We start from the raw sequence: 57,671 nt of genomic DNA, 5'->3' as shown, positions 1-57,671 counted from the left end.
GCGGTCTCGCAACGCGCGAGACTGGCGCACAAACACCGTCGGACCGAGTGCCTCACCCATGGCCATGCAGAGTGCGAGGATGCGCTCGCGGTTCGGGCTGTCGCCGAGGTAGTGCGGCTTCATCTCGTCGCGCAGGATGTCGCGCAGCCCCCCGGCTGTCGCGGCCGCGATCTGGCGGTTCCGCACGGCGACGCGCTCGGGCACGTCCGGCAACGGATTGGTGTCCAGCAGGGCGAGTCGTTCGACCCGGTCGGGCGCCTGCTGAACGATTGCCATCGCCACGATGCCGCCCATCGACAACCCCGCGAGCGCAAACCGGGGCGGCGCCTGTGCGAGCACCTCGGCGGCGAGCCCGGCGACAGTGTCCGCGCCCGTGATGGGCGCGACGTGCACGGTGCGCTCACCGGCGAGCGCACCGATCTGCGGCGCGAACAGCCGGTCATCGCACATCATGCCGGGCAACATCAGCAGCGGCACGCTGCCGTGTTGCCCGCTGTCTGTGTTCACGCGGGACGCGGGGTGGTCGGCCCGGCGCGGTCGTCCGTGTTGCGAACGCGGAACAAACTGGCTTCACCGCTCATCGACGGTGTCAGGGTGTGGGCCAAGCCGGGGGGCACGGCGCAGGTGTCGCCGGGGTTGAGCGTGGTCGACCCGCCGTCCCAGGTGAGTGACCAGTGGCCGCGCTGCGGCATCAGGATCTCGTGACGCGGGCTCTCGATGCGCCGGTCACCGAGCGAGTGGCGGCCGACGAAATCCACTTCGAATCCGGGCCGGTCGTAAAGCAGGGCATCCTCGCCGATGACACGCGCCGGTGCGCGGTCGGCGAGCGCCATCATGTCCCAGTAGCGAGCGACGCAGCGGGGCACCACCTGCTGGCTGGTCGGCTCGGCCATCTGGGCGAGTGCGGCGTCCTCCATCACCGGCATCGGTGCGACACCCTCGGGCAGCGATTCACCGCGCGTGGTGTCGTACAGCCGCCCGGTGTCGGCGAGCACCAGCCCGTGGTCGCGCGCCTCCTCGATCACCTGCGGAGCCCAGACGACACCGCCGCCGGCATCGTCCCCGCCGAGTATCGCCATGATCATGCCGTAGTCGGTGCCGATGTTCTCGAAGCCACGGAACATACCCGTCGGGATATTGAAGACGTCACCTTCCTCGAGGGTGACCTCGCCCGCGTTCCCCCAGCGGCCCCAGAAGAAACGCCAGCGGCCGCGCAGCACGAAAAACACCTCGGCGGTGCGGTGGGTGTGCAGCGAGTTGCGGCAGTGCGGGGGCTGCCCGGCCGCGCCGATGTTGAAGCCCGGGGTGTCGCGGATGTGCACATGCTGGTCCGGGCTCTCGGAGACCCCGGCGCCGATGATGGTGAAGTTTTCCTTCTGATCCGAACCCGGTGTGTGGGCGTCGATAAACGCGGTCTTGCACGGCACAAGCTCGCCGTAACGCACGGTGCGTTGGGCCATCTGGGCGGGTGTCATGGGCGCCTCCAAGGCAAATTGCATACGTATTCAACGCTACCGTGCCCGAATGGCTGCCGCGCTGCAAGCACGGGAGGGCTCGCCGGTGACTCCGCCCCCGGCGGCGGTGCGCCAAGCGCCGCTTCAGAGTGCGTTCGTGGTCGCGTGGAGCGCGTCGCGCGCCGCCAGAAAGGGCGGTGCAAGTGGCACCAGCGCGCTGATCGGCCGGTGGAAGGGAATGGGGGTGAGGGGAGTGACCGGGAACGGCAACGCGTCGGCCGCGCCACCGAGCACGCGCGCCGCAAGCGCGCGCCCCATGACCGAGGTCATCGCGATCCCGCGGCCACTGAACCCGAGCCCGGCCGTGACACCCGGCGCCGGCTCGTGGATTTTCGGCATCATGTCCGGAGTCATCGCGATGTGCCCGCCCCAGACGCACTCGATGCCGATGCCCTTGAGCTGGGGAAACACCGTGTGCAAGCCGTTCAGCAACCGTCGGGTGCCACCGAGTCGGTCGGCCTGTTCCGAACTGCCGATGCAGCCGAAGACGAGGCGATTGTCGCGGTCGTAGCGCGTGTAGTAGATCGCCAGGCGGCAATCCGAGAGCGTGACCCGGCCCGGCAGCACCTCGGCGCGCTGTGCCTCGGACAGCGGCTCGGTGGCCAAACAGATGCTGACCATGGGCACGATGCTGCTGGCCAACGCCGGCCAGAGTTCCTGTGGGGTGTACGCGTTGGTCGCCAACACCACCTGCGCCGAGGTGACTGAACCGGCCGCCGTGGTCACGCGCCACGTGCTGCCGTCCCGGGCGATGTTGCGCACCGGTGAGTCGCAGTGGAGTCGGGCACCGAGCCGAGTGGCTGCAGCAGCGTAGCCGCGGCTCAGTGACAGCGGGTGGACATGACCGCCGCGCCGGTGAAATAGGGCGTAGCCGTAAGCAGAAGACCCGCACCGCGCGGTCACCTCGTCGCCCTCGAGCACCGTGATGTCGGCGCCCACCGCGCGCCAGCCATCGCCAAGCGTCTCCAGGGTGCGACGCGACGCGTGCGTGTGGGCGGCCTGCACCCAGCCGTGCTGCTCGGCGTCGCAGTCCACCCCGTAGCGCGCGATGTCGTCGAACAGGGCGTCGGCGGCCCCGAGCGTGGTCGTGATCAGACGGCCCGCTTGCGCGGCCCCCCATTTCGCGCGCAGTTGCTCGGGCGTCTGCCGCCAGATCGGGTTGCACTGCCCACCGCTCCGGCCCGAGGCGCCGTGGGCGATCGCGTTCGCCTCGAGCAGCACCACGTCGACGCCGGCTTCCGCCAGGCCGATGGCGCTCCGCAAACCGGTCAACCCGCCGCCGATGACCACGACGTCCGCGTTGACGTCGCCAGTCAGGGCCGGGAATCGGGTCTCGGGAATCGCGGTTCGGGACCAGTGCACGGTGTTCGGGATGGCGGGCATGCGCTGACGGCCTGTCGCTCGGTGATCGGTTCGGCAATTGTACGTAAGAGCTGGAACACGCTGCCAAAAACAGGTACTTTCAGCGGCGTCTCGGCACTGCGGTTGTGTGTGTCGGGGGGATTTCCCGATCACGCTGGACCCTTGGTCCGGGCAGCGCTGGACCTCCAGTCCGCTTGCCCTGTGCATCGAAAATGGAACAGTCGGGGGGCGACCCGCGGTACGCGGGCACCCCGACGCCACAATATCCAATCCAAAATGGAGATGAGTGTGAAACTACGTTTAACGCACATGCTGGTCGCTGGCGCGCTGGCCCTGACAGGCGCCCAGAGCGCTGTGGCGGCGGGCCACGAGGAAATTACCGTCGCGTACTTCCTCGAGTGGCCAATGCCGTTTCTCGCGGCCAAAGAGAGCGGCGTGTACGACGAAGCCCTGGGCATGAAGGTGAACTGGGTGTCGTTCGAGACCGGCACCGCCATGAGCGCCGCGATGGCCTCAGGTGACGTGCAGATTGCCGTGTCACAGGGCGTGCCGCCCTTTGTCGTTGCGGCTTCAGGCGGGCAGGACATTCAAGTGGTCGACGTTGCGGTGAGCTACTCCGACAACGACAACTGCGTCGTGTCTTCTGGCCTCGAGATCGACAAGGACAGCGCGTCAGAGCTTTCCGGTAAGAAAGTGGCTGTGCCACTTGGCACCGCCGCGCACTACGGCTTCCTGCGCCAGATGGACCACTTCGGTGTCGACCTGGCCAGCCTCCAGGTCGTTGACATGGCTCCGCCCGAAGGCGCAGCTGCCCTCGGCCAGGGCGCGGTTGATTTCGCGTGCGGCTACGGCGGCGGTCTGACCCGCATGAAGGAGCACGGCAACGTGCTGCTGACCGGCTCCGAAAAAGAAGAGCTCGGCATCCTGGTGTTCGACGTGACCTCGGCGCCGGCGTCTTTCATCGCTGAGAACGGCGACATCGTCGCGAAATTCCTCAAGGTGACAGCCGACGCAAACGACGCGTGGAACGCCAACCAGTCCGACGACCTGCTCGAGGCCATCGCGCAGGGTTCCGGTATGGACCTCGAGGCGGCCCGTTCATCCATCTCCACCATGAAGTTCCCGTCTGTGGAAGAGCAGCTGTCCGGCAAGTGGCTCGGCGGTAACGCGGCAACCTTCATGAAGGGTGTGGCGGATGTGTTTGTCGGTGCGGGATCGATCGATTCGGCCCTCGACAGCTACGAAGACGCGGTCAACACCGGACCGTTGCAGGCTGCTAGCGAAATGTGATGCGGCTGTGCCAGCGCTGCAGCCGCAGCGCTGGCACATTTTGCACCGGTCGGTGCACCTTCCAGCTGGGGTATCCTGCTCCGGCGCCACCCAGGAGTTCCCGTGGGTACGCTTTCCCTAGAAAATCTCTCCATGCGGTTCGAGCTGCCCAACGGCGATGCCGTGCAGGCGCTGCAGAACGTGTCCCTGACGCTCAAGGCCGGCGAGTTGTTGAGCGTGCTCGGCCCCTCGGGCTGCGGCAAGACAACCCTCCTGAACATCATTGCCGGCTTCCTGCAGGCAACCGACGGTCGGCTGGAGCTCAACGGCAACCCGATCTCGGGGCCTGACGCCGAGCGTGGCATGGTGTTTCAGCAGGGCGCGCTCTTCGAATGGATGTCGGTGCGCGAGAACGTCGGGTTCGGCCTGCTGATGAAAGGCACACCCGAAGCCGAGAAGGCCGAGGTGGTCAATCACCTGCTCGACGTTGTGGGCCTCGGCGACTTCAAGGACAAAGCGGTCTATGAACTCTCGGGTGGGATGCAGCAGCGTGTCGCGCTGGCGCGGTGCCTCGCAAACGACCCCGATGTCATCCTGATGGACGAGCCGCTCGGCGCGCTCGATGCGCTGACGCGCGAGAAAATGCAAAGCCTGGTTCTCAAGCTCTGGAAGGAGACCGGCAAGACCATCATCCTGATCACGCACTCGGTCGAAGAAGCGCTGTTGCTCGGCGAGCGGCTGATCGTGATGGCGCCCCGACCGGGGCGCATCCACACCGAATACCAATTGCCCTTCGCCGAACTCGGCGTCAGCTCGGACTTGCGCGAGGTCAAGAAACACCCCGATTTCGCCGTGCGGCGTGAAGAGATCCTCAACATGATCTGGGACATGGAAGAGGAGATCATGGGTTCATCCGAGGGCTCGTCATGATTCCGCTGATCATCTATGTGCTGATTTTCATCGCGGCGTACCTGATCGTCACCAAGCTCATTCAGACGGCCGGTGAAGTCGGCTTCTCGGCGGCGAAGACGGTCACCTTCGGTGACGAGAGCGCGGTCCGCCCCAACCGGGTGGCGAGCGTGGTGTCGATTGCCACGATCCTGCTGCTGTGGGGCATGTTCACCGGGTCGAGCCTGATCCCCGGTTTCCTGCATGCGCCGGCCCCGTTTGAGGGCGACGTCAACTTCGAGTACACGGTCGAGGACAGCGCCGGACAAAGCGACACCGCGACGGTGTCCGTTGTGGTCCACCCGCGGGAAGTCAAACCGACCCTGCCCGAGATTGAGGACGGGGACGGCTTTGCAAAGAACGACCTGGCGAGTGTGGCGCAGTGGCGAACCAAGCTCATCAACGTGGCCAAGAACGATGTCACCGCCGACGGCCAGAAGCCCAAGGTCATCGCAATCAACGGCGAGGCCATCTCGCCGGGCGAATCGGTCGACGTGGGCGGTGGCACCGTGACGCTGTCCGACAAGGGCACGCCCAACTTCGACCCGGACTCCGGTTGGCAGATGGAACCGCTGTACCTGCCTGCGCCGGAGGCGGTCTGGACGCGGACGATCAAGATCTTCCAGGAGGGTTTTCGCAACTTCACCCTGGGTGAGCACCTCGGTTACTCGCTGTTCCGCGTTGTCGTCGGCTTCCTGCTCGGGGCTCTGGTCGGGATTCCGCTCGGCTACGCGATGGGCCTGAGCAACTGGTTCCGCGGGTGGTTCGATCCGATCGTCGAATTCATGCGCCCGGTGCCGCCGCTCGCGCTGATTCCGCTCGTGATCATCTGGGCCGGCATCGGCGAGGCGGGCAAGATCATCCTGCTGTTCCTGGCGGCGCTCTGGATCATGGCGATTGCCGCACGCGCCGGGGTGTCGGGCGTCAAGATATCGAAAGTGCACGCCGCCTACTCGCTTGGCGCGGGGCCGAAACAGATCATGCGCTACGTCATCATTCCGAACTCCTTGCCGGAAATATTCACCGGGGCCCGGGTTGCGATGGGTGTGTGCTGGGGCACGGTGGTTGCGGCCGAGCTGGTTGCGGCCGAGCAGGGCGCGGGCATGATGATCATGACCGCCTCGAAGTTCCAGAACACCGACATTGTCATCATGGGCATCATCCTGATCGGCGTTATCGGCTTTGGCATCGACCTGCTGATGCGCTGGGCCGAGAACCTGCTGGTGCCCTGGAAAGGCAAAGGCTGACACGCAGCGCGTCGGACGCGCATACCGCGGCAACCGACGGGGCGGTGGTGTGCGGCGGCCGGTTGGTGTACGCGGTGCGATACACTCACCGTGTGCAGCCGGCCATGGCCTGCTCGAACCCCTGCCAATGTCATGAGCGGACATCCCTGATCGCATGAGCCGACCCAAGCGCGGTATCGTCAACGGAGTGAAATGGTGGTGGCGAACGCGCATCGCCGCCTGGTGGACTGTCTGGATGCCGGCTCGGCTGAACGAGGCCCAGCACGCCAGCGAGGGCATCGCGTTTCAGCGACGTGGCGCGCCGCTGCCCGACGGCGATTCTGACGACGACGGGGTCACCGCCATCCTCACGGTGTACAAGCGCGGACACTACCTTCAGGCGCAGGTGGACGCGCTGCGCGCCCAGTCCTGCCCGCCGCGTGAGATCTGGGTCTGGTGCAACGACAACGATGATCTGGCCAGAGACGCCTCGCACATCGCCGACCGCGTGCTGCTCAGCAACAGCAACTGGAAGTTCTGGGGTCGGTTCAGCCTGGCCACGATGGTGCGCACGCGCTGGGTCTGCCTGCTGGACGACGACATCCTGCCCGAACCCGAGTGGTTGGCAAACTGCCTTGCCACCTGGCGTGGTGGGTTCCCTGGCATCCTCGGCGGTTCCGGTGTGATCCTGCCGCGCGAAGCGCGCTATTCCTCGAAACACAAGGTCGGCTGGAACGGACACCACTACGACGAGCCCACCGAAGTCGACCTGGTCGGTCACGCGTGGTTCTTCCACCGCGACCACCTGCAGTACCTGTGGCGCGAGGCACCGGTGAGCTGGGAGAACGGCGAGGACATCCATTTCAGCGCGATGGCGCTGAAGCACGGTGGTGTGCACACCTACGTGCCGCCGCACCCTGAGAGTGATCCGACGCGCTGGTCGTGCCGGCCCGAGTTCGGCAAGATCGCGGGCCGCACCCGCACGGCGACGCACAACACGGAAGGCCACGGCAGCACGCGTGACGAGGTGGTTCGGTCGTTGCGCGAGGGTGGCTGGCAGGTGCTGGCCGAGCGCGACACGTGAGCCTTCGCGCGCTGCGTCGGTACCTCGCGCGCCGCGCGCTGCCGGCGTACGACGGTGACAAGCGGTTCGACACCGCACTGCACACCTTCAACGCGCGCCTGCGTGCGCGCAGTCACTTCGCCCTGACGCGCTTTGGTGACGGTGAAATGCACATCATCAACGGCACCGCGATCGACCTGTCTGCCAAGTTGCACGGCGAGCACCGGTACCAGCCGGGCGAGACCGACGGCGAACGGCAACGCGAGCGGCTGCGCGCCTCGATGCGTTACCAACACCCCGACTACTTCGTCGGCATCGCCTGCCCCTGTTGTGTCGGGCTGGCGCAGTTTCGCACCTTGCAGGCCGAGTCAGGCCAGGCGGAATCGCAATTGACCTGGGCCAACGTGTTCGTCAACGCCAATTACGCGGTCTTCCGCTCGGACACATTGAGCGCGATCGCCGACTGGCCAACGCCGCCGTTGCTGATCGGCCACCAGGCGGCCGACCCGGCGGGGCTGCCGTTTCCCGTGGCTGCGCACATCAAGACCGGCGGTAACGCCTGGATCCAGGACTGCGACAGGGTGCTGGCCGAAGTCGATGCGGCCTTCAGCGCCCAGGGCGACGAGGACCGGCTGCTGCTGGTCTGCGCGGGCGTGCTGTCGAATATCGTGATCGCCGAGTTGCACGCGGCCCACCCGGAGAACACCTACCTCGACCTCGGGTCGACGCTGGATGTCGACATGGGCCTCGGTGCCACGCGAAAGTATCTGCAACGTGGCAAGTCGCTGAGCAAGGTCTGCGTGTGGGCCTGAAACCGTCACACCGCTGTCACCCGACGGCGGTGTGTCGGACACCGGCGCAATGGGCCTTGGCCCCGTTCCCGCGCCGCACCACCGGATCACCCAGGAGGGACCGAGACGCATGGACCTAGACGCCTACAAGAACGACGGTTGGGGTCTGTCCCGCCGCGCGTTGGCATCGCTGCTCGACATCGTCGACACCACACTGGCCGCACAGCACACGGTGCGCATCGTCGAGTTCGGGTCCGGGTCCTCGACGCGCTTCTTCGTCGACCTCGTGCTGCAACGCGGATTGCAGGAGCGTGTGCAGATCGTCTCCTTCGACAACGACCGGCGCTACATGCCGCAGTTCGATGCAGCGCGAACCGACGCCTTTCTCGCGCTGCACGAACGCCCGCTCGCCGAGTGCGACGACAACGCCTTCGAGCGCATGTTTTCGCAGCGTCGCTACGACCCCGCGGCGATGCGCGACAAGACCAGCCCGCTCGACACGCAGCAGCGGAACAACTTCTACGCGCTGCGCGACGGCGACCTCGACGGCCGGTTCGATCTCGTGGTGCTCGACGGGCCACACGGCAACGGGCGCAGCCTCGCGTTCCTGCACGCCTTGCCCCACATCGGCGTTGGCACGCATGTCCTGATCGATGACCACACGCACTACGATTTTGCCGATCGCCTGCTGCAGCTCACCGAGGCGACCGAGGTGGTGTCCAACCGCGTGGGCAAGCCCGGCCGTTGGGACAAGCTGCGTGGCACCGTGTCGAGCGCGCACCGCGAATCGATCAGCCCGTGGCACACCGGCGGTGAATTCGTGATCTACCGCGTCGACGCGCTGGTGTCCTGACCGGCGCGGACCGTCTGGTGCCCACGCGGCCCGGCGAGGCCGGGCTGCGCTCAGCCGGGCAAAGGGCGTGGGTGGACGTTGTCGGTTGTCACGGCGACGGCCAGCAGGATGGCGGCGAACAGCAGCGCCTCGAGTGCGATGGTAACGCGCAGCCAGGCCCCGGCACCGAGGCTGTCATGCAAGCGCGGCACGATCACGAATCGGTTGAATGCTCCGACGGCGACCAGCGCCAGAAACAACAGGACCTTGACCAGCATCAGTTGCGCGTAGGCGTGGGTGGGCACGCTGGTGGGTTGGCCGAGTAACAGCCAGCCGAGGTAGCCCGCCGCGAGCGCGATGCTGGGCAGCAGCACGAAACCCCCGCGACCGAGGTCCTCGGCGAGGTCGGCCGCGTAGCCGCGGTTGCGCGGCTGGCGAGTCAACCGCGACAAGGGCATCAGCACGCCCATCCACATGGCGGCGAAGCCGATGTGAAGCGTCAGCAGCGCATAGAGCAGCGCGCGCGGTTCATCCAGGGTGTGCCCGACCAGACCGACACTCGCGATCACCGCCAGCGCGCCCGGGACCGCGAGGTAGGGCAGTGTGCGGGCACCGATTGTCGCGAAGAACAGCCAGGCCAGGCCGGCGAGCGCCACCGCGTAGAACTGACCCAGCGGGGTGTCGAGGGCGCTCTGGATGATCAGCGGATCGACTGCGCTGCCGGCGTCGCCGTACAGCAGGCGGGCCGTGTTCACCCAGTCGACCAGCAGCGCCACGACCGCGACCACACTGGCCGACAACGCGGTGCGGGGGCTGCCCGACGCGCGCATCGCATCGGCGTCCATCCACAGGGTGTTGACCAGAACCGTCCCGGCGGCGAGCAGCGCAACCCCCACGCTCAGCGCCCGGATAGCCGCAGCGACCAGCGCGGCGGGGTTGTCAGTCAGAATGTCCATCGACGGCCTCGTCGGTCACGCGGAAAGGGAACGGCCCCGAGACAGGATTGCCACCCGGGAGCACAGCGCGGCACCCGCTGGCTTCGGTTCACCGTGCGGTGTCTCCCAAGGTGGTCCCGGCGTCACCGGGCCACTGACGGAGTGGCCTGCAACAACCACACCTCGATGCCGAGCGCGCGTGCTGCTGTGAGTTTGGCACGTCCTTCGCGCAACCCACTGTTCTTGCACACCAGCAGGTCGATGCCGAGGCGTTGGAGCAACGCGTGTTCATCGGCCTCGTCGAAGGGGCCCCGCGCGCGAATCACGTCGACCGGTGACGCGGCGGCGGCGGTGTCGGGCGCCTCGATACTGCGCAACCAGAACCGGTGCCCTGCCACCGCAATCACCGGGGTCGAGGCGCGGGCCCCGAGCGTGAGCAGCACGCGGCTGGGCGCGCGAGCGGCAAGTGCCGCGACCAGCGCACGCGGGTCACCAAACTGTCGCCAGCGGTCACCGTGATCGGGCCGCCACGGCCGCCAGCGCAGGCGGGCACAGGGGATGCCGTGCCGGGCAGCTGCTGCCTGCGCGTTGGCCGAGATTCCAGTTGCGTGGGGGTGGCTGCCGTCGACGATCTGGCGTACGCCCGCGGACTTTAGAAAGCGACACAAGCCCTCGACGCCACCAAACGGGCCCTGGCGGATCTCGCAGCCCGCGGGCAACCGCGGGTTGCGGGTCACGCCCGCCAGGGCGTAGATCACCGTCTGGGAGCGGGCCAGGCGCGAGGCGAGCGTCCGCGCGCGGGCCGTGCCCCCGATCACCAGCACGGTCACGTGTGGGCGCTCGCCAGCAACCGGCCGTCGCGCGAGCACACCAGCACGTCGACACGGGTGTCGTCCGGCAGCTGCGCCACACCGGTGCGCAGTGCGCCCTCGGCAATCCGCGACGCGATCGGCACACCGGCCTCGACGCAGAGGTTGAGCACGTCGAGCGCGCTGTTGGCCTGGCGGCAACGCGTCACCAGGGCTGTGTCACTCGACAGCTGCTCGACTTGCCGACTAAGCCAACTGAAATCGACCTGCGACCGTTTGGAGTGCAGGTCGGTGTGCCCGTGGGCGAGCTTGCAGAACTTGCCGAAACCGCCGCCCAGCGTGAGGCGGGCCACAGGGTGTTGGCGCAGGTACTTCAGCAGCGGGCCGACAAAATCGCCCATGTCGAGCATGTCGGTCTCGTCCAGACCGTAGCGCTCGCGCACCACACGCTCGGACGTGGCGCCGGTGCAGGCCCCGACGTGCAAGCGCCCGCGCGCCCGCGCGACGTCGACGCCGCGGTGGATCGAGTGGATCCAGGCGGCGCAGGAGTAGGGCCGCACGATACCGGTGGTGCCGAGGATCGACAGGCCGCCGACAATGCCGAGCCGACCGTTCCAGGTCTGGGCCGCGAGCCGCTCGCCGTCCGCGACAGAGACCGTGACGTCCCAGCCGGTGGTCACGCCGTGCGCCGCGCTGAGGCCCGTCAACGTGTCGGTCATCATCTGCCGCGGCACCGGGTTGATCGCGGGCTCGCCGACAGCGATCGGCAGGCCGGGCAGGGTCACTGTGCCGACCCCTGTGCCGGCAAAAAAACGGACGCTGCCGAGGGTATTTCGGCTCAGGCGGACGCTGATCAAGGCCCCGTGTGTCACATCGGGGTCATCTCCGGCATCCTTTTCGACCGTAGCAGTGGCAGAATACGCACTGAGCTCGCCACGGACGACCGCGAACTCGGGTTGTTCGCCGCGCGGCAACGTGATGCGGACTGTCTCCGGGAGCGCGCCGCGAAGCAGCCCCAGGCACGCCGCGTGGCAGGCCGCCGTGGCGCACGCGCCGGTGGTCCACCCCCGTCGGAGCGGTTGCGCCGGCTGCGAGCCCGTTTGCTCGGAACTGTGAGTCATATGGCCGAACCTGATTTCACCGCCGTCGCCCTGCTGGAGCACCTGAAGCTCGCGCCCGCGGGCGCGTCCTGGCAGCTGGTGAGCGTGGCGGGCGCGCACAGCAACCGCGTCTGGCGCGCGTCTGCGCCTGGCGCGCGAGATTGTATCGTCAAACACCACCAGGCCGATGCGGTGCGCAACCCGCTGTTCGGCAACGACGCCGCGGTTGAGCGTGCCGCCGCCGAGGCAACGCCGACGTCACTCGCGCCGCGCTTGCTTGGCGCCTGGGGTGATTGGTCGGTTTGGCCTTGCGTGGCGGGTGGCCGTTTCCACGCGCCCGAGCGGGCGGCACAGCAGCTTCGCGCGGTGCACGACCTGTCGCCGTGGACCGGGCTGTCCGTCGTGGCCGGCACGCCGCGGGCGTGGGTCGAGCAGGGTCTGGATATGCTCGATCGGGTCGCCACCGACAACGAGGCGGTCGCTGCGCTGCGGGCCAGCGCGCCCGAGGTGGGTGCCCGGCCTCACGCATGCACGGTGATCCACCGCGACCCGCATCCGGGCAATTGGGTGGGTGGCGACGCGGCGGTGTTGGTTGATTGGCAGTGTGTCGCGCTTGGCAACCCGCACGAAGACCTCGCCTGCTACCTCGCGCGCGGCATGCGCCTGGCCTACGGATTCCCGCCCGCGCCGCTTTGGGAGGCCGCGCGCTTTCTCGCTGCCGCCGGGGTCACGTTGGACGCCACCTGGATCGACACCCAGGCCGCCTACGATTTTCGCTTCGCGTGCTACTGCGCCTGGCGCGAGCAAACGGTGCCCGGCACCGGTCAGTATGCAGCGGCGCTCGCCGACTACGTGTCGCGCGCGGTGCCGGTCTCGAACCCGTCGATCGACAGGCCGTTGCGCTCGCGCCAGTAGGTGCGCACGCCGTCCTTGCCGCGCTTGTCGGCCCAGGTGTCGAGGATGTCGCGCTGCCCTTCGTAGGCGTACGCCGGCACGGCGAAGCCGCAACTGGTCTGCACCAGATCGACCGCCATGTCGTAGACCTGGCGGGCGCCGGTTGCCGGGTCGAAGTGGCCATAGAGGGTCTCCCAGTCCGCGTCCCATTCGTGCACCGTGCGCGCCGTGCCGTACAACCGCAGGATCATCGGCGCGCCCTCGAAGGCGCAGAACATGACCGTCATTCGCGGATTCTGTTTGAGGTGTGCGGCGGTCTCGTTGCCGCTGCCGGTCAGGTTGAGCCACAGGATGCGGTTGGCGTCGAGCACGCGAAACGCGTCCTTGCCCTTCGGTGACAGGTTGACGCGGCCGGCCTCTGCCGCGGTGGCGACGAAGAACATCTGCTGCGCTTCGATGAATTCCCGGTGCTTGGCGTCGATCGCCGGAAACTGCTTGGCCATGGTGGACTCCTGAAGCGTGCCGTCAGCGCCGCAGACTACCACACCCGTGACAGCCGGATCAGACCTTGCCTGGTGTCAGGGTTTTCATGTTTGGAGCTGCGCAAACGCGTCAATGGCGTGCAGGTAGCTGCCGGACACGCTGCCGGACGCGAACCAGGTGTTGTCGTGTCGCTGACCGCGGGCGTCGACGATCTCGGCCGTGGCTGCGGCTTGCCGACTCGCTACGCGCTGGCTGTAGTGGAATTCGTGGGCACCCAAGGGGGCTGAGCCGAGCGGCGTCGGTGCCGCGAGTTGGACACGGCGGTAGCCGAGCTGCAATCGGCGGTCGGCGAAACTTGTGTCGATGTCGAGCAACCCGGCCATCCGGTGCGGTCGGGACTCGGCGTCGATGAGGGTGTGGCCGAGCGCCATGAACCCCCCGCACTCGCCGTAGATCGGCGTGCCACGCTTGGCGAATTGGTACAGAGCCTGGTGGAAACGCCGGGCCTTGGCAAGTGTCCCGGCGTGCAGTTCAGGGTAGCCGCCGGGCAGAAAAACGCCAGTTGCCGAGGGGTCGGGAGCCTCGTCAGCAAGCGGTGAAAACGGCATCACGGTCACGCCGCGGTCCTGCCACCGGCGCAGCCAGTGGGGGTAGCAGAACGCGAATGCGTGGTCGCGCGCGACGGCCACAGCGTCGCCGAGTGCCGGCACCCAGGGGCAGTGATCGGCGTCCACTGTCAGGTGTCCGCGGGCGGCGGCAGCGACGGTCGTCTCGAGGCTGAGGTGCGCGCTCAGGGTGTCGGCGGCCGCATCGAGCAATCGGTCGAGCCCGGGTAACTCGTCTGCTTGCAGCAGGCCCAGGTGGCGTTTCGGCAGCGCGAGTGTCTGAAGACGGGGCAGGGCGCCAAGCACGGGCACACGCAACGGCGCCAGGGCCTCGCGCAGTCGCTCGGTGTGGGCGTCGGACCCGACCCGGTTGAGCACCACGCCGGCCACGGTCAGCGAGCGGTCGAAGTCGACAAATCCGCTGACCAGGGCGGCAATCGAATCTGCCATGCCCTTGCAATCGACCACCAGCACGACCGGCCAGCCGGTGCGGCGCGCGAGCTCGGCGGTGCTGCCGCGGCCGTCAGGCGCGCCGTCGAACAGGCCCATTACCCCCTCGGCGAGCAGCAGGTCCTGACCCTGGTGGTAGGCGATGATCTCGGCCAGACTCGCATCGGACTGGGTCCAGGGGTCGAGGTTGTAACAGGACTGGCCGGACGCGTGGGCATGAAAGCGGGGGTCGATGTAGTCCGGTCCGCATTTGAAGGCACCCACCCGGGCACGACGGCGCAGCGCGCGCAGCAGCGCGAGCGTCACGGTGGTCTTGCCGGCGTCCGAGTGCGGCGCGGCGACGATGAGTCCGGGTGGCATTGCGGTATTGTATCGGCTGGACGCAGGCGGGGCAGAAACCGACGCAACGCACACCCGCCCGTGAAAGGTCGATCGGTATACTGCGTGTTTTGGGATGGTTCACGCGACGTGGTCACCGTCTTCGCCGTTGCTCTTTTCGCCGTGGTGGCCGATCGCCTGTTCGGAGAGCCACCTCTGCGCTGGCACCCGCTGGTCTGGCTCGGCAACCTGGCGACGCGGGTGGAGGAGCGCTTGTGCGACGGCGCCGAATCGGCGACGTCCCAGCGGCGGGCCGGGGTCGTGGCGGTGTTGGCCGTGCTGCTGGTGGCGATCTGTCCGGTGTTGCTGCTCGATCTCGTGCTGCCCGACCTCCTGCTCGGGGTGCTGGTGCTGGCGCTCGCCCTCGGCGGCAGGAGTCTGGTTGAGCACGCGACAGCCGTGTCACAGCCGCTTGAAGAGGGCGACCTCAACGCGGCCCGCGGTGCGCTGTCGCACATCGTGTCGCGCGACACGCGCGAGCTCGATGCCACGGCCGTGAGCCGGGCCACCGTTGAATCAGTGCTCGAGAACGGGGCCGACGCGGTGTTTGCCGCGCTGTTCTGGGCGGCGGTGTTCGGCCCGATCGGTGCCGTGGTCTACCGGGCCAGCAACACCCTGGACGCCATGTGGGGGTACCGCAATGCCCGTTACGCACACTTCGGCTGGGCGGCGGCCCGGTTAGACGATGTGCTCAACTGGGTGCCCGCGCGGCTGACGGCGATGACCTACACGGTCCTCGGCTCGAGCCGATCGGCCTGGCGTGCGTGGCGTTCACACCGCTGGTACAGCGGCAACGCCGGTGCGGTCATGGCGAGCGGGGCCGGTGCACTTGGTCTCGCCCTCGGTGGAGACGCCGAATACGGCGGTGAGCTCAAAAGCCGGCCGCGCCTCGGTGACGGGCGCGATCCGACCGCGCGCGACATCGGCCGGGCTTGCGACCTGGTCACGCGCGGTGTCGGCTTCTGGCTCGTCTGCCTCGCCTGTGCCGCACTCGGGTCACTGACGTGAGTGAGCGGCACGGCGCGCTGAACACGACCGAGCTCGAGGCGCTCGGTGTCGATGCGGAACGCGTGCTGGACATGAGCAGCAACTGCCTCCCCGGTCGCGCCCATGCGCGCGTGCGTCGCGCCGCCGAGCGTGCGGCCATCGAGACCTACCCCTCGCCTGACGCGGCGCCCTTGCGTGCGCGGCTGGCCGCCTGCCACGGTGTGCCAGCGGCGCAGGTGGTCGCCGGCGCGGGTGCGGCACAGCTCATCTTTGCTGCCGTGCAGGCCGTCACCCGCGAAGGCGATACCGTCCTTGCCGTGCAGCCGAGTTTTGGCGAGTACCTCGACGCCGCGCAGGCCCTGCGCCGCCGCCCACTCGAAGTGTCGGTCCCGCTCGGCGCGGAGCCGGATCTGACCGAGGTTTTTGCCAACGTCGAGCGGGAGCGCCCGGCGCTGGTGTTCGTGTGCCAGCCGAACAACCCCACAGGCCGGCTCTGGCCGCGCGCGCAGCTGGCGCGGCTCGCGGCGGTCTGCGCCGAAACGGGCGGTCGCCTGGTCGTCGACCACGCGTACGCAACCTTCGCCGACCCCACATCGCGCTTTGACGAGGTCCCTGCCGCGATCAACCTCTACTCGCTCACCAAGGACTACGCGCTCGCAGGCTTGCGACTCGGTTACGCCGTCGCGCAGCTTGACGATGCCCAGGCGGTGCACCGTGTGCTGCCGCCCTGGTCGGTGTCGGCCCCGGCCATGGCTGCCGGCATCGCCGCGCTCGATCCCGAGGTGGTGGTGGCGACGGACGCTGCCATCCGTGCGGTGCGGCAGAGCGCCGAACAGCTCTGGACGGCGTTGCGGGCACGCCGTGCCGAGGTGGTGCCGAGCGACTGCCACTTCGCCCTGGTGCGTTGCCCTGGGGCGAGCGCCTACCGGCTTCGCATGCTGCAGCAGTGCCGCGTCCAGGTGCGCAGTGCTGCCTCGTTCGGCCTGCCAGGCCACATCCGGGTCTGCAGCAAGGGGGCCGGCGCCGATGCCCTGTTTTTACAAGCCTGGGATGCGCTCGGCGCAAATGCGTCTGCTGACCTATAATTGACCAGTTGACCCGAGGAGCTGTCGAGCTTGGAACCCGTCACGCTGACCGTCCAGATGATCGCTGTCCTGAGCCTGCTGGGCTTGACGGTGGTGCTGTTCGCGTTCGAGCTGTTGCGCGTGGACCTCGCGGCGCTGCTGATCATGGTGGTGCTCGGGGCGCTCAGCTACATGCCGATGCTCGAGGGGCTGGTCGATGTGCGCGAGCTCTTTGCCGGGTTCTCGTCCAACGCGGTAATGTCGATCATCGCAGTCATGATCATCGGCGCCGGACTCGACAAGACCGGTGTCATGTCGCGGGTCGCCGCGCTCATCCTGCGGCATGGCGGCGGTACGGAGCAACGCATCGTGCCGATCGTGTCCGGCACGGTCGGCGTCATCTCGAGCTTCATGCAGAACGTCGGGGCCGCCGCCTTGTTCCTGCCGGTCGTCTCGCGGATCTCGGCGCGTACGCGCATCCCGCTCGGCCGGCTGCTGATGCCGATGGGTTTTTGCGCGATCCTCGGCGGTACGCTGACCATGGTCGGCTCCTCACCGCTGATCCTGCTGAACGACCTCATCGCGGGTGCCAACGCGGCGTTGCCAGCGGACGCCCAGATGAGCGAGTTCAGCCTGTTTTCGGTGACCCCGATCGGCTTGGCACTGCTGACCAGCGGCATCCTGTATTTCGTGGTGTTCGGTCGCTGGGTGTTGCCGAAGACGGCAGACAAGACCGACGGTGCCGCCGGTCAGTCGATGAAGCAGTACCTCAAACGCCTGTACGGTCTGCAAGCCGACATCTTCGAGCTCGACGTGCCCGCCGGCTGCTCGCTGCAGAACCGCCTGATCGGCGATGTGATGCTCGAAAACCGGCTGTACATCATCGGCACCTACCACAAAGGCAGACGGTGGGTCGGCCCGCCGGTCGACGTCGAGATCACCGCGCCGTGCCGGCTTGCGGTGCTCGGCCAGCGCCAGGTGGTCGAGCGCATGGCCGAGCGCTGCGAGCTGACCATCCTGCCGCGCCTCGAGATCTTCGCCGAGGAATTCGTGCCGACGCGTGCCGGTGTCGCCGAGATCGTCGTGCCGCCGGACTCGCAGGCGATCGCCAAGACCGCACGCGATCTCAAGCTGCGCCGGTCACGGGGCCTCAGCCTGCTCGCGGTGCACCGCGGCGAAAACACCTACAGCCACGTCGAGACGGAAGACCATGAGGCGACTGACATCAGCGTGATGCCGCTGCAGTCGGGCGACACACTGGTGGTACACACCCAGTGGGAGCGGCTCACCCAGCTCAAGGCCGACAACAACTACGTGATTGTCACCAGTGATTTTCCGCAGGAGGAGTTGCGCCCGAAAAAGGTTGGTTGGGCATTGCTGTTTTTCCTGATCGCGCTCGGCCTGATTCTGTTCAGCGACGTGCGCCTGTCGCTCGCGCTGCTGATCGGCGCCACCGGCATGATCGTGTCGCGCGTGCTGACCGTCGACGAAGCCTACGCGGCGGTCAGCTGGAATACCGTGTTTCTGCTCGCGAGTCTGATCCCGCTCGGGCAGGCGGTGCAGGAGACCGGCACCGCGACCTGGATTGCGCAGCAGGTGCTGAGCGCGCTCGACGGCTGGCCGATGTGGTCGCTGCAGGCCGGCGTGGCGGTGCTGGCAACGGCGTTCACGTTGGTCATGTCGAACGTCGGCGCGACGGTGTTGCTGGTGCCGCTCGCCGTCTCCATCGCGATCACCGCGGGCGGTGACCCGGCCCTCTTTGCCCTGACAGTCGCGATCTCCACCTCCAACTCCTTCATCATCCCGACCCACCAGGTCAACGCCCTCTTGATGGGCCCGGGTGGCTACCGCGTGATCGACTTCGTGCGGTGCGGCGGGATCATGACCGTGCTGTTCCTGGTGGTGTCCCTGACGGTGATGAATCTCTTTTATGCTTGAGACCGGTCGCGCCGGGGTTCGCGGCGGGCTCGGTGACCAGCCCGACAGTTGGCAGCTGCGCGGCGACAGCGCCACGCAGCAACGCGCGCTGGCGTGCGCCACCGGCCAGTTCAAGCGCGGAAACGAGCGCCGGACCGCAGCGCCAGACAACCGCGCGCGGAAACCGCCGTCGTGACACACCGGTTCAACGTTTGGGCAGCGGTCGTGGTGGTCTCCGGGTTCACGCTGGCGCTGGTGGCGTTCGAGTGGGTTCGGATCATGGCAGTGAACGACGGCCACTTCGTCTACCTGATCGACGACCCCTACATCCACCTCGCACAAGCCGAGAACCTCCTGCGGGGGCACCACGGTCTGAACCGGGAGGAGGTCTCCGCGCCCTCATCGAGCATCATCTGGCCGGTGCTGTTGGCGCTGCTTGGCGCACACGTTCTCGCGCCCCTGGTGTTGTGCACGCTGGCCACCTTGGCAACGGTATACGTGGCTGTGCAGGCCGTCGCGATCAGCATCGGAGGCGCGACGTGCGTACGCAAGGCCGGCTTCATCGCGGTGACGGTGGCGGTGCTCACACACGCGTCAAACGCGGTCGGGTTGATTTACAACGGCATGGAGCATTCGCTGCAGGTGCTGTGTGCTGTGTGCGGTGGGTATTGCTGCCGGGCTCATGGTCGAGGCACGGGATCGCCGCATCAGCGGGTGGCTGGTGACCGCGCCCCTGGTGCGTTACGAGATGCTGGCGCTCACGGGGCTGGCGTTGGGGGTGCTGTTCGTGCGGGGGCACCACCTCAAATCGGTCCTGGTGGGCGTGCTGGTGGCTGCCCTGTTGCTGGCGTACTCGGCGTTTCTGATCGGGATTGGACTCGACTACCTGCCAAGTTCCATTCTCGCGAAAGCGCGCGTGCTCGAGTCGACGGGAACCGCCACGCTTCGCAACATTCTGGAGGCCCTTTCGGTCCGTCAGGGCCTGGCGTTGGTCTCGCTCGCGTTGGTGTTGACGGCTTACGCGCTTTTCGGTGCGCGCACGGAAAAACGGCTGATCGCGGTGTGTGGCGCGGGCGCACTTGCCGCACACATCGCCCTCGGCAAGACGATCGGGTACCACCGCTATGAGCTGTACGCGGTCGCGCTCGGTATGCTGGTCGCGCTCTATCTCTACGGCGGACCGATTCGCCGGCGCCCCGAGGCAGGTTGGCTGTCCGCAGTCGGTGTCGCGGGTCTGGTTTCGGTTGCCGGCCTTGCCTTGGGGTTTCCCTACCTCGTGGTGCTTGGGCAGATTCCCACCGCGTCCAACAACATCTACAGCCAGCAGTACCAGATGCACCGCGTCGCGACGGCGTACGTGCGTGATCGTGTGGCGGTCAATGACCTCGGCTATGTCGCTTTCGAGAACGAACACTACGTGCTCGATTTGTGGGGGCTGTCGTCGCGCGAGGCACGGCTGGCACGCCGTGCGGCCGAACGTGCCTCAGGCGGCATTTCGGGTGGCGCGTGGATGGGTGACCTGGTGCGCGAGCGCGGCATCCCACTTGTCATGGTCTACGAGGCGTGGTTCCAGGTGGTTCCAGGTGGTTCCTGCGGACTGGGTCAAGCTCGGCGAACTGCGGCTCGACGGGCCGGTGTTGACCCCGGATCGTGACAGGGTGTCGTTCTTTGCGACCTCGTCGGGGTCTGTTGAGCGCGTGAGGCATCAGCTCGTCGCGTTCGCCTCGACCTTGCCGCCGAACGCGCGCTTCGATTTCACCGCGCCCCGTTCGCTCGACTGACGTCAGTGACCCTCCGCGGCGTGGCTGTGCAGGTGCGTTGAACCGCGCACTACCGCGGCAGGGCAGCTGTGCGAGATCGGGCGGCGTGCGGGTCAGCGTTGCCCCATCAGCCACTCGTCGAACGGGTAGGCCGTCAGGTTCTCGTGGCCGTCCTCGGTCACGAGCACCTGGTCTTCGAGCTTGATCGAGAAGCTGCCGCCCTCGGGGCTGACCAGCGCCTCGACGCACAGCACCATGCCGGGCTGCAACTCGTAGTCGAACGCGCCCTCGACCATCTGGTCGGGGTAGGCGACCAGCGGCCACTCGTCGCACAAGCCGACGCCGTGCATCAGGCAGCCGTACTTGAGTTTCTGGAATTCGGGCCGGAGCACGTGGGTGTTGCGTGAGAGGTCCTGAATGTTCACGCCGGGTTTGAGCATCGCCATGTTGTGCATGATGTGTTCGTGCGCGTGCTGCATGGCGTCGACCATCTTGGCGGGCGGCGCCTGATCGCCGATCCACCAGCTGCGACTCATGTCGACACAGATGCCGTAGCTGCCGACGAGGTCGGTGTCGAAGCTGATGATTTCGTTGTTCTGCACGGTACGCTGGCCGCACTCCTGGAACCACGGGTTGGTGCGGGGTCCGGACGCGAGCAGCCGCGTCTCGATCCACTCGCCGCCACGGCGGATGTTTTCGCTGTGCAAGACGGCCCAGACGTCGTCCTCGGACACGTCCTGAACCGGAATCTTCTCGCGTGCGAAGCGCTCCATCTCGGCGACGGCGCGTTCACAGGCGTGCGACGCGCAGCGCATGGCGAGGATTTCGTCCGGTCCTTTGATCGAGCGCGCCTTCTCGGTCAGCTCCTCACCCGGCTGCACCTCGAAGCCCTGAGCCTCGAGCGCGCGCAAGCCGTGCAGCATGACCTTGTCGACCGCGAGGCGGGTGTTGTTGCCGCCGTGTTGCTCGATCAACACGCGGACTTCGTTCGAGAAGGTGTCGGCCGCCGTGCCGATCGCATCGCCGCGGTCGAAGTAGAAGAGGTCGGCACCGGCGCGCTGCTCGCGCACCAGCGGGTTGAAGGTCGAGAGAAAAGGCGAGTTCTTGTAGTCCCAGATCACCATGTAGCCATCGGCGCACACCAGCACTGCTCGGAACGGGTTGTGCGTGTTCCAGAGCTGCATGTTGGTGCTGTCGGTCGCGTAGCGGATGTTGAGCGGATCGAACAGCAACAGGCCCCCGCAGTCGCGTGCGACGATGTGGTCGACGAGCCGCCGCCAGCGGTACTCGCGCATGGCCGGCAGGTTGGGCAACGTCAGCCCCGCTGCCGCCCACTCGCGGAAGGCGAGTTGGGTCGGGCCGATCTCGATGCGGTCGTCGTTGTTGGGTGAGCCGTCGGCGAGGTGACTGCCTTGGCTCGGGTCGATCTTGCGCTGTGCGCGGTAAGGTTCGTCGAACATCGCGTCTCTCACAGGGCGGGCGCCGCTCGCGGCAGTCTGACCGAGTCTAGCCGGGCCGTTTTGCGATCGGTAGCGCAAAAAAACGCCAAAACGCACCCATCTGCGACACGGCTTGGCCCGGCTGGTCGGTTGCCGATGAGCGGGGCTCGCACTCTAGTCGGCGTGCCGTGCCGCCGAGGTTGCCGCGGTGTCGAACCAACCGGTGCTCGCGTCCACGGCGTCGGCGCCGGTGCGGTACCAGCGCAGCGTGGCGTAGAGCTTGACCACGTCGCCAACCACGATCAGACACGGCGGTTCGAAGCCTGCGTCGGTTGCGACCTGGTGGAGGCTGTCGAGCGTGCCGACCGCGACCCGCTGGTGGGGTGTGGTGCCCTGCTGTATCAGCGCGGCGGGGGTGTCTGCCGACCGGCCGTGGGCCACGAGTTCGCGCTGGATGATCGGCAGACTCGCGGTGCCCATGTAGAACACCAGGGTCTGTTGCGGGTCGCTCATGCGTGACCAGTCGAGCACGAGTTCACCGGCCTTCAGGTTGCCGGTGTGAAAGCTCACGCTCTGCGCATGGTCGCGGTGGGTCAGCGGGATGCCGGCGTAGGCGGCGCAGCCGTTGGCGGCGGTGATGCCGGGCACCACCTGAAAGCGCACCCCGTGCGCCACCAGGGTCTCGATTTCTTCGCCGCCGCGGCCGAACACGAAGGGGTCGCCGCCCTTCAGTCGGCACACCCGCTTGCCTGAGCGTGCGAGTTCGACCAGCAGCAGGTTGAGGTCGTCCTGCGGGATCTGGTGCTCGCTGCGGCGTTTGCCGGCGTAGATGGCCTCAGCGGAGGTCGGAATGAGCGCGCGAATCGGCGGCGAGACCAGACGGTCCCAGACGACAACATCCGCCTGCTGCAACAGGCGCAGCGCGCGCACAGTCAGGAGGTCGGGGTCGCCCGGGCCGGCGCCGACGATGTACACCTCACCGTCGGAGTCGACCTCCTCGGGGTTGTCGAGCAGTCGACCCAACACGGTCTCGGCTTCGTCGTCGTGGCCGCTGTGCACCAGATCGGCGACCGGTCCCTCGAGGATCTCCTGCCAGAAGCGGCGGCGTTGCTTCGCCGGCACACGCCGCTTGACCTGGCCGCGGAACCGTTCGAGCAGCGCCGCGAGGCGCGCGTAGCTCATCGGCAACAGGGTCTCGAGGCGGCTGCGGATCAGCCGGGCGAGCAGCGGCGAGGCCCCGCTCGTGGAGATGGCGACCTGGATCGGGTCGCGGTCGATGACCGAGGGCAGGATGAAATCGCCGCCCTGGCTGTCGGTCGCGGCGTTGCACAACACGCCGCGCACCTGGCACAGCGCGACGATCTCGCGGTTGAGCGCCGGGTCGTCGGTCGCGGCGAACACGAGGTCGGCACCGTCGAGGTCATCCGGTGCGAAGCGGCGGTGCTGGCAGCAGACGTTCGGATTCGCTTCCAGCGCCGCCTGGATGGTTGGCGCGATCACGGACAGCCGCATGCCCGCGCGCAGCAGCAGCTCGGCCTTGCGGGTTGCGACCACACCACCGCCCACCAGCAGGGCGTTGCGGTCGGTGCTGTCGAGGAAGAGGGGCAGGTAGGGCATTGCGGTATTTTGCAGCAATGCCGTGCGCCACTCCATGCGCGTGTGCAGAGAATCGCTGCGGTATAGTCAGGCCGCACGCACAGCCAACACCGAGTGAGGGGGAACCCGTGGACGACGACCAGGCAAAACACCAGCGCTTTGCAGAGAAACGCAACGCGGGGTACGAAAAGAAGCAGGCCAAGGCCACCACCGAGAAGGGCCTGGTGATAGTCAACACCGGCACGGGCAAGGGCAAGTCGACCGCGGCCTTCGGTATGGCGCTGCGTGCCATCGGCCACGGCATGGGTGTGGGCGTGGTGCAGTTCATCAAGGGCGCCATGGCGACAGCCGAACGCGACCTGCTCGACGCCTACGAGCAGGTCGAGTTCCACACCCTCGGCGACGGGTTTACCTGGAAGACCCAGGACCGCGACAAGGACATGGCGTCGGCAGCCCACGCCTGGTCGGTGGCCGAGCGCCTGCTCGGCGATGACGCGATCGGCCTCGTGGTGCTCGACGAACTGAACTGGGCGCTGAAGTACGAGTACGTTGACCTCGACGCTGTGCTCGCGGCGCTCGCCGCCCGCCCGGCCATGCAGCACGTGGTCATCACCGGACGCAACGCGCCCGACCGGCTGGTCGAGGCCGCCGACATGGTCAACGAAATCCGGGCGGTCAAGCACCCTTACAAGGAACAAGGGGTCAAGGCGCAGGCCGGGGTTGAATTTTGACGCGGACCGGGTTCGCTCGAGGTGCCTGGCTCACGTGGCTGCTGGCGCTGGCCACGGCACTCGCAGTCTGTGCGGCACCGCCATCGCCGCCGGCGTCCGCACCGGACGCGGTGCCCGCCGCGTTGACCCGGTTGTTCAACGCGGCCGAGGTGCGCGAGGGGTTCTTCACACCGGCGATCCGCGGCACCGGGTTTGCCGACAGTGTGGCCGGCATCCGCGACGACACCCTCGAGGCGCACGGCGCGTTACGCGGCGTGCGCGAGGACGAGGCCTTCTGGTTGCTCGACTTCGACGAGGCGGTCGTGCCGGTGTTTGCGCGGCTCGACGCCGAGGGCGGCTTCACCACGCTCTGGTTCAACCTGACCGAGCCGCGCACCCCGCCAACGCGTGCGGACATCGAACAGGTCCTGCCCGAGTTTGGCGGCACCGTGAGCCTGCTCGTCGAGCGCGATGGCGAGCTGCTGTTTGCCCGCGACGCCGACACGCCGCTTGCGGTCGGCTCGGCGTTCAAACTGCTGGTGCTGCGCGCCTTGCAGCAACAGCAGGCCACGGGCCGGCTCCCCGCCGACGCGAGCCTCTCGCTTGCGCAGCAACACGTCTCGTTGCCGAGCGGCCGCTTGCAGGACGCGCCGGTCGGCTCGGCGCACCGCATCGCCACACTGGCAGAAGACATGATCCGATTGAGCGACAACACCGCGACCGATGTGCTGATCGACGCGCTGGGACGCGACGCGCTCGAAGCGCTCTCACCAAGGAACACGCCGTTTCTCGACACCGGCGCGGTCTTCCGGCTCAAGGACCCGCGCAACGCCGACCTGTTGGCCCAGTGGCGGGTGGGTGACACGGCTGCCCGTCGGGGCGTGCTCGACGCACTCGCGTCGAGACCGTTGCCACCGCTCTCGGTGTTCGATGCCGGCCCGGTCGCGCTCGACGTCGAATGGTTCTTGAGCGCGCGTGAGCTCTGCGCTGCGCTGCGTGCCGTCGGGTTCGCGCCCGCCGTGGTGCAGAACCCCGGACACCTCGACCCGTCGCGCTGGGCCCGCGTGGCCTACAAGGGTGGGTCCGAGCCCGGTGTGATCAACCAGAGCTTCCTGCTCGAGGACACCGCGGGGCGCACGGCCTGCGTGGTCGGCACCTGGAACAACGAGGCCGGCATGGTGACTTTGCCGTTCCTGCGGCTCATGAGCCACCTGGTGCGGCTCGCGCGCGAGTTACCCTAGGCGCGTTTGCGGGTCCTTCGAGGGTCGTGCGCGGCGCGGCCGGTGTCGCAATCGACGCGAGTGTGGCGGGGATTGCTGGTACACTCGGCGCCAGCGATCGGTCACCTGCCACCCACCTGGGTCGCAGGTGTAAAAAAGGGAATCGGGTGACATGCCCGAGCTGCCCCCGCAACTGTAACGGTGGAGTGTGCCGCACACGCCACTGGTCTCGGCACCCCGCCGGACCGGGAAGGCGCGTCACACGGTGACCCGGAGCCAGGAGACCTGCCGTCGCATGACGTTCCGACGAGCGGGGAGCTCACTTTGGACCGAACACCGACTGCCGCACGCGCGGACGAGACCGCGTCATCCACCTCCGCCGCCGTGCTCCACGTCTGCACCACCTGCAACCGGGATCGCGCGGCCAATGCGCCCGACGGGCTGAGTGGCGGCGAGCACTTTCTGCAACGGCTTCAGGCGGCCTTCGCCGACTCCGATGTGTCGTTACGTCCGGTCCAGTGCCTGATGGCCTGCGATCACGCCTGCAATGTGCACTTGTGTGATCCCTCAAAATACAGCTATGTCATTGGACGCTTTGAGCCGTCGGCCGAGTCGGCCGATGCGCTCGCTGCGTACGCTGCGCTCTACACGCAGTCCGAAAGCGGGCGCGTACCGTACAAACAGTGGCCTGCCGCCATCAAGGGCCACTTCATCGCCCGAATGCCCCCCTTCGACGAGTCACCCGCATGAAAAAGTTGCCCGCCACCGTTGTCACCGGCTTTCTCGGCAGCGGCAAGACCACCCTGGTCCAGAACGTGTTGAAAAACACCGAAGGGTTGCGGGTCGCTGTGATCGTCAACGAATTCGGCGCGATGGACGTCGACACCGAGTTGGTCCGCCAGTGTTCGATCGGGTGCGAGGACGAAACCGAGTCCGGCCCCGGCATCTACGAACTCGCCAACGGCTGCATCTGCTGCACCGTACAGGAGGAGTTCCATCCGGTGCTCGAGCAGTTGATCGAACGCCGTGACCAGATCGACCACATCCTGATCGAAACCTCGGGGCTCGCCCTGCCAAAGCCGCTGGTGCAGGCCTTCGCCTGGCCGGAAATCCGCACAGCCTGCACGGTCGATGCGGTGATCACGGTGGTCGATGGGCCGGCGGTGGCCGCCGGTCGGTTTGCCGACGACCCGGACGCGGTGCAGGCGCAGCGGCTCGCCGACGACAGCCTCGACCACACACCGGAGCTGGTCGAGTTGTTCGACGACCAGCTCAGCGCGGCCGATCTCGTGCTGGTCAACAAGACCGACCTGATGTCGGACGACACCCTGGCGAGCGTCTCGGAGGCAATCACCGCGCGTCTGCCGCGCGAGGTCAAGCTGTTGCCGACTGCGCAATGCGCTGTTTCGCCGAGTGTGCTGCTCGGTGTGGGCGCGGCGGCCGAGGACGCGATCGACCACATCCACACCCACCACGACCACCACCACGACCACGACGAAGACCACCACCACGCGCACGACGTGTTCAGCCACGTGGTACTCGACCTGCCGCCGATGACACCCGAGGCGCTGCAGGCCGGCCTGGACGCTCTCGTTGGGGCGGAGACGGTCTTCCGGATCAAGGGCCACGCCGCCGTACCTGACAAGCCGATGCGCTTGCTGGTGCAGGGGGTCGGTGCGCGCTTCGACACCCATTTCGATCGGCGTTGGCGCGATGATGAGGCGCGTCGCACGCGCCTGGTGTGTATCGGCTTTCATCTTGACCAGACGCGCCTGGAGACCCACTTCGAGACTCGGCCGGTGGCCTGACCCCGTTCGCGGGTCGGCGCGCGCTGCTGAATCCGGGCCGCGCGCTCCGGTGGCAACAGCGTTCAGGCGGTCATGCCACGTGTGCTTGCTGCGGCACAGCCGGTGGCCGCAGAATGCCGGTAGTCCAGATCGCCAGTGGGCGTGCCAAGCGATGACCTCACCACTCGAAAACCGGGCCTTCGCGCGACTCTTTGCTGCGCAGTTGCTCTCACTCGTGGCCAACGGCCTTGTTGTTGTCGCGCTCGCCCTGAGCGCGCACGCCTTTCGACCTGACGCAGCGGGCGCGTTACTCGCGACCGCGCTGATCGGCAAGATGCTCGTCTACGTCACGGTTGCGCCGGTGGTCGGTGCGTACATCGACCGCCTGCCGCGGCGCAATTGGCTTGTCACCCTCGATCTGGCCCGCGCGGGCCTGTTGCTGTGGTTGGCTGTGGTCGGTTCCAGTGTTGCGTTTGTGCTGCTGGTTGCGGTGTTCTACATGTTTTCGGCTGCGTTCACGCCGGTATACCAGGCTGCGATTCCCGATCTCCTCGACGACGAGCAGTACGTGAAGGCGCTGAGCTGGTCTCGGCTTGCTCAGGAGTTGGAGGGCATGGCGGGTCCGCTGCTCGCCGCGGGGCTGCTCTTTGTCGCCGACCACACGCGACTCTATGCCCTCTCGGCGGTGTTGCTGATCGGCTCTGCCGCGCTCGTCTGGTGGAGTCGGGTACCGTCGGCAGCGGCCAGCGAGCGTGCCGGCGGCGTGCTGCACAATCTGCTGTTCGGCATCAGCGCCTACACCCGGACGCCGCGGTTGCGCGGTTTGCTGGCGCTGCACGCAGTCGTCTCCTTCAGCGGCGCCCTGGTCATTGTCAACACGGTCGTGTTGGTGCGGGAGTACTTTGAACTGCCCGAGCACTGGGTGCCCTTGACGGCCGGTGCTGCGGGCGTTGGTGCGGTTCTGGCGGCCTGGAGTGTGCCGGGCCTGTTGCGGCGCACCGACACACGCACCGTGATGTTGTCCGGCGCGCTGGTCGCACTGCTCGGTCTGGGCCTCGGGGTTGCAACGCGTTCCCACACCGCTGTGCTGTTCGTCTGGTTTCTCGTGGGTGTCGGTGGCTCTCTGATCCTGACACCCTCGGGTCGAATCATCATTGCGTCGTGTCACGACAGCGACCGCAGCGCCCTGTTTGCCACCAATTTTTCACTCTCTCACGGCATCTGGTTGCTGGCGTACGCCAGTGCCGGATTTCTCGGCGCGGTGTTGCCCGTCGATGTCTGGTTTTGGCTCCATGCGGCCATTTCGGGCCTGGCCTTGTTGCTCGCTGTGCGGCTTTGGCCGCGCGATGACCCGGACGCGCTGCTGCACCGTCACGACGCACTGGACCACGATCACCTGCACACCCATGACGATCACCACCAGCATGTGCACGAGGGGTGGGAGGGCCCGGAGCCGCACCGGCACCCGCACCACCACGCCGCGACCAGGCACGCACACCCCTTTGTCATCGACGAGCACCATCGGCACTGGCCGCGCTGAACGCCGTCGGGCGGTATCGGCCGAGCGCTGGCATGCAATCTGCGCGACAGCGGTCCTCCCTCAGCCAAGCAGTGAACACCATGGGTCTCGTGACGCGTGTGATCGGCATCGGTGTCGGGCTGCTCGGCGGTCTGGCCTGCGGCGTGGCCGCGGTCGGCACCGCCAGCGTCTGGCTCGCCTACCTCGAGCGCGCCCCGCTGAACGTCACGTACGCTGTGGGTCTGCTGGCGGCCGGCGTGGTGTGGGGGCTGGTGCGTCCCGGGCAGGTGGCTTTCTCGGTGCGCCCGGTGTTGCTGCTGCTCGGGGGGTTCGAGCTGCCCGGTCTGTCCGGCAGCAGTTGGAGTGGGTCGGTGTGGCTCGGCGGTATCACCAGTGGCACGGTGGTGCTCGGCGCGCTCGGCATCGGCGTTGCGCTGCTGAGCGGCATTGCGGTTCTCGGTGTGGCCAGCTCGGTGCTGTTCTGGGCACCGGTGCTGTTTGCAGCGCGACCGCGGCGGGCGCCCAAGCGCGTTCAAGGCATCTGACGGGCCTGTGAGACTGTCCCTCGGTGGTCGCCACCCGGTAGTCGCTACCCGGTGGTCGCCACCCGGACTGGTCAGCTATCCTAGCCGGGTCTCACACTGAGTGGTGTCGCTTGCCATGCCCGACAAGATTTCCGTAGCCAAGCCCCTGGTTGTCCTGCACGGGGATGAGATGGCGCAGATCGCCTTTGAACGCATTCTCGAGCAGTTCGTGCGCAAGCGCCTCGACATCGACCTGGTCGAGATCGATCTCACTGCGGAGAACCGGCTGTTGTCCAACGGCCAGGCGGTGCTCGACGCCATCGACGCGCTCAAGACGCACGGCGTGGGCATCAAGAACGCTGGCATGACGGTCAACCGCAGCCAACTCGACGACCTGCTGGCCAAGCACCCGCACATTGTCGAAGCCGAGCTGGACCGGCTCGCTACCAAGTCGCCGAACGGCGCCATCCGCAAGGGCATCGGCGGCAACATCACGCGCGAGGACATCCAGTTTCGCAACATCGAGCTGCAGCGACCCGGCTGGGTGGGGCGCGACATCGATGTGTTCACAATGGAGCACGGCGGCATCAAGGACAGCGCGAACGCGCTGTCCGACGCAACCGGTGTGGTCAAGCTGATGTTTGTTGGCAGCAGCGGGGACCCGGAGGAGCTGCACCGGCGGTTCATCAACAAGGGCGACCCCTGGTTGCTCGCGACCAACGACATGGTCGACGTGGATGCCTGGGCGCACGCCTTTTTCCAACGTGCGCTGGAGGAGAAGCGGGACGCCTATCTCGGGCTCAAGGACACCGTGATCCCGGGCTACGACGGCGTGATGCGCGAGGCCATTGAGGGCGTTTTCGAGTCCGCGTACCGCACGCGGTTTGCCGAGGCTGGCATCGCCTACCACTACGAGCTGATCGACGCCCAGGCGGCACGCCTTGTCGCCAACCCGCCGGAGCGCGCCCTCTGGGGTGTGCCGGACAACACCAGTGGCCGCAAGTTGCTCAAGCTCGTCGAAGAGCTCAAAGTGCACGGCATTTCGTTGCGCAAGGCCCACGTGTCGATCTCGCGCATGAGCGCCGGCGGTGGCGACCAGTACGGCAGCTACAACGCGGCAATGGCCGAGGACGGCATCCTCAAGGTGCAACTCGACGGCCGCGAAGTGCACGCCCGCCGCGTCAAGGCAGGCGACCCGGTGCTGTTCATGAGCAACGACCGGGAAGCCATCAAGGACTGGGTGTCGCAGGTGTTTCGCGACGCCTCGCGCAAGGACAAGGAGGTCTACTTCGGCCTCAAGCGCGAGTACATGGAATACGACGACGTGTTCAGCAACGTCATCGCCCAGGTGCGAAAAGAACTCGCGCAACGCGACACGCCGCCGCCGTCGTTCATGATCATGCGGCCCTCGAGTCAGCTCAAGAAGATGATCACCGACCCGCCGCGCAACGCCCTGTACCCGGCACAGAACCTCGACGGCGACATCTTCTCCGACATCTCGGCCGCACTGGGAGGCAGCCTCGCCACGGCCAGCTCGATCATCGAGAGCACCGACGGCACGATGCTGTACGAGGCGCCACACGGCACCGCGCACGACTTGTATCTGAAGTACCTTGAGTCCGACGGCAAGGAAGCGCTGTTCAATTCCTCGGCCCTGCTGTACGCCCTGGCCAACGCCCTCGAGAACGTTGCCGAGCGTGAGAGCAACGACGCGCTTCACGCCTACGCCGAATCGCTCAAACGCGCACTGATCGATACCGTTGACGCCGGGACCATCACCGGTGACCTCAAGGGCAAGACCCGGGACCCGGACAATGAAAACGTGGTCGACATGTTCGGTTTTCTCGATGCGGTCGAGTCCCGCGTGCCGTGAGACGCCGTCGACCCCAACGGCGGGCGGTCCGCCCGGTCACGCAGGTGTCACACGTGTGAGTGAGCGCCCCGAAATCACCCAGCGGCTCGCTGGCCGGCTCAAGGAGGAGCGCGCCAGCAAGGGTCTGAGCCTCGACGCCCTGTCGAAGCTCTCGGGCGTATCCCGCTCGATGCTGAGTCAGATCGAACGCGGTGAGTCCAGCCCGACCGTCGCAAGCCTCTGGCAGCTGACCAAGGCGCTCAACGTTGACTTCGGCACCTTGCTCGACGCCGATGACCACCAGGCCAGGGCCATCCGAGAGCACCTCACGGCCGACCAGGTACCGGTCATCGACGACCGAACGGTGGGCTGCGCCTTCCGCATCCTGAGTGGGCCGGAGGATGTTGGCCAAACCGAGGTGTACGACATCGCATTGCATGCCGGTGCGAGGCTCGAGAGCGAGGCGCATCGGGTCGGGTGTGTGGAGCACCTGACAGTGCTCGACGGCGAGGTGGAGGTGTGGTCGGACGGCGAGACGGTGCAGGCGCGGACCGGGGATACGGTGCGCTACCGGGCCGATGTCGCGCACGCCATCCGCGCTGCGGACCACGCGCGCGTGCTGCTGGTTGTCAAGAACCCCTGACCTTCGGTCAGCGCCATCAGAATCCGCTATTCGGGATTCACTTCCGTGATCTTGCTATATCCTGTAAACAGGAATAGTATCCGTCATACTGGATTATCACGGGTGGCACACCATGGCTTCAGCGTTCCTCGCGCACCTCGACGACGCCTTGGCAGAGCTCGAATCGGCTGGCCTGCTCAAGCGTGAACGCGCACTCTCGTCGCCTCAGTCGGCGCGGGTCACGCTCGACGGACACGCCCCGGACAGGCAGTGGATCAACCTCTGTTCGAACAACTACCTCGGGCTCGCCGACCACCCCGCGTTGATCGACGCGGCGCGGGAAGCCCTCGACACCGCGGGCTACGGGATGGCCTCAGTGCGCTTCATCTGCGGCACGCAGACGTTGCATCGCACGCTCGAGGCCGCGCTGGCGGACTACCTGGATCAGGACGACGCGATTCTCTTCGCCGCCTGCTTCGACGCCAACGGTGGACTGTTCGAAGCGCTGCTCGGGCCGGAAGACGCCGTGGTCTCGGATGCGCTCAACCACGCCTCGATCATCGACGGCATCCGCCTGTGCAAGGCTTCGCGCTACCGCTACGCGAACGGCGACCTGAACGCGCTTGAGGATGTTCTGAAGCGCGCGCGCGCGGACGGCGCGCGGCACGTGCTCATCGCCAGCGACGGGGTGTTTTCGATGGACGGGACGATCGCCGAGCTCGCTGCGGTGCGCGCGCTCGCCGACCGCTACGACGCCCAGTTGATGGTGGACGATTGCCACGCGACCGGCATCATCGGTGCGCGCGGCGCGGGCACGCCGAGCCACTGTGGGGTGGCAGCCGATATCCTGACCGGCACGCTCGGCAAGGCGCTTGGCGGCGCGCTCGGCGGCTATGTCGCCGGGCCGGGCGCCGTCATCGACACCTTGCGCCAACGCGCGCGGCCCTACCTGTTCTCGAACGCGTTGCCGCCGGCCATCACGGCGGCGGGCATCGCCGGTGTCGCGCTGGCCGCCTCGGCGGACGACCGCCGCGCGCAACTGCACGCGCACGCGGCTCGCTGGCGCCGCGGCCTCGTTGAGCACGGCTTTGACGTGTTGCCGGGCGACCACCCGATCGTCCCCGTGATGCTCGGTGACGCCACCCTGGCGCAGCAGATGGCGGCCGAGCTCGACGCCCGTGGTGTGTTCGTGTCGGCCTTCTTCCACCCGGTTGTGCCGCACGGCCAGGCGCGCATCCGCACGCAGATGTCCGCCGCTCTGAGCGAGGCCGACCTCGATCAGGCGCTCGACGCCTTTGTCGAGGCGGGCCGGGCAGTGGGGGCGGTCGCATGAGCCGCAACAGCATGCTCGCACTCGAAAAGACGCACGCCGCACCCGGCTTGTGGCAAGTCCAGGCACCACTGCCCGACATCGGCCCGCACGATGTGCTGATCAAGGTCAACGCGACCGGCATCTGCGGCACCGACATCCACATCTGGAACTGGGACGACTGGGCCGCGCACACCGTGCCGGTGCCGCTGATCACCGGGCACGAGTTTGCCGGCGAAATCGTCGAATGTGGCGCCGCGGTGACGGGCCTGCGCGTCGGCCAGCGCTGCTCGGGCGAAGGACACCTGATCGGCCGGGACAGCCGCCAGGCGCGCGCCGGCAAGTTCCACCTCGACCCGGGCACGCGCGGGATCGGTGTCGACGTACAAGGTGCCTTTGCCCAGTACCTCTGCATGCCGGCATTCAACGTGGTGCCGCTGCCCGACGACATCCCCGACGAGATCGGTGCGATCCTCGACCCGCTCGGCAACGCCGTCCACACCGCGTTGAGTTTTGACCTGCTCGGCGAGGACGTACTGATCACCGGTGCGGGGCCGATCGGCATCATGGCAGCTGCGGTGGCGCGGTACGCCGGCGCGCGCCATGTGGTCATCACCGACCTCAACCCCGACCGTCTCGCGCTCGCTGAGCACGTGGTGCCCTCGGTGCACACGGTCGATGTCAGTCGAGAGGTGTTGCCCGATGTCTGTGCTCGGCTTGGCCTCGCCGAGGGCTTCGACGTCGGCCTCGAGATGTCCGGCAGCCAGGCGGCGCTTGACGCGATGGTCGAGTCGCTCGTCATGGGCGGCAAGATCGCGATGCTCGGCATCCCGCCGGGCCAGTCGCCGGTTGACTGGAGCCGCATCGTGTTCAAGGCCATCACCATCAAAGGTGTCTACGGCCGCGAGATGTTCGAGACCTGGTACAAGATGATTGCCATGCTGCAGAACGGCCTGGACGTCAGCCGGGTGATCACCCACCGCTACGCCGCCACCGACTTCGCCGAGGCCTTCGACGCGATGCGCTCTGGGCGATCAGGCAAGGTGGTGTTGAGCTGGTAAGTCGGGTGGGGTGCAGTTCGCCCGCTACCGGCCGCTAGGGCAAAAAACCGCTGCGGCACACCCTGTGCCGCGGCAGGGCCCTGCCACCTCCAACGGAGCCGGACGCGGCGCGATGCGGACACGCACCCCAAGGACACAGGCATGATCGCGCGCGCGATGCTCGTGCTCGTGTGCGCCGCGCTGCCGTCGATCGGCGCGGCCAGCGCGATCCGCTACGACTACCTCGATTACCGCCGTGTGCAGCTCGACGACCGGCTGTCGCAGCCACGCTACGCGCACGAACTGGTGTTGCACGGGCAGCTTGATGGCGACTTGATCTACCGTCTGGGCCTGCGCTCGGGGCCCGCCACAGAACGCTACAGTCTGGCCGGTGGGCTCACGCACGACTACACGCTCTCGCGCAGCAGCTACGCGTTGCTCGGGGTGCAGCTCGACGGCGATGACCTGCAAGCCAACTTCGACGGCGGCTTGCGTGCCAAGGTGTTTGGGGGGGCGGTGGAGTTCAACGGAGCCGTGAGCGCCCAGGCCTCGCACGCTGCCGACGACGGCGTCGAGGTGAGTGCCGGCCTTCACGTGTTCGTCGCACCGGGCGTCGCGCTCGGTGTGTCGTTGGCGCGGGCCACCGGCGACGTGCGCACAGCGCGCCTCTCGCTGCGGTTCGAACAGCACAGCGACGCTGCGCGACGACAGCGACTGCCGTGATTGCAGCGGCGAACGGGCAACGCTGGACAGGGCAGGGGTGCTGCGTCGTCACCCGGGTGCGGCCGAGTAGAGGGTCAGCGACCGAACACCGCGTCGAGTCGCGCCAGGCCGGCACGCAGCACGTCGCCGTGGTTGGCGTACCCGATGCGCAGGTAGCCCTCCATGTTGAGGGCACTGCCGGGTGTCAGCATCACACCGGTCTTTGAAAGTATGTCGACGCACAGGGCTTCGGACGGCGTGTCCTGCGGGTATTTCAGCAGCGCCGTGGTGCCGGCCCGTGGGACGACCCAGCTCAGCGTGTTCCGCTCGCGCATCCAGTCCGAAAGGGCCGCGAGGTTTTCGGTCACGATGCGTTGGCTGCGTGCCAGGATGGCGTCGCTGTGCTCGAGCGCGAGCGCGGCAAAGTGGTCGTCCAGCATGCCGACGGAAATCGTGTCGTAGTCGCGGTGGACGGAGACGGCCTCGAGCAGGTCGCGCGGTGCGATGACCCACCCGAGCCGGAGGCCGGCAAGCGAAAAGGCCTTCGAGACGCTCGCCGTGCTGATGCCCCGCTCGTAGACGTCAACGATCGACGGACAGCGGGCGACGCCGGGTTGCTCGGTGCCACGGTACACCTCGTCGCACAGCACCCACGCACCGACCGAGCGCGCGATCGCGGCGATCTCGGTCAGACCCGCCTCGGACATGAGCGCACCCGTGGGGTTGTTCGGGTTCGTCAGTGCGATCAGCTGCGTGCTCGGCCGCACCAGTCGGCGCAGGGCGTCGAGGTCGGGCAGCCAGTCGTCCGCTTCGCGCAGCGCCAGCGTCTCGACCTCAGCGCCGAGGCTGGCGGGAATCGAGTAGTGTTGCTGGTAGGTCGGCACCACGCAGACCACGTGGTCGCCCGGGTTGACGACAGTCCTGTGCACCAGCATGTTCGCGCCGATCGTGCCGTGCGCGACCATGACGTTGTCCTCGGTCGCGGTCTTGTACAAGGCCGCGATCGCGGCGCGCAGGCGTGGCGAGCCGGTGATGTCGCCGTAGGAGAGGCGCAGGGGCAGCAGTGTGTCGAGGTCGCGCTCGCGCTGACCGCAGATCTCGAGCAGCGAGGCGACGGTCAGGCTGTCGACGCAGGTCTCTGCGAGGTTCCAGTCGCACCGCGTCTCCCACGCGTTCATCCAGATTTCAACGCCAAACGGTTCGATGTGCATGCAGGTCACGTAGAGCCAAACAGACCGTGAGCATGCCACAGCCGCTCGCGATGGGGGACGCCGGTGCAAGGGTCAACCGCGAGGCACATCCAATCGCGGCAGGCCAGCGGAACGGCCAAGCTCCCACACAGATCGAAGCAGGCAGGGACAGTCGTGGGAGCCGCGTCGTCACACCGTGACACGCGGCGAAGCGGCGGCGCGAGATTCGGCTGTGTGGCACCGACATTCGTCCGGCGTCCCAACGGGACGGCCGAACTCCCACAAAGTCCGAGGCTGGCGGGTCACCGCTGTGGGAGATTCTATGGTGCGTAGCAAGCGTTTTCTGTGTGTTTTCTACGCTGAGCCGAACAACAGTGCCTCGTCGTAGTCTCTGCCCGTTTTCAGCAGGCTGAACGCGACCCTGGCGATCTTCCTCGCCAGGATCACCAAGGCCTGGGTGCGCTCGAAGCCACGGGCCAGGTAACGCTCGTAGTACTGTTTCCACTTGCCGACACGACACGCCGACATCGCTGCGTTGTGCAACAGACGCCTGACCTCCGAGTCCCCCTTCTTGCTCAAGCGCCGCCGCCCTGTCTTGCGCCCCGAGTCGTTCGCGATCAGATCCAGTCCAATGAACGCGATAAACGCATCGACCCGCGTGAAGTTGCCAGCGTAGTAGGTTGCTGTCAGTGCAGCGCTGGTGAGGGGCCCCACGCCGGTGATCTGTCGGCAACGCCGCGCTTCGTCTTTGATGTCCTGGTGCTCGATCAGGCCGTTGATCAACCGGTCCAGCTTGGCCACTGTCGCCTTGAGCGAGGCGATGACCTCTGCGGTGTCGATCTGCGGCACGTCGCTGAATGACTGTCTCAGGGCCACTGTGTGCTTGATCACCTCGCTGCGACGCTTCAGCAAGGTCCTGATGGCACTGATGTTTTCGGGTGTGGGCCGCCACGGCGTCAGCGCGGCGTGTTCGTGCTGGAGGTAGCGCAGCAACAACCTCGCGTCACTCGGATCGGTCTTCGCACGTTGGCCGACGCTCTTGCGGTACTGGCTGAGCTTGAGACCGTTGACGAGGTACACCCGGTGCCCGGCCGCGTGCAGTGCCTCAGCGAGCAGCTGGTGGTATCGCCCGGTCGACTCCATCAGCACAGCACACGGTCCAGGTAAGTCAGCTATCCAAGCCTGAAGTGCTGCGAGTTCGTTGCCAACGCGTTGCACCGTTGACTGATCGGAACGCGCCACAACGACCTCGTGTTTGGCCACATCAACCCCGATAAACAGATCTGTTGCTGACTTGTGCACAGCGGCGTCCTCCGATAGGTTTAGGGTGCCTGTCGGGGGGCTCGTTGACGCAAGCTTGCACTTAATCGGCGGTCCAGGTTTGCTCTGGCCGTTAGATTCCACATTGGCGTTAGCGAGACGGGGCGGGAGATACACTCCCACAGTCTGTATCCGGTAACGGATCAGAAGCGCGTCAGTCAGCCCCTCCACCCCGACAGGTTTTTCTCTGTATCACCTGCGGAATCGACCATACAAGTTGCGTCCTCGCGAAGCGAGACGCGACGAGAGTCACAGGCACAGTTCTTCGCCCTGGGCGGGCCCCCGGGTGTCACTGCGCGACGACCGCGCTCCCACAGGTGCAGTGGCACGCCGTTTGAGCGGCGTCCCCGCGCAAGGTGACGTCAGGCCTATCCAACGACGAAGCGAGTGCACACGGATACCGCGAGCAAAACCCGTCTGCACAGCGGAACTTCGCAACCCGCACTGAGACCAAGCGCTGCCAGCCAATGTCGCCCTACGAGCCAGCCAGACGAGCGTTCAATTCCCCACGATGACCACCGAAAACCAAAGCAGCCAATTCGCCGCCTCAGGATTCACAGACCTGCCCAACTCCGTGATCACAGCTGACGTTAGGTGGCACCCATGATTCTGGTCGCAGCCTGTGTGCTGGGTTTTGTGTCGGTGGCGTTCGGCGCGTACGCGGAACACGCCCTGCGCGAACCGGTCGGCGAGGAGAACTTTCGGTTCCTCATGACCGCAGTGCGCTACAACCAGGTCTACGCGGTGGTGACATTGGCCCTCGGGCTCGCCGCCCACGCGGGCGGCCCGCTGTCGCGCATTCCCGCGTTCAACTGGAGCGCCGGTCTGTTCGTGCTCGGCACCGTGCTCTTCAGTGGCAGCATTTACATTTCCGTGACCTTTGCGCTCGAAGGCTTGCTGATCCTCACCCCGGTGGGCGGCGTCACCTTGATGGTGGCCTGGGCGTTGTTGCTGGTCACAGCCGTGCTCTCAGTGGTATCAGCCCGCCAATCCGGAACGCCGGAAACCGAAAAAGACGGTTGAACACTGCGAACACTGGCGCGAGCAACAGCGAGACGCGGCGCATGGTGCAAGCGCTTCTTTTGAACTCTCCGCCACCGCTTTCGCCCGGTGTCCCTGCGCGACGACCGCGCTCCCACAGATTCAGTAGCAACCTGTGAGAGCCGTGTCCGCGCTGTGCCATCAGGCGCGAGCAAGACACAGAGCCCTCTGTGGGAGTTGCGTCCTCGCTGTGCGAGACGCGACGAAACGCTGACTGCTAAGTGCTTTAGCGTGCTGCCTAACCCCTTCGCCCGGTGTCGCTTCGCGACGACCGGGCTCCCACGAAGCCTGTGGCAAGCCGTGGGAGTTGCGTCCTTCCTGGGCCGTCAGGCGCGGGGAGACGCGACGAAAGACATTAAAGCCAGCGTTTTGCCCTAGGCGGGCCCCCGGTGTCACTGCGCGACGACCGGGCTCCCACATGAGCTGTGGCGTGCTGTGCGTGTTGCGTCCTTGAAGTCAGGCGGCGGCCGGCGCCGTGCCGAACAGGTTGAGCAACAGCGCCTCGAACCAGGCGCCCTGGGCCTCGGTGTGGCGGTAGTGCAAGTCGAGTGATTCGGTTTCGCTCTGGCTGCCGGGCGACGCGTAGAAATGCGGCGTCCAATAGTCCGCCTGCCAATCGCGGAACACTTCGGTGTTCACTTCCGGGTGAAATTGCAAGCCGTAGACATTGTCGCCGACCCGAAACGCCTGATTCGGGAAGGCCTCGCTGCGCGCCAGGTGCACCGCGCCCGCCGGCAGTTCGAAGGCCTCGAAATGCGCCTCGGTCACGTGCAGGCCCTCCGCCGGCACGAATCCGCTGTCGTCCACGGGGAAGACCGGGTAATAGCCGAACTCGCAGAGACCGTCTGCGGGCCGCATGACATCGGCCCCGTGCGCCGCCGCGAGCAGTTGCGCGCCGAGGCAGATCCCCAGCACCGGGATGCCGGACGACTGGCAATCGAGCATCCACTGCATCTCGTCGCGCAGGTAGGGGAAGCGCTCCAACTCCGTGACATTCTGGCCGCCGCCGTAGACAATGGTGCCGGCAACGTCGTCCGCAGGCACACCCAGCGGATCGCCGGCATGCGGGTGGACGTGCTCGAGCTCGAATCCGCGGGCCCGCAGCACGCGGCACGCGACGTCGTCGAGCTCCAACGCGTTGTGGTGGTGGCGAACCATCACGAGTCTGTTCTTCATCGGTTTCCGGTCTGGTTGTCTCTGGACGGTGTGACAGTGCCGTGTCGCCGGCACACCGTCACTCTGTGGGCGAAGACCGGTTTCGTCAACCGATCGCGCGTGCCGGGTACGCACGCGCCACACCGGGCCGGCTGGCCCCGACCAGGGCACTATGCAACACACCCCGCCGGCCACGGCGCGCAAGGAACTCGGCAACCGGGGCCTGGTGATTTACGCCGGCCTGATCACGGCGCTTGGCGCGTTCGCGGTGGACAGCACGCTGCCGATGTTCGTTGCGATGGCGGCGGAGCTCGGCACCGGTGTCGACGCCCTGCCCCAGACCATCACGGTGTTCCTCTTCGCCATCGGCATCGGCCAACTCATCTTCGGTCCCCTGTCGGACCGCTACGGTCGGCGCCCGGTGTTGGCCGTGGGCTTGAGCCTGAACCTGATCGGAGCGCTGGTGTGCTACTTCGCCAGCACACTCGACACGATGCTGCTCGGCCGCGTGATACAGGGCTTCGGCTCGGGCGTCGGGCCGGCGGTCGGCCGCGCGATGTTGCGCGACCGCTTCACCGGCGACGAGCTTGCGCGGCAGTTCGCGATTTCCGTCGCGGTGTTCTCGATCGGCCCGATCGTCGGCCCGTTGCTCGGCGTGTCATTGGTGGCGCTCGGCGGCAGTTGGCGCATGATCTTCGGTTGCATGGTGCTGCTCTCGGCCGGCTTGCTCGTGGTGTTGGTCACGCGCCTGCCCGAGACCCTCACAACCCAGCGACTGAACGCATTGAAGCCGCGCGTGCTGTTGCGTGACGCGAAGGCAATCGTGGGCCACCCGCAGTCGCGCTATTTCATGGCGATGGGCGTGCTGAGTTACGTGATCATCGTCTTCGTGTTGGCGGGTAGCCCGGTGGTTTACGCCGAAAATTTCGGCGTCACTGGCGCACTGTTCGCCATCCTGTTTGCGTTGCACGCGATCGGCATCATCATCGGCCAGGTACTCAACCACCGCTCGATCAGCCGATTCGGCAGTGTCGGCACAGCACTGTGGGCAGCCTGTTGGATGGCGCTGGTGCTCGCGAGCATGTGGGGCGTCAGCGCGGCAGGCCTCGCAGATGCCTACGTGATCTCAGGTCTGATCGTGCTGTTCGCGGTCGGCTTCCTCACCGTGCAGGTCAACAGCAACGCGCTCGCGATGACGCCGCACGGGCGCATCGCAGGATTTGCCGCGTCGTTCCTCGGTTCGAGCGGCCAGATCATCGGATCGATCGTGGCGAGCGCTGTGTTGCCGCTGGTCGGCTTCAGCCTCACGCGGTGGACGGCCGCGCTGATGATCACGTCGATACTTGTGTTGATGATGTTACTGCTGTGGATTCGCCGGCACGGTTTCCACGCAAGTGACGGGCACTCCGAAAACCAAGACGACTGAGTCCAGCGCGGATCTTTTCGCCGCGTCTGGCTTCGCCAGGATGCGGCTCCCACGAGACCGTGGCATGTTCGCAGGCCTCGACATCTCACCCGTGAGTGCAAAGCGGCGCCTTGGATGCCGAACGAGCCATTCGGGTTGTCACAGACCGACTGAAACACGGCAGTGACTGCGAGCTTCGTGTTCGCCGTTTTCGCCGCGTCTGGCTGCGCCAGGACACGGCTCCCACGAGACCGTGGCGTGTTCACAGGCGCGAAGCGGCGCCTCGGATGCCGAACGAGCCACTGTGGTTGTCGCACTGCGACTGCGCGAAACGGATTCTGTGGTTGCCGGGTCGTCGCGCCGCGATCACGTCCAACGGCGGTTGTATTCGGACTGCATGAATGCCAAGCCGTCGCGCGCCAGCTGTTCTTCGCTGTCGTACATCCGCCGCCAGATCTTCGTGGCAGCGGCCAATTCAGGTAGCGCCAACCCGAAGGCTTCGATCATCAACCAGCCGTCGTAGCCGACGTCGTGCAAGGCGTCGAAGGTCTCTGTCCAGCGCACACTGCCCTGTCCCGGTGTGCTCCAGTCATTCTCCGAGATGTGCACGTGGCGAATGACGTCCGCGTTGCGGCGAATGGCATCTGCCGTGCTTTTCTCTTCGATATTGGCGTGGAAGGTGTCGTACATGATCGCGCAATTCGGGTGATCGACCGCGTTGACGAACCGTCTTGCCTCATCGTGTGAGTTCAGCAGGTAACACTCGAATCGATTCAGGGCTTCCACGCACAGCGTGACACCCACGGACTCCGCATGCTCTGACACTGCTCGCATCGATTCGATGCCGCGAGCCAGCTCGGCATCGGAAGGTCCCGCGCCGGAAAAGGCGCCCAGCGCCGAATGGAACGGCCCAACCAAATGCGTCGCCCCAACCGCCGCACAGCAATCCACCGCGCGCTTGTTGGCGTCGATACCGGCCTGGCGGATTCGCGTGTCGGCACTGATGGGGTTGTCTTCTGCGTTGCGCACCGTGACCGCAGTACGTGCCAAGCCAATATCGTCGAAACGCCGCGCCCAGCTGGCATAGTCGATCTCGTGGTTGAACAGCGGCACTTCAACGCCGTCATACCCCATGCGTTTCAAGGACGCCAACACGGGCAGCAGCGCATCGCTCAATTCGCCTGTCCACAGCAACAGGTTCATGCCAAATTTCATCAACCCACACCTCCTGTGCGTGTTGCCGGGTTGGGCCTGCTGATACAGGCCCGACGCCGGCAACGGTTGATCTGAAGCACCGGCCCTCGCCGCCCGGCGCGGTTCACCGATCCAGTGACACCCACGCCGCGTTTTGCGATGAGGACGCGACGCAGGCGGCGACGAACTGCACGCCGCGCAAGCCGTCCTGCACCGTCGGGAAGACCACATCGCTCGCGAGCGCCCCACCAGATCGCGCCGCCTCGATGGCCGATGCCGCCTCGGTGTAGAGGTTGGCAAAGCCCTCGAGGTAACCCTCCGGGTGGCCAGGTGGTACGCGGCTCACGCGCGCCGCGGCATCGCCGGCACCCGCGCCGTTGCGCGTGATCAGCCGCTTGGGTTCACCAAAGGGCGTGTAGTGCAGGTAATTCGGGTCTTCCTGCGCCCACTCGAGCCCGCCAGTTTCGCCGTACACGCGGATGCGCAAGGCGTTCTCGTTGCCCGGTGCCACCTGGCTCGACCACAGCATGCCGCGGGCACCGCCGTTGAAGCGAAGCAGCACGTGGGCGTTATCGTCCACGCGGCGCCCGGGCACGAAGGCCTGGATGTCGGCCGCGAGCGATTCGACCTCGAGCCCGGTGATGAAACAGGCGAGGTTGAACGCGTGGGTGCCGATATCGCCGGTCGAACCGCCGGCGCCCGACTGGTTCGGGTCGGTGCGCCAGAGCGCCTGCTTGAAGTCCTGCTCGACGGTCAGCCAGTCCTGCGGGTACTCGACTTGCACCACGCGGATCGCGCCAATGTCGCCGTTCACGACCATCTCGCGCGCGTGCCGCACCATCGGGTAGCCGGTGTAGTTGTGCGTGAGCACGAAGAGCGCGTCGGAGGCTTCGGCCGCTGCAACCAGCGTGTGCGCGTCGTCAAGGGTCGAGGTGAGCGGCTTGTCGCAGATGACGTGAATGCCCTTCTCCAGAAACGCAACGGCCGCTGCGCAATGCACGTGGTTCGGCGTGACAATCGACACGGCTTCGACGCCGTCGTCGCGCGCTGCCTCGGCCTCGGCCATCTGCTGAAAGTCGTCGTAGACCCGCTCGAGGCCAAGCGCCTCGCCGCTCACCCGCGACTTTTCCGGCGTGGAACTCAGCGCACCGGCCACCAGCTCGTACTTGTCGTCGATCCGCGCTGCGATGCGGTGCACCGCACCGATAAAGGCGTCGTTGCCGCCGCCGACCATACCCAGTTTGATGCGCGCCATCAGTCGATCCCCAGCATGGCGCGGTTGGCCGCGTCGTCCGCGCCGCCGTCGGCGAAATCATCGAAGGCCCGTTCCGTCACGCGGATGATGTGGTCGCTGACAAACGCCGCCCCCACACGCGCGCCGTCCTCGGGGTGCTTGAGGCAGCACTCCCACTCGACCACCGCCCAGCCGTCGAAGTCGTTGGCCGCCATCTTCGAGAACACCGCAGCGAAATCCACCTGGCCGTCGCCGAGGCTGCGGAAGCGCCCGGCCCGGTCCACCCAGGGCTGGTAGCCCGAGTACACGCCTTGACGGCCGGTCGGGTTGAACTCGGCGTCCTTGACGTGAAACATCTTGATGCGATCCTTGTAGATGTCGATGTTGTCGAGGTAGTCGAGGCACTGCAGCACGTAGTGGCTCGGGTCGTAGAGCATATTGCAGCGCGCGTGGTTGTCGACACGCTCGAGGAACATCTCGAAGGTGACGCCGTCGTGCAGGTCTTCGCCCGGGTGGATCTCGTAGCAGATGTTCACGTCGTTGGCGTCGGCGTGGTCGAGGATCGGGCGCCAGCGTTTCGCAAGTTCATCAAACGCGGTTTCCACCAGGCCGGCCGGGCGTTGCGGCCACGGGTAGACGTAGGGCCAGGCCAGCGCGCCCGAGAAGCTCACGTGGTCTTTTATGCCAAGGTTGGCTGAGGCTGAAATCGCCTTCATGACCTGATCGACCGCCCAGGCCTGTCGCGCTTTCGGGTCGCCGTGGACCGACGGGTCGGCGAAGCCGTCGAAGGCGGTGTCGTAGGCCGGGTGCACGGCGACGAGCTGCCCTTGCAGGTGGGTCGAGAGTTCGGTCACTTCGATGCCGTTCTCAGCCGCCTGCCCCTTGAAGGTGTCGCAGTAGTCTTTGCTCTCGGCGGCGGTTGCGAGATCGAACAGGCGCCCGTCCCACGAGGGCACCTGCACACCTTTGTAGCCACAATCGGCCGCCCACTTGGTGATCGCGTCCCACGAGTTGAAGGGCGCGTCATCGCCCGCGAATTGCGCCAGAAACAGCGCGGGTCCTTTGATGGTTTTCACGACAGCGTCTCCTGAGTCAGTCCATGGAGGGCAGGTTCTCCCGGATGACGATGTCGATCCGGATGGTTTCCTGCGATTTGATGACGGGGGTGTGGTCGCACTTGGCCCGCAACACGCGCAAGGCGCTGCGGGCCAGGTGACCGGGGTTCTGGGTGATGACGGCGTCGATCGTGCCGTCGCGCAACAATGCGGCGGAGTTTTCCGTCAACTCGTGGTCGATCAGCACCGGCCGCCGCGGCAGACCCGACGCCGCGATCGCGCGCGCGATGCCCTGCACGCTCGCGCCCACCGAGTAGATGCCGATGGTGTCCGGGTTCTGCTCGAGCGCGCGGCGTGTGACCCTCTCGGTGTGCGCCGGCTCGTCCTGACCCTCGAGACTCGGCAGCGGCGCGAGGTGCGGGTACTGCGCACTGACCACCTCGTCGAAACCGAGCCGCCGCTCGATCATGTCGCGCGATTGTTTGGTGGTGATCACGACTATCACCTTGCCGTGCTGGCCGCCGGTGAACCGCCCGAGCAAGGTGCCGGCCGTGCGCCCGGCAGCAACGTTGTCGATGCCGACAAAGTGGTCGCGGTCCGAGTTGGGTTGATCGGACACCAGTGACACCACCGGCACGCCACGGCGGCGCAGATTCGCGATCGCGTCGCGCACCAGCGGCGTTTCCTTTGCCATGATCGCGAGGCCGTCGATCTCGCTCTCGTCGAGCTCGGCCAGGGTGCGTGCCAGGACCGTGTGGTCGTGGTTCGGCACGCGGATGGTGCGGATCTCGGTGCGGTCGTGTCGCGCACTGACCACGGTCTCGGCGATACCCTTCTCCAGGCTTGCGAGAAACTGCCCCTTCCAGTTCGGCAACACGAAGACAAAGCGGTAGGTCTTCTGCCGCGCGAGGTTTGCCGCGGCAGTGTCGCGCACGTAGCCGAGCTCATCGATGGCCTTGTTGACCTTTTCAATGGTCAGCGTGCGCACGCCGCGGCGGCCGTTGAGCACCCGGTCAACCGTCGCAAGACTGACCCCCGCCACCCGCGCTATGTCGTTCACGGTGGGCTTGGTCAGGTCCTGTGGGCGCGACTTGTCCACGGGTGTGTCAGGCGCCCATCTCGGCAGCCAGACCTTCGAACAGAATGGCCACTGCTTCAGCGCCCGGGTCGTTGTGGCCCTTGAGGTTTTCCTCCGGCACGTAGGCTGCCCGGCCCGCCTTCGCCCGGTGGATACCTGCCGTGCTGTCGGCGCCGGTGCGCGCCGCCGCTGCTGCCGCCACAATGCCGTCGGAAAGCGCGGCGAGTGCCGGCGACAGGGCGTCGATCATGGTGCGGTCGCCGACGGTTGCGCCGCCCACCTGACTGACACGCTCGAGGCCTTCGACCAGCGCCTGTTCAACCGGCGCACCGCCCGCGCAGGCGTCGCCCGCAGCGTTGAAGTAGATCGCGAGGATCACACCGGACGAGCCGCCCATGGTCTGGCTGAGTTCGTTGCCAAGCGCCGGGAAGAGCTGCGTGAGGTCAGCCAGCGGCATCCGGTCCAGGCTGTCCTTCAGCGCACGGGCGGCGGTGGCCAGCGTGCTGCCGGTGTCGCCGTCGCCGGATTTGGCGTCGAGTTCGTTGAGCTTGCCCTCGGCACCGATCAGGAGGTCCGACACGCTTTCGAGGATGGCGCGGGTGCGTGCGTTGCTGGACGGGATCGGTTCGATCGGGGTCAAGCCGTCAGGCAGTGGCGCGACGACCGGGTCAGTCACCGTGTGCATGCCGGGCCAGGCGGCGAGCGTCACCGGAGCGACCAGCGCCTCGCGTTCCGCCTCGGACGCGTCGAGCACCGACACCGAGAACCCATGCATGTCGAGCGAGGTCATCATCGGCGCCGGTCCGATGATGTGCGAGGCCATACCGGAGGCGGTCAGCGCCTGCGCGAGCACGGCCATCTCGAGCGGCGTGGTCGAGCCGAGGTTGTTCAGCAGGCAGACCTTCGGCTCGCCGCCGGCCGCCGCCTTGAGCTTGTCGACGACCATGCCCATGGCGGCCGAGGCGGTCGAGAAATCCACCTGCTCGACACCGGGCTCACCGTGTATGCCAAGCCCGAGCTCCGCCTTGCCAGGCGCAATGCGGTCTTCCTTCGGCGAGCCCGGCACCGTGCAGGTGTCGAGGCTCATGCCGATCGACGCGACGCGCGCGATCACCGAGCGAGCCGCTTGTGCGACTTCGCTGAGGTCCTTGCCGGCTTCGGCGAGTGCACCGGCAACCTTGTGCACAAACAAGGTGCCCGCGACGCCCCGTGGCTGCGGCAACTCCGGCAGCGCGATGTCGTCGTCGACCACCACCATCTCGACTTTACGACCGAGCGCCCGCGCGCGCTCCGCGGCAAGGCCGAAGTTCAGACGATCGCCCGTGTAGTTCTTGACAATCAGCAAGCAGCCCGACTCGCCAGTGACGGCGAGGATGCCGGCGAGCACCGCCTCGACCGAGGGCGACGCGAACACTTCACCGCAGACCGCCGCGGTCAACATGCCCGGGCCGACGAAGCCCGCGTGTGCCGGCTCGTGCCCGGAGCCACCACCGGAGATCAGCGCGACCCGGCTTGCGTCCCAGTCGTTGCGGTACACCACCTTGATGTGCGGGTAGCCGTCCAGCCGCGCGAGGCTGCCACCCGAACACGCCACGACACCGTCGATGGCTTGTTTGACCAGATCTTCCTTGTTGTCGGTAAAGTGCGCCATGGTTGCTTGTCTCCTATGCTGTCGCGACGCGCGCGCCGTGCGCGTCAAAGTACAGGGGGTTGGACGCGGACACCTGCAGGGTGTCGCCGGGTGAGGCTGCGGTGCCGGCGTCGACCAGCGTCACGATGTCGTGCTCGGCCAGTTTCAGGTGCAGGCGGGTCTGGTCACCCAGGTGTTCGACCCGGACGACCGTCGCAGCCTGCCCGCTGCCCAGCACGATATGCTCCGGGCGCAGCCCGATCTGCGAGGCTGTCGCCGGTGCGCCAGCACCAAACAGGTCCGCCGGCAGCAGGTTGATGCGCGGCTGACCGAGCCGCGCCGCCACGTACGCGGTGTGCGGGTTTTCGTAGATGTCTCGCGGCGTGCCAAACTGCACGAGCCGACCTTCATCGAGCACGCCGATCTGGCTCGCCATGGTCATCGCCTCGATCTGATCGTGGGTGACATAGAGCAGTGTCGCGGCCATCTCGGCGTGGATGCGCTTGAGCTCGACCCGCAACTCGGCGCGCAACTTGGCGTCGAGTGAGCTGAGCGGTTCGTCCATGAGGTAGATCGACGGGTCGCGCACCAGCGCGCGCCCGATCGAGACGCGCTGCATCTCACCGCCCGAAAGCGCGGTGGCGCGGTTGTCGAGCTTGTGCGAGATGTGCAGCACCTCGGCGATGTCCTGCACCTTGCGCGCGATCGCGTCCTCAGCGAGGTTCATGATCGGCGAGCGCAGCGGAAAGGCGAGGTTGTCGCGCACCGACATGTGCGGGTAGAGGGAGTACTGCTGAAACACCATGGCCACGTCGCGCTGGGCCGGCGTCTCGCTGTTGACCTCTCGCCCGCCAATCGAGACGGTGCCCGCGTCGGCCTTCTCGAGGCCCGCGACCAACCGCAGCGTGGTGGTCTTGCCCGCGCCGGTTGGGCCGAGCAACACGACAAAGGACCCGTCCTCGACAAGCAAGTCGACATCCTCGACCCCGCGCTGGGCACCGAAGCGTTTGGTCACGCCTTGTAAATTGACTTCAGCCACGGCTTAACACGTCCTCGTTGAGTGCCGAGCGCAACGCTCGACCCGATGCCTGGTCGAAGAGCGTCACGGTCTCCGCGTTGATCGCGAGCCCGGTGGTGTCTCCCACCTGCACAGCGCGGTCTGAACCGACCCGCGCCTTGAGCTCCCCGTGTGCGGTGGACACCGTGACGATCTGCGTGGTGCCGAGGTATTCGGTGGTGATCACCTCACCGCGCAGAGCGCCCGAATCGGTGAGCTGCACCTGCTCCGGGCGCACCCCGAGCACCAGCTCACCCGCCGCGGCCTCGCGCACCTCCGGTACCGACAGGGTGCTGCCGGCCAGCGCCACTTCGGTATCACCGGTCGAGACGTTACCGTTGAATGGCAGGAGGTTCATCGACGGCGAGCCGATGAAGTTTGCGACGAACAACGTGGCGGGCGTGTCGTAGACTTCGCGTGGCGTGCCGAACTGCTCGACCACCGCGTTGTTCATCACGACGATCTTGTCGCCCATCTGCATGGCTTCGAGCTGATCGTGGGTCACGTACACCGTGGTTGCACCCATGCTGTCGTGCAGCGCCCGCAGCTCCTGCGCCATGTGTTCGCGAAACTCCGCGTCCAGGGCGCCGAGTGGCTCGTCCATCATGAAGGCCTTGGGCTCGCGCACGATCGCACGACCGAGAGCCACACGCTGTCGGTCGCCGCCCGAGAGCCCGCCGACGGGGGAATCGAGGATGTCCTCGATGCCGAGGATAGCCGCCACCTCGGCGACTTTGCGCCGCACATCGGCCCGCGCCATACCCTGCGAGACCAGTGGGTAGGAGATGTTCTTGCGCACGTTCATGTGCGGGTACAGCGCGAACATCTGGAACACGAACGCGATGTCGCGCTGCGACGGCGGCTTCTGCGCGATCTCCTCGCCGTCGAGGAAGATCTGGCCAGCGGTCGGAAGTTCCAGGCCTGCAATCATACGAAGCGTCGTGGTCTTGCCGCAGCCCGACGGCCCGAGCAGCATGAAGAAGTCGCCGTCGTCAACAGTGAAGGAACTCTCCTTCACGGCGACGAAGTCGTCGAATTGCTTGCGAACGTTCTTGACAATGATCTCAGCCATCTCTCACTGCCCGAAAAAAACGACTGCGGCGGCCAATTGCCGCGTCACTTCCGCTCCGGCGTACCGGTTGCTCGGAACGAGCCTGTCTACGCGATAAGTCTCGTCCTCTGACGGTGCGCCGTATCGGCTACTCGTTCCTTGCACTTGACCGTCCTCGCTACGTTTTTTCATTGGACAGTTACGCCGGAAAGTGGCTGACGACGATGAACATCACCGTTCCCGTCAGCGTGACAATGAAGGACCAGGTGAAAGCCCACATGAAAAAGGGCTGCATCAGCATGACGACACCCAGGCCGATGAGCACGGACGCAACCAGTTCCCAGGGGCCGCGCCGAAACCGCAACAGATCTCTGAAAAACCGCTTCATTTGCGCACCGCCCCGAAGGTGATGCCGCGCAGCAGGTGCTTGCGCAGCAGAATCGTGAAGATCATGACCGGCAGCAGGAAGATCGTCGCGCCTGCCGCGACCGCCGGCCAGTCGAGGCCGCCGACGCCGATAATCGTCGGAATGAACGGTGGCGCGGTCTGCGCAGTGGCGGACGTCAACAGCACCGCGAAGGCGTATTCATTCCACGCGAAGATCAGGCAGAAGATCGCGGTGGAGGCAATGCCGGTCGCTGCCTGCGGTAGAACCACCTTGTAAAACGCCTGGAAGCGCGTGTAGCCGTCGATCAGCGCGGCCTCCTCGTACTCGCGCGGGATCTCGTCGATGAAGCCCTTGAGCAGCCAGACCGCGAGCGAGATGTTCACGCCGGTGTAGAGGAGGATCATGCCGAGGTGGGTGTCGCTCAACCCGAGTTGCCGGTACATCAGGAAGATCGGTATCGCGACCGCCACCGGCGGCATCATCCGCGTCGAGAGGATGAAGAACAGCAGGTCATCGGCGAAGGTAATGCGGAAACGGCTGAACGCGTAGGCCGCCAGGGTGCCAAGGAACACACTGAGGAACGTCGAGCCGAACCCGATGATGATCGAGTTGAAGAAACGCTCGCCGAATTTCGAGGGACCGACGACGGTCATGTCGTACTGGCGCACGATCTCCTCGTACCAGGTTTCAGGCGGGTTGGCGTCGAGGTACTCCTGGGTTTGCCGGGTGCGCGTGGTGAAGAGGTTGACGTAGCCCTCGAGGGTGGGGTCGAACACCACCTTCGGCGGGTACGCAATCGCATCCGACGGTGACTTGAAGCCGGTCATGAAAATCCACAGGAGCGGGATCATCGTGATCAGCGCGTAGAGCACCACGAGGGTGGCTGCGATGCGTTTCGACCGCGGCGTGGGTTCTGTGACGGAGAAGCCGCTCATCGCTCTTTCACCTTGTTCAACGCCTTGACGTAGATCGAGGCGAGCCCGAACACCGTGACAAACAGAATGATCGCGTACGCACTGGCGTAGCCGGTTCGCCACTTCTCGAAGGCCTCACGCTTGAGGTTGATCGACGTCAACTCGGTGATCGAACCCGGCCCTCCCCCGGTGAGTTGCACGACCAGGTCGAACATCTTGAAGTTCTCGATGCCGCGGAACAGCACCGCGAGCATCAGGAAGGGCAACACCATCGGGATGGTGATGGTGAAGAACTGCCGGAGTTTGGACGCGCGGTCGATCTCGGCTGCCTCGTAGATGTAATCCGGTATCGAACGCAACCCGGCGAGGCAGATCAGCATCACGAACGGCGTCCACATCCAGGTGTCGACGATGACGATCGACCAGGGCGCCAGGTTCACCGAGCCGAGCATCTCGAAACTCGAGGCATCGCCACCGGTGAAGAAGGTCACGATGTAGTTGAACAGCCCGATCTGCGGCTGGTAGAGGAACTTCCAGAAATTGCCGACCACCGCGGGCGACAGCATCATCGGCAACACGATGATCGTGGTCCAGAGGTCGTTGCCCTTGAACTTCCGATTGATCAACCACGCGAGCGTAAAACCGATCAGGACTTGAAAAAAGATGGTCCAGAACAGGAAGTGGGCCGTCGCCTGCATGTTCAGCCAGATGTCGGTGTCGGTGAGGATGCGCTCGTAGTTGCGCAAGCCCACGTCCTTTATCTCGCGGCCGATGCGGTTGGCTTTGTAGTTGGTGAAGCTGAGCTGGATCGTCCAGATCAGCGGGAAGATGTTGATCGCCAACAGCAGGAAGATCGTCGGTGCAACGAAGATCCAGGCAATCGCGCGGTCCGAGAGTCCGCGCACGCGCCGCGCAAACGGGGGAGGCGTCGCCTTCGCGGCGCGGTCTACCGAACTGTTAATCATGATCAGACAACCAGGGCTGAACCGAGCCGGTCCAGCTCACCAAATGTTGGGGGTCGAGTGCGGCAAGCGCCGCCGGGAGGCGTCGCGCGAGTCGCGACGCGGGTCGTGCCATGGCCAGGGTGGCCTGTGTTGCCCGCCCCGCCGGGAATCGGGGCGGGCAACACGCGCTCGGTCAGAGCTTGCCTTCGTCCTCGAAGACTTCGGTCCAGTCTTCGATCAACTTGTCGAGGGCTTCCTGGGCCGTGCCCTGATCAGCCACCACGTAGTCGTGAATGCGCTTCTGCATGGCCAACAGCAGTTCGGCGTAGGCCGGCTCCTGCCAGAAGTCCTTGACCGCGCCCATGGCGTCGAGGAAGTCACCGGCGAACGGTGCGCTAGCGGGGAAGCCGGGGTCGTTCAGCACCGAGTTGTGCGCCGAGTAGCCGCCGAGTTCCCACCACTTCGCCTGCACAGCCGGGTCGGCAAACCACTTGATGTACTCGAGTGCCGCGTCCTGCTTGTCGGAGTAGCTCACCACCGAAATGCCCTGCCCGCCCAGTGTCGAGCCCGCCACGTTCTGCGGCGGGTTGACGAAGAAATCGATCTTGTCACCGCCGGTGTTGGGGTCGGCATAGAGGCCGGGGAAGAAGGCAAACCAGTTCATCGCCATGGCCACCTGACCAGACTTGAACGCGTCGAGCGACTCGCCCATGTACGAGTTGGTGTAACCCGGCGGGGTGGCAGTCTTGTAGAACTCCTTGTAGAACTCAAGCGCTTCAACCGCTTCGGCCGAATTGACCGCGCCTTCCATGTCGTAGCTGCCCGGGGTGTTCTCGTACTCGAAACCCCAGGGGTACAGCGCCGAGGTCACGCCCATGGTGATGCCCTCGGAACCGCGCTCGGTGAAAATCGACGCGCCGTAGACGGTCTTGCCGTCGATTTCGCGGCCCTGGAAGAATTGCGCGATCTCGAGCAGCTCCTTCTGCGACGCCGGCTCGCCCAGCTCTCGACCGGTGGCCTCCTTGAACGCGGCCCGGATGTCATCACGCTCGAACCAGTCCTTGCGGTAGAACCAGCCGTTGGCGTCGCCCATCGCGGGCAGAGCGTAGTAGTTCGGCGTGCCCTTCGGCCAGGTCGAGTAGGCGTAGACGGTCGCAGGGGCGAAGTCGTCCATGCTGATGCCTTCGCTGTCGAAGAAATCGTTCAGCTTCACGTAGTGGCCGTTCTCGGCGCCGCCACCGATCCACTGGCTGTCGCCAATGAGCAGGTCGCAGAGCTTGCCGCCGGAGTTGAGCTCGTTGAGCATGCGGTCAGCGAAGTTCGGCCACGGCACGAATTCGAAGTTCATCGAGTGCCCGGATTGCGACTCGAATTCCTTGGACAGCTCGACCAGTGCGTTGGCGGGGTCCCAGGCAGCCCAGCAGAGCGTGAGATCGTCCGCGGCGGCGGTGCTTGGGATGGCCAAGGAGCCCAGCATCGCGGCGCTCAGCGTGACGGTTGCTATATGTTTCATATCACCCTCCCTAGGTTTGAAGAAAACTGCATACGGCAGATCAAGCCTAATCACCCGCCCGAAACAGCGTCAACCGTTTTTTGAGGTACGCACATCATTTCGCTGTTCCGTTCGCGTGATTCACCTTTTAATCAAAGACTTAACGGGTAGGCTGGGTTCGGATGAGGCACGTCCCGCACCGTCCGATCGGGCGGGCGAAACGGCACTGAGACGCCTGGCTGCACGTCATCCACTCGGAGCCGCCCGCCTGCTGACCGTGGTGCGTTTCCCGGGTCACGCGGCGCTGCGATACGCAACCTGCCCGCGCGCGGCAGCCCCGACCCGCCGCACGACCGACACACGCCACACTGCACGCCCACGTGGCGCGACGCGGCTCTCTGCTGGAGACACACACCCGGAAACCGGCCGCTCTGGCTCGATTGCGTTGGCGCAGGCGGGCCGTTCCTCGATTCGGTGTGTCTAAATGAGAACTATTCTCATATAATATTGGCATCTGGTACAACCGTAGCCCGGCACCGTCGGACGCCGACTCGGTTGGCAAGGCGTCACCGGTGTTCAGGCCGCCCAAGGCGGCCGGGCCGACTTCCGACCCGGCATGACACCGCACCGGACGCAGCCAATCAACTGAACCCATGGGGGCAGACCGTGACCTTCCTAACCTGGCTCGAAAGCGTCGTCCGGTCTGGCGACCTGCCAGAGCAGCCCGAACTCATTCAGACCTGGCTCGCTCTGTCCTCGCCCAAGCCGACCGAGCCACTGATCAATCAGCTGAACAGCCACCACCAACAGGTCATACGGCTGCTCGACACCATTTCGGACGAACTGGTCCCACGCACCTGGAGACGAAGCTGCGTCGACAACATCAACCGCCCCCTGGCCGCGCTGGACCGCCTGGTGGTTTGCGAGTGCAATCGCCGCGCGCTCGCCCAACTGGAGCACGAGGTACGGCAAACCATTGGCTACTTCGAACCGTCACTCAACACACCACAGCAGTAGGACGACGACCGTGAGCAAACGAATCGAACGCGACAGCCTGGGCGAAGTCACGGTTCCGGGCGACGCCCTCTACGCCGCCCAAACCCAACGCGCAGTGGACAACTTCGGCATCAGCGGTCGCCGCATGCCGTTGGCTTTCGTCCGTGCCTTGTTGCAGATCAAAAAAGCGGCCGCAAGCGCCAACGTGTCGCTCTCCCTGTTGCCGGCCGAGACAGGTGACGCGATCAACGCCGCTGTGGACGCACTGCAGGCCGATGCCGATCTGTCGCAGCACTTTCCCGTGGATGTGTTTCAAACGGGCTCAGGCACGAGCTCGAACATGAACGCCAACGAGGTGATCGCCACGCTGGCGTCGCGCCTTTCCGGGCTGTCTGTTCACGCGAACGACCATGTCAATTGCAGTCAGAGCAGCAATGACGTGATTCCGACCGCGATTCACGTCGCCTCTGCCGTGGCCCTCGCCGACGGCCTGTTGCCGGCGCTGTACCACCTCGTCGAGGCGACGCGGAGCAAGGCACGCGAGGTCGACCACCACGTCAAAACGGGTCGCACCCACCTCATGGACGCAATGCCGGTGCGCTTGAGCCAGACGCTGGACAGTTGGGCAGACCAGCTCGCTGCCAATGCAAAAGCACTCGAGGGCCATTTCTCCGAACTGCAATACCTGGCACAGGGCGGCACCGCTGTCGGGACGGGTATCAACGTCCACCCGGACTTCCCACTGACCTTTTGCGCGTGTCTCAACAAGGAACTCGGATACTCGTTCCGCCCGGCCACCAATTTTTTCACCCACATCGGCTCGCAGGACACCGCTGTGCGGGTCTCCGGTGGGTTGAAGGCCACCGCCGTTTCGTTGATGAAAGTCAGCAACGACTTGCGCTGGATGAACTCCGGACCGCTGGCGGGCCTCGGGGAAATCGAGCTCGAAGCGCTGCAACCGGGCTCTTCGATCATGCCGGGCAAGGTCAACCCGGTTGTCCCCGAAGCGGTGTGCATGGTGGCCGCGCGCGTGATGGGCAATGACACGACGATCACGGTTGGCGGGCAGGCGGGCAACTTTGAACTCAACGTGATGCTGCCCGTGATCGCCGAGAGCCTGCTCGACAGCATCGAACTGATGACAAACGCGTGTCGACTGCTCGCTGACAAGGCGATCTCCACATTCACTGTCAACGAGGCCAACCTCACGGAGTCACTCTCGCGCAACCCGATACTCGTGACCGCGTTGAACCGCGAAATCGGCTACGCAAAAGCGGCCGAAATCGCCAAGCGCGCCTACCGCGAGCAGCGCCCGATCGTCGACGTCGCAGCCGAGGACACGAACATACCGATCGACAGACTGCGCGAGCTCCTCGACCCAACAGCGCTGACCTCCGGCGGCCTCTGACCGCCCAAAGCCCCGGGATTGGGTAGCGACCAACCTGCCACCGGCGAGGCCGCTGCCCCGCCCGGCGCCATCTGAACACTCCGCGAAACGCATGCACATTCACACGCTCGGCGTGCGAGGCAAACTGGCCTCGCTGCACGCCCATCTGCAAACTCTCACACCCGGCGTGCTGGTGTGCATCACCGTGGCCGTGACCGCCCAGTTTCTCTCCGACCACTACGGCGCCCCGGCGATGCTGCTCGCGCTGTTGCTGGGGATCGCCGTCAGTTTTCTGAGCGAGGACGGCAAGGCCGTGCCCGGCATCAAGCTGAGCTCGCGCACGGTCTTGCGATTGGGCGTCGCGCTGCTCGGCGCGCGCGTCTCGTTCGGGTTGTTCAGCGAGCTCGGCACCGCGTACATCGTGCTGACAGTGAGTGCCGTGCTGTTGACCATCGGATTCGGCTTGGTCGCCGCACCCTGGTTCGGACACAAATGGCGTTTTGCCTTGCTGACGTCTGGCTCGGTGGCGATTTGCGGCGCGTCGGCCGCACTCGCGATCAGCGCGATCCTGCCGCGCGACGAGCGGTCCGACGAACGCTTGTTGTTCACCGTTGTCGGCGTTACGGTGCTGTCCACCGTGGCGATGATTGTCTACCCGATCATCGCCACCTGGCTGGCGCTGGACACCGGTGCAGCCGGTGTGTTCATCGGCGGTACCGTCCACGACGTCGCACAGGTTGTCGGCGCCGGTTTTTCGCTGTCGGAGCGCACCGGCGAAACAGCAACCCTGGTGAAACTCATGCGGGTCGCCTTGCTGGCGCCGGTGGTCATCGTCTCGGCCGTCCTGATCCGTCGCTTCGCCGAGCAGCCCGCTGGTTCAGAACGACCGCCGCTGCTCCCGGCGTTCGTGGTCGGCTTCGTCGTGCTGGCTGGGCTCGCGTCTTTCCAACTTCTGCCCGCCTGGCTGGTCGATGCGAGCGCCTCGTGGTCCTACTGGCTGCTGCTCACGGCCATCTCGGCGGTCGGCATGCAAACCCGCCTGCAACAGATCGTGCGCGTCGGCGGCATGGCCTTCGCGTTCATCATCGCCGAAACCGCGTTCCTCGCCTGTGTGGTGGTAGCCGGCATCCTGTTGTTGGGGCCCTAGCGTCGAGGCAGGAACCGCCAGATCACCCAGGCCGACACGCCACTGAGCACCACCGCGAAGCTCAGCGCCACGGTGTAGGTGCCTGTCTGCACGTAGACCCAGCCGCTCGCCCACGGGCCGAGGAGGCCCGCGACGCCCCAGGCGGTGAACACCTGACCGTAGACGCGGGGCGCAGCGACGGTGCCGAAGCGGTTGCTGACTGCGACCGGGTACACGGCGATCAGTGCGCCGTAGCTGAAGCCGAGCACGCCGAGGGACAGAAACACGGCGTCTGCCGAGGCCACCGCGAGGGCCACCAGGCCACCCGCTGTCAGCAACGGCAAACCGATCAGCACGTCGCGGTTGGCCACGCGATCCGACACCGGACCGGCGGCAAAGCCGCCAAGCATGTTGCCGGCCGCCACCGTGGTGGTCGCCCAGGCCGCTGCGGCGGTGCCGAGGCCCTTCCATTGCGCAAGCGCAAAGGCGTGCCCGATGACCATCAACCCCGCCAGCACCGCGGTGCCGTAGGCCACCCAGAGTGCTGTGCGCGCGCAAGCGTCGTCAGAGGTCAGTGCGGTGTCGGCCGACGCGGACTCAGACACGAAGCGGGTACCCGCGCGGGCACAGACCGCCGCGGCGACCAGCGACACGCCAGCGACGACCACAGCCGCCCCTTGCAACGCGGCGGCATTGCCGCCGACAGTGATCAGCTGTGTGAAGGCGAGCGGCGACACGGTTGCGCCGACGGCGTAACAGGCTGTCACCGTCGCCATGGCGACCCCACGGCGCCGCCCGGCCACCTGCCCGGCGAGTTGGAGCGTGTACCCGTAGCCAAGGCCATTGGCCGCACCGAAAACAAGTCCGTAGCCGACGTACAGGGATGCGAGAGACTCCGCTCGCGCGGCGATCAGGAGTCCGAGGCCGGAGACCCACCCGACGGTCGCGAGCAGCCGCGCCGGCGACCACCGTCGGTAGGCGCGGTACCCGAGCAGCACCGCCGTGGTGAGAGCGACCAGGGCCAGTGAGTAGACCAGGCTCACGCCCGCGCGGTCAGCAGCGAGCCGCTGTTCCCATTCGGGCAGAAACACCGAAAACGCGTGCACCGAGCCCAGCACCGCGCTGACCGCACAGCAGACCGGCAACACCGGCGCCGCGCGGCCCGATTTGGCTTTCGCGCCACCGCGCGCCACGTCGCTCAGCCTCGGTTCAAGGCGTACACCTCGGCCCCGAGCGTGCGCCCGTCCGGTGTCTCGACGGTCACCGGGACGCGCGTGTACCCCTCACCCTCGAACGCGTCCAGCCGC

At 66.3% G+C, this 57,671-nt stretch carries 54 protein-coding genes and 1 riboswitch (1 of these 55 running past the window's edge); of the genes, 28 read left to right on the top strand and 26 right to left on the bottom strand.

What is annotated here, in order from left to right; translation table 11 throughout:
* From AAGA11_05210 to AAGA11_05200, 3 genes are all read right to left on the bottom strand, one after another.
* Positions 1-450 carry the 5' portion of an alpha/beta fold hydrolase gene (locus tag AAGA11_05210; GenBank protein MEM9602239.1) on the bottom strand. The gene continues 291 nt to the left of window position 1, outside the view, so the window shows 450 of its 741 coding nt (coding positions 1-450); it begins with the start codon at positions 448-450; its stop codon lies off the left edge, out of view.
* Positions 451-503: 53 nt separating this feature from the next.
* Positions 504-1,475: a cupin domain-containing protein gene (locus tag AAGA11_05205; GenBank protein MEM9602238.1), complete on the bottom strand. Its 972-nt coding sequence runs from the start codon at positions 1,473-1,475 to the stop codon at positions 504-506.
* A gap of 123 nt (positions 1,476-1,598) precedes the next feature.
* The gene (locus AAGA11_05200; GenBank protein MEM9602237.1) at positions 1,599-2,897 is read right to left on the bottom strand and encodes an FAD-binding oxidoreductase; all 1,299 of its coding nucleotides are present in this window, start codon (positions 2,895-2,897) and stop codon (positions 1,599-1,601) included.
* A gap of 261 nt (positions 2,898-3,158) precedes the next feature.
* On the opposite strand from AAGA11_05200, the gene AAGA11_05195 reads away from it, so the two are divergent.
* The 6 genes from AAGA11_05195 (at position 3,159) to AAGA11_05170 (ending at position 9,026) form a co-directional block, all read left to right on the top strand.
* Positions 3,159-4,166 (top strand): ABC transporter substrate-binding protein, encoded by a 1,008-nt coding sequence (locus tag AAGA11_05195; protein ID MEM9602236.1) that lies wholly within the window; start codon positions 3,159-3,161, stop codon positions 4,164-4,166.
* Positions 4,167-4,268: 102 nt separating this feature from the next.
* Positions 4,269-5,075 (top strand): ABC transporter ATP-binding protein, encoded by an 807-nt coding sequence (locus AAGA11_05190; GenBank protein MEM9602235.1) that lies wholly within the window; start codon positions 4,269-4,271, stop codon positions 5,073-5,075.
* Positions 5,072-6,340, top strand: coding sequence for an ABC transporter permease subunit (locus tag AAGA11_05185; GenBank protein ID MEM9602234.1), 1,269 nt, complete (start codon positions 5,072-5,074; stop codon positions 6,338-6,340). The genes AAGA11_05190 and AAGA11_05185 overlap by 4 nt, the downstream gene beginning before the upstream one ends.
* 154 nt (positions 6,341-6,494) lie before the next feature.
* Positions 6,495-7,403 (top strand): glycosyltransferase family A protein, encoded by a 909-nt coding sequence (locus tag AAGA11_05180; protein MEM9602233.1) that lies wholly within the window; start codon positions 6,495-6,497, stop codon positions 7,401-7,403.
* The gene (locus AAGA11_05175) at positions 7,400-8,194 is read left to right on the top strand and encodes a hypothetical protein (GenBank protein MEM9602232.1); all 795 of its coding nucleotides are present in this window, start codon (positions 7,400-7,402) and stop codon (positions 8,192-8,194) included. Before AAGA11_05180 ends, AAGA11_05175 begins: the two co-directional genes overlap by 4 nt.
* Positions 8,195-8,303: 109 nt before the next feature.
* On the top strand, positions 8,304-9,026 hold the full coding sequence (locus AAGA11_05170) for a class I SAM-dependent methyltransferase (GenBank protein MEM9602231.1): 723 nt from the start codon (positions 8,304-8,306) through the stop codon (positions 9,024-9,026).
* A gap of 50 nt (positions 9,027-9,076) precedes the next feature.
* Here the strand turns inward: AAGA11_05170 and AAGA11_05165 are convergent, their stop codons facing one another.
* The 3 genes from AAGA11_05165 to AAGA11_05155 form a co-directional block, all read right to left on the bottom strand.
* Positions 9,077-9,961, bottom strand: coding sequence for a CopD family protein (locus AAGA11_05165; GenBank protein ID MEM9602230.1), 885 nt, complete (start codon positions 9,959-9,961; stop codon positions 9,077-9,079).
* Between the two features lie 122 nt (positions 9,962-10,083).
* Positions 10,084-10,770, bottom strand: a complete 687-nt coding sequence (locus tag AAGA11_05160; GenBank protein MEM9602229.1) for a precorrin-6A/cobalt-precorrin-6A reductase — start codon at positions 10,768-10,770, stop codon at positions 10,084-10,086.
* Complete coding sequence (locus AAGA11_05155) at positions 10,767-11,870, bottom strand: cobalt-precorrin-5B (C(1))-methyltransferase (protein ID MEM9602228.1); 1,104 nt, start codon at positions 11,868-11,870, stop codon at positions 10,767-10,769. Before AAGA11_05155 ends, AAGA11_05160 begins: the two co-directional genes overlap by 4 nt.
* Between AAGA11_05155 and AAGA11_05150 the strand changes: the two genes are divergently transcribed.
* A complete protein-coding gene (locus AAGA11_05150) occupies positions 11,871-12,764 on the top strand; it encodes a phosphotransferase (GenBank protein MEM9602227.1) in 894 nt (297 codons plus the stop codon).
* Here AAGA11_05150 and AAGA11_05145 read toward each other — a convergent pair.
* The gene (locus AAGA11_05145) at positions 12,698-13,246 is read right to left on the bottom strand and encodes a pyridoxamine 5'-phosphate oxidase family protein (GenBank protein MEM9602226.1); all 549 of its coding nucleotides are present in this window, start codon (positions 13,244-13,246) and stop codon (positions 12,698-12,700) included. The genes AAGA11_05150 and AAGA11_05145 overlap by 67 nt on opposite strands.
* 84 nt (positions 13,247-13,330) lie before the next feature.
* A complete protein-coding gene (locus tag AAGA11_05140; GenBank protein MEM9602225.1) occupies positions 13,331-14,641 on the bottom strand; it encodes a cobyrinate a,c-diamide synthase in 1,311 nt (436 codons plus the stop codon).
* Positions 14,642-14,749: 108 nt separating this feature from the next.
* Here AAGA11_05140 and cbiB point away from each other — a divergent pair, with 108 nt between their 5' ends.
* From cbiB to AAGA11_05115, 5 genes are all read left to right on the top strand, one after another.
* Positions 14,750-15,667, top strand: a complete 918-nt coding sequence (cbiB, locus tag AAGA11_05135) for an adenosylcobinamide-phosphate synthase CbiB (GenBank protein MEM9602224.1) — start codon at positions 14,750-14,752, stop codon at positions 15,665-15,667.
* The gene (locus tag AAGA11_05130) at positions 15,664-16,731 is read left to right on the top strand and encodes an aminotransferase class I/II-fold pyridoxal phosphate-dependent enzyme (GenBank protein MEM9602223.1); all 1,068 of its coding nucleotides are present in this window, start codon (positions 15,664-15,666) and stop codon (positions 16,729-16,731) included. Before cbiB ends, AAGA11_05130 begins: the two co-directional genes overlap by 4 nt.
* A 30-nt stretch (positions 16,732-16,761) precedes the next feature.
* Positions 16,762-18,648 (top strand): SLC13 family permease, encoded by a 1,887-nt coding sequence (locus AAGA11_05125; protein MEM9602222.1) that lies wholly within the window; start codon positions 16,762-16,764, stop codon positions 18,646-18,648.
* Positions 18,641-18,823 (top strand): hypothetical protein, encoded by a 183-nt coding sequence (locus AAGA11_05120; GenBank protein MEM9602221.1) that lies wholly within the window; start codon positions 18,641-18,643, stop codon positions 18,821-18,823. The genes AAGA11_05125 and AAGA11_05120 overlap by 8 nt, the downstream gene beginning before the upstream one ends.
* A 465-nt stretch (positions 18,824-19,288) precedes the next feature.
* Positions 19,289-20,281, top strand: coding sequence for a hypothetical protein (locus tag AAGA11_05115; GenBank protein ID MEM9602220.1), 993 nt, complete (start codon positions 19,289-19,291; stop codon positions 20,279-20,281).
* A gap of 219 nt (positions 20,282-20,500) precedes the next feature.
* Here the strand turns inward: AAGA11_05115 and dddP are convergent, their stop codons facing one another.
* Together dddP and cysG are read right to left on the bottom strand one after the other, a co-directional pair.
* Positions 20,501-21,847: a dimethylsulfonioproprionate lyase DddP gene (gene dddP, locus AAGA11_05110; GenBank protein ID MEM9602219.1), complete on the bottom strand. Its 1,347-nt coding sequence runs from the start codon at positions 21,845-21,847 to the stop codon at positions 20,501-20,503.
* Positions 21,848-22,000: 153 nt separating this feature from the next.
* Positions 22,001-23,479, bottom strand: a complete 1,479-nt coding sequence (gene cysG / locus AAGA11_05105) for a siroheme synthase CysG (protein MEM9602218.1) — start codon at positions 23,477-23,479, stop codon at positions 22,001-22,003.
* A 71-nt stretch (positions 23,480-23,550) separates the two neighbouring features.
* Between cysG and cobO the strand changes: the two genes are divergently transcribed.
* The 11 genes from cobO (at position 23,551) to AAGA11_05050 (ending at position 34,728) form a co-directional block, all read left to right on the top strand.
* Positions 23,551-24,153 (top strand): cob(I)yrinic acid a,c-diamide adenosyltransferase, encoded by a 603-nt coding sequence (cobO, locus tag AAGA11_05100; protein ID MEM9602217.1) that lies wholly within the window; start codon positions 23,551-23,553, stop codon positions 24,151-24,153.
* On the top strand, positions 24,150-25,373 hold the full coding sequence (locus AAGA11_05095) for a serine hydrolase (GenBank protein ID MEM9602216.1): 1,224 nt from the start codon (positions 24,150-24,152) through the stop codon (positions 25,371-25,373). Before cobO ends, AAGA11_05095 begins: the two co-directional genes overlap by 4 nt.
* A gap of 101 nt (positions 25,374-25,474) precedes the next feature.
* Positions 25,475-25,660, top strand: a riboswitch (cobalamin riboswitch).
* Positions 25,661-25,676: 16 nt separating this feature from the next.
* The gene (locus tag AAGA11_05090; GenBank protein ID MEM9602215.1) at positions 25,677-26,102 is read left to right on the top strand and encodes a DUF1636 domain-containing protein; all 426 of its coding nucleotides are present in this window, start codon (positions 25,677-25,679) and stop codon (positions 26,100-26,102) included.
* A complete protein-coding gene (cobW, locus tag AAGA11_05085) occupies positions 26,099-27,160 on the top strand; it encodes a cobalamin biosynthesis protein CobW (protein MEM9602214.1) in 1,062 nt (353 codons plus the stop codon). The genes AAGA11_05090 and cobW overlap by 4 nt, the downstream gene beginning before the upstream one ends.
* A gap of 151 nt (positions 27,161-27,311) precedes the next feature.
* A complete protein-coding gene (locus tag AAGA11_05080; GenBank protein MEM9602213.1) occupies positions 27,312-28,679 on the top strand; it encodes an MFS transporter in 1,368 nt (455 codons plus the stop codon).
* Between the two features lie 80 nt (positions 28,680-28,759).
* Positions 28,760-29,203: a hypothetical protein gene (locus tag AAGA11_05075; protein MEM9602212.1), complete on the top strand. Its 444-nt coding sequence runs from the start codon at positions 28,760-28,762 to the stop codon at positions 29,201-29,203.
* A gap of 115 nt (positions 29,204-29,318) precedes the next feature.
* Entirely contained in the window at positions 29,319-31,055 is a 1,737-nt protein-coding gene (locus AAGA11_05070) for an NADP-dependent isocitrate dehydrogenase (GenBank protein ID MEM9602211.1), read from the top strand.
* A 55-nt stretch (positions 31,056-31,110) separates the two neighbouring features.
* Positions 31,111-31,677: an XRE family transcriptional regulator gene (locus AAGA11_05065; GenBank protein ID MEM9602210.1), complete on the top strand. Its 567-nt coding sequence runs from the start codon at positions 31,111-31,113 to the stop codon at positions 31,675-31,677.
* Positions 31,678-31,789: 112 nt separating this feature from the next.
* Positions 31,790-32,989, top strand: a complete 1,200-nt coding sequence (locus tag AAGA11_05060; GenBank protein ID MEM9602209.1) for a glycine C-acetyltransferase — start codon at positions 31,790-31,792, stop codon at positions 32,987-32,989.
* 11 nt (positions 32,990-33,000) lie between these two features.
* A complete protein-coding gene (gene tdh, locus AAGA11_05055; protein MEM9602208.1) occupies positions 33,001-34,026 on the top strand; it encodes an L-threonine 3-dehydrogenase in 1,026 nt (341 codons plus the stop codon).
* A gap of 141 nt (positions 34,027-34,167) precedes the next feature.
* Entirely contained in the window at positions 34,168-34,728 is a 561-nt protein-coding gene (locus tag AAGA11_05050) for a hypothetical protein (protein MEM9602207.1), read from the top strand.
* A gap of 74 nt (positions 34,729-34,802) precedes the next feature.
* On the opposite strand, the gene AAGA11_05045 is transcribed toward AAGA11_05050, so the two are convergent.
* Both AAGA11_05045 and AAGA11_05040 read right to left on the bottom strand, forming a co-directional pair.
* Entirely contained in the window at positions 34,803-35,918 is a 1,116-nt protein-coding gene (locus AAGA11_05045; protein MEM9602206.1) for an aminotransferase, read from the bottom strand.
* 333 nt (positions 35,919-36,251) lie between these two features.
* A complete protein-coding gene (locus AAGA11_05040; GenBank protein MEM9602205.1) occupies positions 36,252-37,160 on the bottom strand; it encodes a transposase in 909 nt (302 codons plus the stop codon).
* Positions 37,161-37,820: 660 nt separating this feature from the next.
* Between AAGA11_05040 and AAGA11_05035 the strand changes: the two genes are divergently transcribed.
* Positions 37,821-38,240, top strand: a complete 420-nt coding sequence (locus AAGA11_05035) for a DUF423 domain-containing protein (protein ID MEM9602204.1) — start codon at positions 37,821-37,823, stop codon at positions 38,238-38,240.
* Between the two features lie 474 nt (positions 38,241-38,714).
* Here AAGA11_05035 and AAGA11_05030 read toward each other — a convergent pair whose 3' ends face one another.
* Positions 38,715-39,434, bottom strand: a complete 720-nt coding sequence (locus AAGA11_05030) for a gamma-glutamyl-gamma-aminobutyrate hydrolase family protein (GenBank protein ID MEM9602203.1) — start codon at positions 39,432-39,434, stop codon at positions 38,715-38,717.
* Between the two features lie 151 nt (positions 39,435-39,585).
* Here AAGA11_05030 and AAGA11_05025 point away from each other — a divergent pair, with 151 nt between their 5' ends.
* Complete coding sequence (locus AAGA11_05025) at positions 39,586-40,839, top strand: MFS transporter (protein MEM9602202.1); 1,254 nt, start codon at positions 39,586-39,588, stop codon at positions 40,837-40,839.
* Between the two features lie 345 nt (positions 40,840-41,184).
* On the opposite strand, the gene AAGA11_05020 is transcribed toward AAGA11_05025, so the two are convergent.
* From AAGA11_05020 to AAGA11_04970, 11 genes are all read right to left on the bottom strand, one after another.
* Entirely contained in the window at positions 41,185-42,033 is an 849-nt protein-coding gene (locus AAGA11_05020; protein ID MEM9602201.1) for a sugar phosphate isomerase/epimerase, read from the bottom strand.
* A 103-nt stretch (positions 42,034-42,136) separates the two neighbouring features.
* The gene (locus tag AAGA11_05015; GenBank protein MEM9602200.1) at positions 42,137-43,267 is read right to left on the bottom strand and encodes a Gfo/Idh/MocA family oxidoreductase; all 1,131 of its coding nucleotides are present in this window, start codon (positions 43,265-43,267) and stop codon (positions 42,137-42,139) included.
* The gene (locus tag AAGA11_05010; GenBank protein MEM9602199.1) at positions 43,267-44,322 is read right to left on the bottom strand and encodes a sugar phosphate isomerase/epimerase; all 1,056 of its coding nucleotides are present in this window, start codon (positions 44,320-44,322) and stop codon (positions 43,267-43,269) included. Before AAGA11_05010 ends, AAGA11_05015 begins: the two co-directional genes overlap by 1 nt.
* Before the next feature lie 16 nt (positions 44,323-44,338).
* A complete protein-coding gene (locus AAGA11_05005) occupies positions 44,339-45,400 on the bottom strand; it encodes a LacI family DNA-binding transcriptional regulator (GenBank protein ID MEM9602198.1) in 1,062 nt (353 codons plus the stop codon).
* Between the two features lie 7 nt (positions 45,401-45,407).
* The gene (locus AAGA11_05000; protein ID MEM9602197.1) at positions 45,408-47,030 is read right to left on the bottom strand and encodes a dihydroxyacetone kinase subunit DhaK; all 1,623 of its coding nucleotides are present in this window, start codon (positions 47,028-47,030) and stop codon (positions 45,408-45,410) included.
* Between the two features lie 13 nt (positions 47,031-47,043).
* On the bottom strand, positions 47,044-48,048 hold the full coding sequence (locus AAGA11_04995; GenBank protein MEM9602196.1) for an ABC transporter ATP-binding protein: 1,005 nt from the start codon (positions 48,046-48,048) through the stop codon (positions 47,044-47,046).
* Positions 48,041-49,138, bottom strand: coding sequence for an ABC transporter ATP-binding protein (locus tag AAGA11_04990; protein ID MEM9602195.1), 1,098 nt, complete (start codon positions 49,136-49,138; stop codon positions 48,041-48,043). The genes AAGA11_04995 and AAGA11_04990 overlap by 8 nt, the downstream gene beginning before the upstream one ends.
* A gap of 178 nt (positions 49,139-49,316) precedes the next feature.
* Positions 49,317-49,505, bottom strand: coding sequence for a hypothetical protein (locus AAGA11_04985; GenBank protein MEM9602194.1), 189 nt, complete (start codon positions 49,503-49,505; stop codon positions 49,317-49,319).
* Positions 49,502-50,440, bottom strand: a complete 939-nt coding sequence (locus AAGA11_04980) for a carbohydrate ABC transporter permease (GenBank protein MEM9602193.1) — start codon at positions 50,438-50,440, stop codon at positions 49,502-49,504. Before AAGA11_04980 ends, AAGA11_04985 begins: the two co-directional genes overlap by 4 nt.
* Entirely contained in the window at positions 50,437-51,384 is a 948-nt protein-coding gene (locus AAGA11_04975) for a sugar ABC transporter permease (GenBank protein MEM9602192.1), read from the bottom strand. Before AAGA11_04975 ends, AAGA11_04980 begins: the two co-directional genes overlap by 4 nt.
* Positions 51,385-51,556: 172 nt before the next feature.
* A complete protein-coding gene (locus AAGA11_04970) occupies positions 51,557-52,876 on the bottom strand; it encodes an extracellular solute-binding protein (GenBank protein MEM9602191.1) in 1,320 nt (439 codons plus the stop codon).
* Positions 52,877-53,521: 645 nt separating this feature from the next.
* On the opposite strand from AAGA11_04970, the gene AAGA11_04965 reads away from it, so the two are divergent.
* From AAGA11_04965 to AAGA11_04955, 3 genes are all read left to right on the top strand, one after another.
* A complete protein-coding gene (locus AAGA11_04965; protein MEM9602190.1) occupies positions 53,522-53,872 on the top strand; it encodes a hypothetical protein in 351 nt (116 codons plus the stop codon).
* A 10-nt stretch (positions 53,873-53,882) separates the two neighbouring features.
* Entirely contained in the window at positions 53,883-55,259 is a 1,377-nt protein-coding gene (locus AAGA11_04960; GenBank protein ID MEM9602189.1) for a class II fumarate hydratase, read from the top strand.
* Between the two features lie 91 nt (positions 55,260-55,350).
* The gene (locus AAGA11_04955) at positions 55,351-56,385 is read left to right on the top strand and encodes a putative sulfate exporter family transporter (protein MEM9602188.1); all 1,035 of its coding nucleotides are present in this window, start codon (positions 55,351-55,353) and stop codon (positions 56,383-56,385) included.
* Here the strand turns inward: AAGA11_04955 and AAGA11_04950 are convergent.
* On the bottom strand, positions 56,382-57,557 hold the full coding sequence (locus tag AAGA11_04950; protein MEM9602187.1) for an MFS transporter: 1,176 nt from the start codon (positions 57,555-57,557) through the stop codon (positions 56,382-56,384). The two genes, AAGA11_04955 and AAGA11_04950, sit on opposite strands and share 4 nt — an antisense overlap.
* Positions 57,558-57,562: 5 nt before the next feature.
* On the bottom strand, positions 57,563-57,667 hold the full coding sequence (locus AAGA11_04945; GenBank protein ID MEM9602186.1) for a hypothetical protein: 105 nt from the start codon (positions 57,665-57,667) through the stop codon (positions 57,563-57,565).
* Between the last annotated feature and the right edge of the window lie 4 nt (positions 57,668-57,671).

This window comes from Pseudomonadota bacterium (assembly GCA_039196715.1).
Classification (GTDB): domain Bacteria; phylum Pseudomonadota; class Gammaproteobacteria; order CALCKW01; family CALCKW01; genus CALCKW01.
Note: the sequence above shows the minus strand (reverse complement) of the source record. Positions and strands in the feature narration are given on the sequence as shown.

Excerpts from the sequence above, each read along its gene's own strand:
- cobW (MEM9602214.1), top strand. The coding sequence starts at position 26,099 with ATGAAAAAGTTGCCCGCCACCGTTGTCACCGGCTTTCTCGGCAGCGGC.
- AAGA11_05020 (MEM9602201.1), bottom strand. The coding sequence starts at position 42,033 with ATGAAATTTGGCATGAACCTGTTGCTGTGGACAGGCGAATTGAGCGAT.
- AAGA11_05180 (MEM9602233.1), top strand. The coding sequence starts at position 6,495 with ATGAGCCGACCCAAGCGCGGTATCGTCAACGGAGTGAAATGGTGGTGG.
- AAGA11_04990 (MEM9602195.1), bottom strand. The coding sequence starts at position 49,138 with ATGGCTGAGATCATTGTCAAGAACGTTCGCAAGCAATTCGACGACTTC.
- AAGA11_05200 (MEM9602237.1), bottom strand. The coding sequence starts at position 2,897 with ATGCCCGCCATCCCGAACACCGTGCACTGGTCCCGAACCGCGATTCCC.
- AAGA11_04955 (MEM9602188.1), top strand. The coding sequence starts at position 55,351 with ATGCACATTCACACGCTCGGCGTGCGAGGCAAACTGGCCTCGCTGCAC.
- AAGA11_05165 (MEM9602230.1), bottom strand. The coding sequence starts at position 9,961 with ATGGACATTCTGACTGACAACCCCGCCGCGCTGGTCGCTGCGGCTATC.
- tdh (MEM9602208.1), top strand. The coding sequence starts at position 33,001 with ATGCTCGCACTCGAAAAGACGCACGCCGCACCCGGCTTGTGGCAAGTC.
- AAGA11_05030 (MEM9602203.1), bottom strand. The coding sequence starts at position 39,434 with ATGAAGAACAGACTCGTGATGGTTCGCCACCACCACAACGCGTTGGAG.
- AAGA11_05150 (MEM9602227.1), top strand. The coding sequence starts at position 11,871 with ATGGCCGAACCTGATTTCACCGCCGTCGCCCTGCTGGAGCACCTGAAG.
- AAGA11_05185 (MEM9602234.1), top strand. The coding sequence starts at position 5,072 with ATGATTCCGCTGATCATCTATGTGCTGATTTTCATCGCGGCGTACCTG.
- AAGA11_05045 (MEM9602206.1), bottom strand. The coding sequence starts at position 35,918 with ATGCACATCGAACCGTTTGGCGTTGAAATCTGGATGAACGCGTGGGAG.
- AAGA11_05080 (MEM9602213.1), top strand. The coding sequence starts at position 27,312 with ATGACCTCACCACTCGAAAACCGGGCCTTCGCGCGACTCTTTGCTGCG.
- AAGA11_05155 (MEM9602228.1), bottom strand. The coding sequence starts at position 11,870 with ATGACTCACAGTTCCGAGCAAACGGGCTCGCAGCCGGCGCAACCGCTC.
- AAGA11_05075 (MEM9602212.1), top strand. The coding sequence starts at position 28,760 with ATGGGTCTCGTGACGCGTGTGATCGGCATCGGTGTCGGGCTGCTCGGC.
- AAGA11_05060 (MEM9602209.1), top strand. The coding sequence starts at position 31,790 with ATGGCTTCAGCGTTCCTCGCGCACCTCGACGACGCCTTGGCAGAGCTC.
- AAGA11_05140 (MEM9602225.1), bottom strand. The coding sequence starts at position 14,641 with ATGCCACCCGGACTCATCGTCGCCGCGCCGCACTCGGACGCCGGCAAG.
- AAGA11_04980 (MEM9602193.1), bottom strand. The coding sequence starts at position 50,440 with ATGAGCGGCTTCTCCGTCACAGAACCCACGCCGCGGTCGAAACGCATC.
- AAGA11_05145 (MEM9602226.1), bottom strand. The coding sequence starts at position 13,246 with ATGGCCAAGCAGTTTCCGGCGATCGACGCCAAGCACCGGGAATTCATC.
- AAGA11_05035 (MEM9602204.1), top strand. The coding sequence starts at position 37,821 with ATGATTCTGGTCGCAGCCTGTGTGCTGGGTTTTGTGTCGGTGGCGTTC.
- AAGA11_05050 (MEM9602207.1), top strand. The coding sequence starts at position 34,168 with ATGATCGCGCGCGCGATGCTCGTGCTCGTGTGCGCCGCGCTGCCGTCG.
- AAGA11_05025 (MEM9602202.1), top strand. The coding sequence starts at position 39,586 with ATGCAACACACCCCGCCGGCCACGGCGCGCAAGGAACTCGGCAACCGG.
- AAGA11_05195 (MEM9602236.1), top strand. The coding sequence starts at position 3,159 with ATGAGTGTGAAACTACGTTTAACGCACATGCTGGTCGCTGGCGCGCTG.
- AAGA11_05070 (MEM9602211.1), top strand. The coding sequence starts at position 29,319 with ATGCCCGACAAGATTTCCGTAGCCAAGCCCCTGGTTGTCCTGCACGGG.
- AAGA11_04975 (MEM9602192.1), bottom strand. The coding sequence starts at position 51,384 with ATGATTAACAGTTCGGTAGACCGCGCCGCGAAGGCGACGCCTCCCCCG.
- AAGA11_05170 (MEM9602231.1), top strand. The coding sequence starts at position 8,304 with ATGGACCTAGACGCCTACAAGAACGACGGTTGGGGTCTGTCCCGCCGC.
- AAGA11_04985 (MEM9602194.1), bottom strand. The coding sequence starts at position 49,505 with ATGAAGCGGTTTTTCAGAGATCTGTTGCGGTTTCGGCGCGGCCCCTGG.
- cysG (MEM9602218.1), bottom strand. The coding sequence starts at position 23,479 with ATGGAGTGGCGCACGGCATTGCTGCAAAATACCGCAATGCCCTACCTG.
- AAGA11_05015 (MEM9602200.1), bottom strand. The coding sequence starts at position 43,267 with ATGGCGCGCATCAAACTGGGTATGGTCGGCGGCGGCAACGACGCCTTT.
- AAGA11_05000 (MEM9602197.1), bottom strand. The coding sequence starts at position 47,030 with ATGGCGCACTTTACCGACAACAAGGAAGATCTGGTCAAACAAGCCATC.
- AAGA11_05205 (MEM9602238.1), bottom strand. The coding sequence starts at position 1,475 with ATGACACCCGCCCAGATGGCCCAACGCACCGTGCGTTACGGCGAGCTT.
- AAGA11_05120 (MEM9602221.1), top strand. The coding sequence starts at position 18,641 with ATGCTTGAGACCGGTCGCGCCGGGGTTCGCGGCGGGCTCGGTGACCAG.
- AAGA11_04970 (MEM9602191.1), bottom strand. The coding sequence starts at position 52,876 with ATGAAACATATAGCAACCGTCACGCTGAGCGCCGCGATGCTGGGCTCC.
- dddP (MEM9602219.1), bottom strand. The coding sequence starts at position 21,847 with ATGTTCGACGAACCTTACCGCGCACAGCGCAAGATCGACCCGAGCCAA.